The organism is uncultured Shewanella sp. (assembly GCF_947501225.1).
Classification (GTDB): Bacteria; Pseudomonadota; Gammaproteobacteria; order Enterobacterales; family Shewanellaceae; genus Shewanella.
The window spans coordinates 1-57,671 of record NZ_CANMUW010000015.1; the positions used below are offsets into that span (position 1 = coordinate 1).

50 protein-coding genes and 3 pseudogenes (1 of these 53 running past the window's edge) are annotated in these 57,671 nt (G+C 47.6%); 27 read left to right on the forward strand and 26 right to left on the reverse strand.

What is annotated here, in order from left to right:
• Positions 1-307: 307 nt before the first annotated feature.
• Complete coding sequence (locus tag Q1B47_RS17590; protein ID WP_299796532.1) at positions 308-865, forward strand: gamma carbonic anhydrase family protein; 558 nt, start codon at positions 308-310, stop codon at positions 863-865.
• An 11-nt stretch (positions 866-876) separates the two neighbouring features.
• Here Q1B47_RS17590 and Q1B47_RS17595 read toward each other — a convergent pair whose 3' ends face one another.
• Positions 877-1,155 (reverse strand): DUF1488 domain-containing protein, encoded by a 279-nt coding sequence (locus Q1B47_RS17595; RefSeq protein WP_299796535.1) that lies wholly within the window; start codon positions 1,153-1,155, stop codon positions 877-879.
• A 15-nt stretch (positions 1,156-1,170) separates the two neighbouring features.
• The gene (gene aroE, locus Q1B47_RS17600; RefSeq protein ID WP_299796538.1) at positions 1,171-1,986 is read right to left on the reverse strand and encodes a shikimate dehydrogenase; all 816 of its coding nucleotides are present in this window, start codon (positions 1,984-1,986) and stop codon (positions 1,171-1,173) included.
• Positions 1,987-2,137: 151 nt separating this feature from the next.
• Between aroE and Q1B47_RS17605 the strand changes: the two genes are divergently transcribed.
• Positions 2,138-2,587: a group II truncated hemoglobin gene (locus tag Q1B47_RS17605; protein WP_299796541.1), complete on the forward strand. Its 450-nt coding sequence runs from the start codon at positions 2,138-2,140 to the stop codon at positions 2,585-2,587.
• A gap of 548 nt (positions 2,588-3,135) precedes the next feature.
• On the opposite strand, the pseudogene Q1B47_RS17610 reads toward Q1B47_RS17605, so the two are convergent.
• From Q1B47_RS17610 to Q1B47_RS17630, 6 genes and pseudogenes are all read right to left on the reverse strand, one after another.
• Positions 3,136-3,292: pseudogene (locus tag Q1B47_RS17610) on the reverse strand (coproporphyrinogen III oxidase); the annotation flags it as partial.
• Positions 3,293-3,307: 15 nt separating this feature from the next.
• Positions 3,308-3,406, reverse strand: a pseudogene (locus Q1B47_RS17615) (coproporphyrinogen III oxidase); the annotation flags it as partial.
• Positions 3,407-3,481: 75 nt separating this feature from the next.
• Positions 3,482-3,568 (reverse strand): annotated as a pseudogene (locus tag Q1B47_RS22010) (coproporphyrinogen III oxidase); the annotation flags it as partial.
• 70 nt (positions 3,569-3,638) lie between these two features.
• Entirely contained in the window at positions 3,639-4,559 is a 921-nt protein-coding gene (hemF, locus tag Q1B47_RS17620; RefSeq protein ID WP_299796544.1) for an oxygen-dependent coproporphyrinogen oxidase, read from the reverse strand.
• A 33-nt stretch (positions 4,560-4,592) separates the two neighbouring features.
• Entirely contained in the window at positions 4,593-5,150 is a 558-nt protein-coding gene (locus Q1B47_RS17625) for an L-threonylcarbamoyladenylate synthase (protein WP_299796547.1), read from the reverse strand.
• Between the two features lie 88 nt (positions 5,151-5,238).
• Complete coding sequence (locus Q1B47_RS17630) at positions 5,239-5,802, reverse strand: topoisomerase DNA-binding C4 zinc finger domain-containing protein (protein ID WP_299796548.1); 564 nt, start codon at positions 5,800-5,802, stop codon at positions 5,239-5,241.
• Between the two features lie 136 nt (positions 5,803-5,938).
• Here Q1B47_RS17630 and Q1B47_RS17635 point away from each other — a divergent pair, with 136 nt between their 5' ends.
• Positions 5,939-7,711 carry a collagenase gene (locus Q1B47_RS17635; protein ID WP_299796551.1) on the forward strand — a complete coding sequence of 591 codons (1,773 nt, stop codon included), beginning with the start codon at positions 5,939-5,941 and terminating at the stop codon, positions 7,709-7,711.
• Between the two features lie 346 nt (positions 7,712-8,057).
• Here the strand turns inward: Q1B47_RS17635 and Q1B47_RS17640 are convergent, their stop codons facing one another.
• The 3 genes from Q1B47_RS17640 to Q1B47_RS17650 all read right to left on the reverse strand — a co-directional run bounded on the left by Q1B47_RS17640 (position 8,058) and on the right by Q1B47_RS17650 (position 10,767).
• Positions 8,058-8,531, reverse strand: a complete 474-nt coding sequence (locus Q1B47_RS17640) for a DUF494 family protein (RefSeq protein WP_299796554.1) — start codon at positions 8,529-8,531, stop codon at positions 8,058-8,060.
• Positions 8,532-8,533: 2 nt separating this feature from the next.
• A complete protein-coding gene (gene dprA / locus Q1B47_RS17645) occupies positions 8,534-9,553 on the reverse strand; it encodes a DNA-processing protein DprA (RefSeq protein WP_299796557.1) in 1,020 nt (339 codons plus the stop codon).
• 110 nt (positions 9,554-9,663) lie between these two features.
• Complete coding sequence (locus Q1B47_RS17650) at positions 9,664-10,767, reverse strand: LysM peptidoglycan-binding domain-containing protein (protein ID WP_299796560.1); 1,104 nt, start codon at positions 10,765-10,767, stop codon at positions 9,664-9,666.
• Between the two features lie 125 nt (positions 10,768-10,892).
• Between Q1B47_RS17650 and def the strand changes: the two genes are divergently transcribed.
• The 5 genes from def to Q1B47_RS17675 are packed head-to-tail and all read left to right on the forward strand — an operon-like array spanning position 10,893 to position 16,570.
• On the forward strand, positions 10,893-11,405 hold the full coding sequence (gene def / locus Q1B47_RS17655) for a peptide deformylase (protein ID WP_299796563.1): 513 nt from the start codon (positions 10,893-10,895) through the stop codon (positions 11,403-11,405).
• Positions 11,406-11,412: 7 nt separating this feature from the next.
• Positions 11,413-12,387, forward strand: coding sequence for a methionyl-tRNA formyltransferase (gene fmt, locus Q1B47_RS17660; RefSeq protein ID WP_299796566.1), 975 nt, complete (start codon positions 11,413-11,415; stop codon positions 12,385-12,387).
• A gap of 1 nt (position 12,388) precedes the next feature.
• The gene (gene rsmB, locus Q1B47_RS17665; RefSeq protein ID WP_299796569.1) at positions 12,389-13,666 is read left to right on the forward strand and encodes a 16S rRNA (cytosine(967)-C(5))-methyltransferase RsmB; all 1,278 of its coding nucleotides are present in this window, start codon (positions 12,389-12,391) and stop codon (positions 13,664-13,666) included.
• A 9-nt stretch (positions 13,667-13,675) separates the two neighbouring features.
• Complete coding sequence (gene trkA / locus Q1B47_RS17670; protein ID WP_299796572.1) at positions 13,676-15,085, forward strand: Trk system potassium transporter TrkA; 1,410 nt, start codon at positions 13,676-13,678, stop codon at positions 15,083-15,085.
• Between the two features lie 42 nt (positions 15,086-15,127).
• Complete coding sequence (locus Q1B47_RS17675; protein WP_299796575.1) at positions 15,128-16,570, forward strand: TrkH family potassium uptake protein; 1,443 nt, start codon at positions 15,128-15,130, stop codon at positions 16,568-16,570.
• Between the two features lie 418 nt (positions 16,571-16,988).
• Here the strand turns inward: Q1B47_RS17675 and Q1B47_RS17680 are convergent, their stop codons facing one another.
• Together Q1B47_RS17680 and hemG (Q1B47_RS17685) are read right to left on the reverse strand one after the other, a co-directional pair.
• The gene (locus Q1B47_RS17680; RefSeq protein WP_299796577.1) at positions 16,989-17,258 is read right to left on the reverse strand and encodes a hypothetical protein; all 270 of its coding nucleotides are present in this window, start codon (positions 17,256-17,258) and stop codon (positions 16,989-16,991) included.
• Positions 17,259-17,823: 565 nt separating this feature from the next.
• Positions 17,824-18,363: a menaquinone-dependent protoporphyrinogen IX dehydrogenase gene (gene hemG / locus Q1B47_RS17685; protein WP_299796580.1), complete on the reverse strand. Its 540-nt coding sequence runs from the start codon at positions 18,361-18,363 to the stop codon at positions 17,824-17,826.
• A gap of 201 nt (positions 18,364-18,564) precedes the next feature.
• On the opposite strand from hemG (Q1B47_RS17685), the gene Q1B47_RS17690 reads away from it, so the two are divergent.
• Complete coding sequence (locus Q1B47_RS17690) at positions 18,565-18,873, forward strand: metalloregulator ArsR/SmtB family transcription factor (protein WP_299796582.1); 309 nt, start codon at positions 18,565-18,567, stop codon at positions 18,871-18,873.
• A gap of 100 nt (positions 18,874-18,973) precedes the next feature.
• Here the strand turns inward: Q1B47_RS17690 and hemG (Q1B47_RS17695) are convergent, their stop codons facing one another.
• The 4 genes from hemG (Q1B47_RS17695) to pepQ all read right to left on the reverse strand — a co-directional run bounded on the left by hemG (Q1B47_RS17695) (position 18,974) and on the right by pepQ (position 23,165).
• Positions 18,974-19,501, reverse strand: a complete 528-nt coding sequence (gene hemG / locus Q1B47_RS17695; protein ID WP_299796585.1) for a menaquinone-dependent protoporphyrinogen IX dehydrogenase — start codon at positions 19,499-19,501, stop codon at positions 18,974-18,976.
• Positions 19,502-19,592: 91 nt separating this feature from the next.
• On the reverse strand, positions 19,593-21,050 hold the full coding sequence (locus tag Q1B47_RS17700) for a TrkH family potassium uptake protein (RefSeq protein WP_299796588.1): 1,458 nt from the start codon (positions 21,048-21,050) through the stop codon (positions 19,593-19,595).
• 128 nt (positions 21,051-21,178) lie between these two features.
• Positions 21,179-21,793 (reverse strand): YigZ family protein, encoded by a 615-nt coding sequence (locus Q1B47_RS17705; protein ID WP_299796590.1) that lies wholly within the window; start codon positions 21,791-21,793, stop codon positions 21,179-21,181.
• A gap of 52 nt (positions 21,794-21,845) precedes the next feature.
• Positions 21,846-23,165 (reverse strand): Xaa-Pro dipeptidase, encoded by a 1,320-nt coding sequence (pepQ, locus tag Q1B47_RS17710; protein WP_299796593.1) that lies wholly within the window; start codon positions 23,163-23,165, stop codon positions 21,846-21,848.
• Between the two features lie 378 nt (positions 23,166-23,543).
• Between pepQ and fadB the strand changes: the two genes are divergently transcribed.
• The 6 genes from fadB (at position 23,544) to Q1B47_RS17740 (ending at position 31,998) form a co-directional block, all read left to right on the forward strand.
• Positions 23,544-25,694 (forward strand): fatty acid oxidation complex subunit alpha FadB, encoded by a 2,151-nt coding sequence (gene fadB / locus Q1B47_RS17715; RefSeq protein WP_299796596.1) that lies wholly within the window; start codon positions 23,544-23,546, stop codon positions 25,692-25,694.
• Positions 25,695-25,715: 21 nt separating this feature from the next.
• The gene (gene fadA, locus Q1B47_RS17720; protein WP_299796599.1) at positions 25,716-26,879 is read left to right on the forward strand and encodes an acetyl-CoA C-acyltransferase FadA; all 1,164 of its coding nucleotides are present in this window, start codon (positions 25,716-25,718) and stop codon (positions 26,877-26,879) included.
• A 192-nt stretch (positions 26,880-27,071) separates the two neighbouring features.
• Complete coding sequence (ybaK, locus tag Q1B47_RS17725) at positions 27,072-27,539, forward strand: Cys-tRNA(Pro) deacylase (RefSeq protein ID WP_299796601.1); 468 nt, start codon at positions 27,072-27,074, stop codon at positions 27,537-27,539.
• Positions 27,540-27,693: 154 nt separating this feature from the next.
• A complete protein-coding gene (tusA, locus tag Q1B47_RS17730) occupies positions 27,694-27,939 on the forward strand; it encodes a sulfurtransferase TusA (RefSeq protein ID WP_299796603.1) in 246 nt (81 codons plus the stop codon).
• Positions 27,940-27,972: 33 nt separating this feature from the next.
• Positions 27,973-28,413, forward strand: coding sequence for an MOSC domain-containing protein (locus tag Q1B47_RS17735; protein WP_299796607.1), 441 nt, complete (start codon positions 27,973-27,975; stop codon positions 28,411-28,413).
• Positions 28,414-28,758: 345 nt separating this feature from the next.
• Positions 28,759-31,998 (forward strand): amidohydrolase family protein, encoded by a 3,240-nt coding sequence (locus tag Q1B47_RS17740; protein WP_299796610.1) that lies wholly within the window; start codon positions 28,759-28,761, stop codon positions 31,996-31,998.
• Positions 31,999-32,271: 273 nt separating this feature from the next.
• On the opposite strand, the gene Q1B47_RS17745 is transcribed toward Q1B47_RS17740, so the two are convergent.
• Positions 32,272-32,871, reverse strand: a complete 600-nt coding sequence (locus Q1B47_RS17745; RefSeq protein ID WP_299796613.1) for a DNA-3-methyladenine glycosylase I — start codon at positions 32,869-32,871, stop codon at positions 32,272-32,274.
• Positions 32,872-32,978: 107 nt separating this feature from the next.
• Between Q1B47_RS17745 and glyQ the strand changes: the two genes are divergently transcribed.
• Both glyQ and glyS read left to right on the forward strand, forming a co-directional pair.
• Positions 32,979-33,884 (forward strand): glycine--tRNA ligase subunit alpha, encoded by a 906-nt coding sequence (gene glyQ, locus Q1B47_RS17750; protein ID WP_299796616.1) that lies wholly within the window; start codon positions 32,979-32,981, stop codon positions 33,882-33,884.
• Between the two features lie 11 nt (positions 33,885-33,895).
• Complete coding sequence (gene glyS, locus Q1B47_RS17755) at positions 33,896-35,965, forward strand: glycine--tRNA ligase subunit beta (RefSeq protein ID WP_299796619.1); 2,070 nt, start codon at positions 33,896-33,898, stop codon at positions 35,963-35,965.
• Between the two features lie 68 nt (positions 35,966-36,033).
• On the opposite strand, the gene Q1B47_RS17760 is transcribed toward glyS, so the two are convergent.
• Positions 36,034-37,089, reverse strand: a complete 1,056-nt coding sequence (locus Q1B47_RS17760) for an HDOD domain-containing protein (protein WP_299796621.1) — start codon at positions 37,087-37,089, stop codon at positions 36,034-36,036.
• Positions 37,090-37,260: 171 nt separating this feature from the next.
• On the opposite strand from Q1B47_RS17760, the gene pxpB reads away from it, so the two are divergent.
• The 3 genes from pxpB to pxpA all read left to right on the forward strand — a co-directional run bounded on the left by pxpB (position 37,261) and on the right by pxpA (position 39,766).
• The gene (pxpB, locus tag Q1B47_RS17765; RefSeq protein ID WP_299796624.1) at positions 37,261-37,947 is read left to right on the forward strand and encodes a 5-oxoprolinase subunit PxpB; all 687 of its coding nucleotides are present in this window, start codon (positions 37,261-37,263) and stop codon (positions 37,945-37,947) included.
• Between the two features lie 31 nt (positions 37,948-37,978).
• On the forward strand, positions 37,979-38,929 hold the full coding sequence (locus tag Q1B47_RS17770) for a biotin-dependent carboxyltransferase family protein (protein ID WP_299796627.1): 951 nt from the start codon (positions 37,979-37,981) through the stop codon (positions 38,927-38,929).
• A 90-nt stretch (positions 38,930-39,019) separates the two neighbouring features.
• Positions 39,020-39,766 (forward strand): 5-oxoprolinase subunit PxpA, encoded by a 747-nt coding sequence (pxpA, locus tag Q1B47_RS17775; protein ID WP_299796629.1) that lies wholly within the window; start codon positions 39,020-39,022, stop codon positions 39,764-39,766.
• Between the two features lie 417 nt (positions 39,767-40,183).
• Here pxpA and gyrB read toward each other — a convergent pair whose 3' ends face one another.
• The 4 genes from gyrB to dnaA form a co-directional block, all read right to left on the reverse strand.
• Entirely contained in the window at positions 40,184-42,601 is a 2,418-nt protein-coding gene (gyrB, locus tag Q1B47_RS17780) for a DNA topoisomerase (ATP-hydrolyzing) subunit B (RefSeq protein WP_299796632.1), read from the reverse strand.
• A 16-nt stretch (positions 42,602-42,617) separates the two neighbouring features.
• Complete coding sequence (gene recF, locus Q1B47_RS17785; RefSeq protein ID WP_299796635.1) at positions 42,618-43,700, reverse strand: DNA replication/repair protein RecF; 1,083 nt, start codon at positions 43,698-43,700, stop codon at positions 42,618-42,620.
• Between the two features lie 301 nt (positions 43,701-44,001).
• The gene (gene dnaN, locus Q1B47_RS17790; protein WP_299796638.1) at positions 44,002-45,102 is read right to left on the reverse strand and encodes a DNA polymerase III subunit beta; all 1,101 of its coding nucleotides are present in this window, start codon (positions 45,100-45,102) and stop codon (positions 44,002-44,004) included.
• Positions 45,103-45,121: 19 nt separating this feature from the next.
• A complete protein-coding gene (gene dnaA, locus Q1B47_RS17795) occupies positions 45,122-46,510 on the reverse strand; it encodes a chromosomal replication initiator protein DnaA (RefSeq protein WP_299796641.1) in 1,389 nt (462 codons plus the stop codon).
• Between the two features lie 445 nt (positions 46,511-46,955).
• On the opposite strand from dnaA, the gene rpmH reads away from it, so the two are divergent.
• The 5 genes from rpmH (at position 46,956) to mnmE (ending at position 50,805) form a co-directional block, all read left to right on the forward strand.
• Positions 46,956-47,093: a 50S ribosomal protein L34 gene (gene rpmH, locus Q1B47_RS17800; RefSeq protein WP_299796644.1), complete on the forward strand. Its 138-nt coding sequence runs from the start codon at positions 46,956-46,958 to the stop codon at positions 47,091-47,093.
• Positions 47,094-47,111: 18 nt separating this feature from the next.
• Positions 47,112-47,468: a ribonuclease P protein component gene (gene rnpA, locus Q1B47_RS17805; RefSeq protein WP_299796647.1), complete on the forward strand. Its 357-nt coding sequence runs from the start codon at positions 47,112-47,114 to the stop codon at positions 47,466-47,468.
• The gene (yidD, locus tag Q1B47_RS17810) at positions 47,435-47,692 is read left to right on the forward strand and encodes a membrane protein insertion efficiency factor YidD (protein ID WP_299796650.1); all 258 of its coding nucleotides are present in this window, start codon (positions 47,435-47,437) and stop codon (positions 47,690-47,692) included. The genes rnpA and yidD overlap by 34 nt, the downstream gene beginning before the upstream one ends.
• A gap of 3 nt (positions 47,693-47,695) precedes the next feature.
• Entirely contained in the window at positions 47,696-49,330 is a 1,635-nt protein-coding gene (gene yidC / locus Q1B47_RS17815; RefSeq protein WP_299796653.1) for a membrane protein insertase YidC, read from the forward strand.
• 113 nt (positions 49,331-49,443) lie between these two features.
• A complete protein-coding gene (mnmE, locus tag Q1B47_RS17820) occupies positions 49,444-50,805 on the forward strand; it encodes a tRNA uridine-5-carboxymethylaminomethyl(34) synthesis GTPase MnmE (RefSeq protein ID WP_299796656.1) in 1,362 nt (453 codons plus the stop codon).
• Positions 50,806-51,882: 1,077 nt separating this feature from the next.
• On the opposite strand, the gene Q1B47_RS17825 is transcribed toward mnmE, so the two are convergent.
• From Q1B47_RS17825 to Q1B47_RS17835, 3 genes are all read right to left on the reverse strand, one after another.
• The gene (locus Q1B47_RS17825; protein WP_299796659.1) at positions 51,883-54,408 is read right to left on the reverse strand and encodes a helicase-related protein; all 2,526 of its coding nucleotides are present in this window, start codon (positions 54,406-54,408) and stop codon (positions 51,883-51,885) included.
• A 23-nt stretch (positions 54,409-54,431) separates the two neighbouring features.
• A complete protein-coding gene (locus Q1B47_RS17830; protein WP_299796662.1) occupies positions 54,432-55,184 on the reverse strand; it encodes a sulfotransferase family protein in 753 nt (250 codons plus the stop codon).
• Positions 55,185-55,248: 64 nt separating this feature from the next.
• Complete coding sequence (locus Q1B47_RS17835) at positions 55,249-55,683, reverse strand: hypothetical protein (protein WP_299796664.1); 435 nt, start codon at positions 55,681-55,683, stop codon at positions 55,249-55,251.
• 320 nt (positions 55,684-56,003) lie between these two features.
• Here Q1B47_RS17835 and Q1B47_RS17840 point away from each other — a divergent pair, with 320 nt between their 5' ends.
• Positions 56,004-56,231, forward strand: coding sequence for a helix-turn-helix transcriptional regulator (locus tag Q1B47_RS17840; RefSeq protein ID WP_299796667.1), 228 nt, complete (start codon positions 56,004-56,006; stop codon positions 56,229-56,231).
• Positions 56,228-57,671 carry the 5' portion of a DUF2075 domain-containing protein gene (locus tag Q1B47_RS17845; protein ID WP_299796670.1) on the forward strand. Its footprint extends 515 nt past the window's final position, so 1,444 of the gene's 1,959 nt are visible here — the first part of the coding sequence; the start codon lies at positions 56,228-56,230; its stop codon lies off the right edge, out of view. The genes Q1B47_RS17840 and Q1B47_RS17845 overlap by 4 nt, the downstream gene beginning before the upstream one ends.

Consider the following 57,671-nt stretch of genomic DNA (forward strand, 5'->3'; position numbering starts at 1 on the left):
GAGCGGGCTAGGGCTGCGTATTCTACGCTTTCCTTGGTTGGCGTCAAGTGCTTTTAAAAATTTAATTTGCTTTTGTTAAAAGCAAAGAAAATCAAGCTTACTTGTTGCCCTGACTGGGATGCAGCTTCGTTTAAGGAAGACTGGTTTGCCGTGTCAGTGGGTGCGCATTATAGGGAGATTCAGAAAGAGCGCAAGGGATTTTATTAATAAAAGTGTTGTTTTCTTGCCGTTTGTCGATAAAACACCCTGACTAGCCACTTTTTAGGCTTTATAATGCTATAAAACGCCATTTTGAGGACTGTTATTAGTGACTAGCTGGAAAAACTACGGAACATTACGCTCTTATAAAGGAATCGCTCCAGAGCTTAAAGCTAATGTATATATAGATGAGGCGTGCGTACTGGTAGGAGATATCAAACTTGATGATGATGCCAGTATCTGGCCTTTAGTCGCCGCTCGTGGTGATGTTAACCATATTTGTATAGGCAAACGTTCCAACGTTCAGGATGGCAGCGTATTACACGTTACCCGAAAGTCAGATACCAACCCGGATGGAAACCCTCTCCTGATTGGCGACGATGTCACTATCGGTCATAAAGCAATGCTACATGGCTGTACCTTAGGTGACCGTATACTGGTTGGCATGGGCGCCATCATTTTGGATGGTGCGATACTGGAAGATGATGTGATTCTAGGCGCCGGTTCCTTAGTACCTCCAGGGAAAGTGTTAAAGAGCGGCTACCTATATGTCGGAAGTCCTGCCAAACAGGTTCGAAAACTAACCGAAGCTGAACTCGCGTTTCTGCCTCAGTCTGCAGACAACTATGTAAATTTGAAGAACGAATACTTGCGAGAAGTCCAATAGCAAAGGACTAACTATATAAGTAACACTCTTCCCTGCTCATCGAATGCTTCCGATTCGATGAGCGCTTCGATCTCCTCCTCAATATCAAACCGAAACTCTTCAAATAGTGTTAATGCTTTCTCTTTAATATCACTATCACTAGTTTGTAACCGGGTTAACGCTATTTCAGACAGCTTGGTAATTCCGATACGACACTCAATATTTGTTCCCTGCACCTGCGCAGGAAAGACGACAGAGTTTGAGCTAGCATCCCAATCTTGAAGATCCGGAAACAACACACTTTGATTCATAATGCCTCCTTCATTCTACAGCTTAGATCTAAGCGCCTCTAATACCGGTTCTACGCTTGGCTTAACCTTACGCCAAATCGAAAAGCTTTCAGCCGCTTGACCAACCAACATCCCTAAACCATCCAAGGTCAGCTTTGCCCCCTGCTCTTTTGCCCATACATTAAATGGTGTGGGCTCTTTGCCATACATCATATCGTAGCAGACAGTGCCACCATGGATAACAGATCCGGATATATCCGGCAGCTCACCACTTAAACTGGATGAGGTCGAGTTAATCACTATGTCATAGCTTTTATCTGTATGCTCAATTGGCAAGGCACACACGTCACCATAGCCCTTAAAACACTCGGCAAGCCGCTCTGCTTTGCTCTGGGTTCTATTTACAATCGTCAACTTGCCGATGCCTGATTGCAGCAGAGGTAAAGCACTTCCTCTGGCAGCCCCACCAGCACCGATCAGCAAAACGGATAAACCTGACAGCTCTCCAATATGCCTTTTCAGATCTTTAACTAACCCTAGACCATCTGTGTTATCTCCGCGCAATGAGCCATCGGATAAAAGGGTTAAGGTGTTCACCGCACCAGCCAGACGCGCTTGCTCACTCAACTCATCACACAAGTCAAAAGCTTGTTCTTTGAAAGGCACCGTTATATTTGCCCCCTTACCGTTTGCTTTCCAGAACTGGTTCAAACTGGAAGCGAATTCATCAACCGGAGCAAGTATCGCGTCATACTCCATCGTCTGACTTGTCTCCCTTGCAAACAGACCATGGATCAAGGGGGACTTACTATGGGCAATCGGGTTGCCAAAAACGGCATATTTATCAATCATGGTTTATCTCAATTGTTAGCTCTTCACAAAAGTACTATCAGTCTACCCGGGCTACGCTGTTACGCAATTGATTACTCTTCATATCACAGGCGCATTTTGATTTATAAGATTGGTATAATCATGGTTAACATCATCAGCTCGAAATTTTACTATGAACTGGCTCAAAAAAGTTTTTCAGCGTAAACAGCACTCCCAAAAAAACATAAATAGTTCGAGGGACGACAGGCAATCCAACGCTTACGAACTGATCGGTGGCGAACCTGTGATACGCGCTCTGGCTCATCAATTTTACCTACAGATGCAAGAGCAGGGGCGAGCCAGTGAGCTACTCTCAATGCATCAGGCACCAATCGAAGAGTCCGAGCAGAAGTTATTTGAATTCTTAAGCGGTTGGCTGGGCGGCCCGGGGTTATTTGAACAGAAATATGGACATCCTGCGTTACGGGCACGTCATATGCCATTTAAGATAGACAAGGAGATGCGGGACCAATGGTTATTTTGCATGAAACAAGCCATTGAGATAGAGATTGAAGAGGTGGAGCATCAAAACGTTATATTTATGGCGATATCAAGATTAGCCGACAACATGCGTAATCAATAAACAGATATTGCTGATTATTGTTTACCTATACAGCACAAAGAGACGCAAAAATCTCTCGGTTTCAGGAAGTCAGAGTAGAGTGCCGCTTCCGCTGAACCCGCTTCGGGGGGATAGGCATACTGCCAACGGAACCGGTGTCGAAATAGAGCATAGAGATCAATATCGTTCTGGCAACGATTCTGATGCCCATGCATAGAGAGCTCTATTTATCTAAGCCTAACCAATCTCTCGGTTTCAGAAAATCGGTATAGAGTTTAGCTTCAGGTGAGCCCGCTTTAGAGGTATAGGCATACTGCCAACGGAACCGGTGTCGAAATAGAGCATAGAGATCAATATCGTTCTGGTACCGATTCTGATGCCCATGCATAGAGAGCTCTATTTATCTAATCCCAACCAATCTCTCGGTTTCAGAAAATCGGTATAGAGTTTAGCTTCAGGTGAGCCCGCTTCAGGGGTATAGGCGTACTGCCAACGGAACCGGTGTCGAAATAGAGCATAGGCATCAATATCGTTCTGGCAACGATTCTGATGCCCATGCATAGAGAGCTCTATTTATCTAAGCTTAACCAATCTCTCGGTTTCAGAAAGTCAGTATAGAGTTTAGCTTCAGGTGAGCCCCCTTCAGGGGTATAGGCGTACTGCCAACGGACCGGCTTCGAAATAGAGCATAGAGATCAATATCGTTCTGGTACCGATTCTGATGCCCATGCATAGAGAGCTCTATTTATCTAATCCCAACCAATCTCTCGGTTTCAGAAAATCGGTATAGAGTTTAGCTTCAGGTGAGCCCGCTTCAGGGGTATAGGCGTACTGCCAACGGAACCGGTGTCGAAATAGAGCATAGAGATCAATATCATTCTGGTGACGATCTGATATCTATGCCTATAGTGCGTTCTATTTATCTAATCCCAACCAATCTCTCGGTTTCAGAAAATCAGTACAGAGTTTAGCTTCAGGGGTATAGGCGTACTGCCAACGGACCGGCTTCGAAATAGAGCATAGACATCAATATCGTTCTGGCAACGATTCTGATGCCCATACATAGAGAGCTCTATTTATCTAAGCCTAACCAATCTCTCGGTTTCAGAAAATCGGTATAGAGTTTAGCCTCAGGTGAGCCCGCTTCAGGGGTATAGGCGTACTGCCAACGAACAAGCGGCGGCATAGACATCAATATCGATTCGGTTCGCCCACCAGTTTGTAAGCCAAACAGAGTACCTCTGTCATAGACCAGGTTAAACTCAACATAACGTCCACGACGATATAGCTGAAACTCCCGCTCTCTCTCTCCATATTCGGTAGCTTTACGGCGCTCCACAATAGGGGCATATGAAGTTAAGAACCCATTACCGACAGCTTGCATGAAATCGAAGCTTTTCTCGAAGCCACCTTGGTTAAGGTCATCAAAGAATAATCCACCTACACCTCGTGATTCGTTGCGGTGCGGTAAGAAGAAGTACTCATCACACCACTTCTTATATTTAGGGTAGACAGATTCACCAAATGGCAGGCATAGATCATAAGCTTTCTGGTGCCATTCGACCACATCCTCTTCAAACGGATAGTATGGGGTAAGATCGAAGCCTCCACCGAACCACCAAACAGGGTCTGCCCCCTCTTTTTGTGCGATAAAGAATCGAACGTTGGCATGAGTCGTTGGGATATATGGATTATTTGGGTGAATAACTAAAGAAACCCCCATAGCCTCGAAACTGCGACCAGCAAGCTCCGGCCGATGAGCCGTTGCTGATGCCGGCATTGCAGCACCGGTAACATGAGAAAAGTTTACGCCTGCCTGCTCGAATATCTTACCATTGGTCAATACCCGGCTCGTGCCGCCGCCTCCCTCTTCACGCTTCCAGGAGTCGGCTTCAAACATTCCCTCTCCATCTAACTGTTCCAAGCCTACACAGATCCGCTGCTGTAGATCGAGTAAAAAAGCCTTCACGGCACTGGTATCCGGCACAGACATAATAGTCCCTTTTATTATTTATATTTCTATTCTCTAACGTAACACTTTGCCGCTAATTGCATCGATTATTGTCGAGGGCTTACGCTCTTCCCCCAGGGAACCGGCTACCAGAGCATCGATCTCGCCAGCAAATGTAGCGCCAATCTCCGCTGCACTCAGCGCAGGTGGCTCACCGGCATGATTAGCGCTCGTCGAAACCAGTGGTTTCCCCGTTAGCTGACAAAGGGCTTGAATCGTTGGGTGGGAGGAAACCCTGACGGCAATAGAGTTAAAGCTGCCACAGAGCAAATTTGAGATCCCGGGTTTAATCGGCATGATAAAGGTAAAGGGGCCTGGCCACTTAGCAAAGACTCTATCTAACTGCTCATCGGTTAGCTTATCTTCATCAATATAGGGAAGTAGCTGCTTATACTCACTGGCAACCAAAATTAAGCCTTTTTGCCAGGGGCGCCTCTTTAATGCAAGTAATCTGGTTATCGCTTCATCATTATCTGGATCACAGCCTAGCCCATAGACGGCCTCTGTCGGATATGCGACGACGCCCCCCTGCTCAATAATCAGCTGTACCTCGTCCGGAGACTGTTGCAACATAAAAAACCTTAATTTTTCCTCAAGTGATGTAAACACCACCAAGCTCAATGAAGTGAAATTATACAGAACTTGCTAATACAAACACAGCCTAAAGGGCTCTCTTATATTTACACTGCTTTTTCGGACACTCCAGACGAGCACCGGCCGCCCCTTTGCGTTCTACCAGAATACCAAAACCACACTCAGGGCACGACTCATTAACGGGTGGGTAGTTAACCAGAAACTTACATTTAGGATAGCCACTGCAAGCATAAAAACTTTTGCCGAAACGACTAGTTCTGTGCTCAATATGGCCTTTATAACAGATTGGACAAGGGATCTCTTCTCCTGCCACCTCTTGATCCTGCTTTTCGATATGCTTGCACTGCGGATATTGAGTGCAGCCAATAAATATACCAAACCGACCGGATTTCACCGCTAATTCGTGCCCACATTCTGGGCATTCAGACCCCTCAATGACCTGGGTCTCTATCGACTCATGCTGCACAAGCGGTCGGGTATAGTCACAGGTGGGATAGTTGTTACACCCAATGAAACCACCATGTTTGCTGTTTTTTACCGACAGTTCACAGCCACACTTAGGACAAAGCTCAAACTCTTTTTCGAGTGCATGCTCATGGGAACTAAATAACTGTTGATCGATCTTGGACATGGTTATCTCACTTGCAGAAGGTGTTCATATTTTATCAAGCTATGGCAATGCAGGGAAATGGCAATTATATCTAATTAACTTTGGCAATCTGAGAATAAGGCAAGTATATTGTATGCAAAAAAAATAAGGAGTTCTCATGTTTCGCCGTTCTATTATTGCCATTGCCCTTTTCTCGCCCGCGCTCTTGGCGCTAAACGGCTGTAGCAGCCGCCCAGACTTAATAGTAGACCAAACACTTGTGACTCAGGTTGTTCAAACGACACAGGATTCACTTTTTGATGCCGCGAATCCACTGTTAAACAAAAACACCTTCGAGCAGATAAGTTTGGCTTTAGCGACAGTTAAGGAGGCACAACGAGCGGATCATCTTCTTTACTATCTGCGGGCTTTCAGTTATTTCGGCCCGGTTGATGAGCTCGACGAAACGAGTATCGCCTCCCTCACCTTTGGGCTTAACCAGCTAGCAAAGAGTGAACTCTTGCACAACTCATCACGATTGCAGGAGCAGTACGCTGTAACTCTATATCGTTACTACGCCGATAATGAACGCACCATGCAGCTTGCCACGCTCCTGCCCCAACTCGACGCCCAGCTATACTCACTGGGGCAGAGCGACTCAAATCAAGGGAGTGACTATGCTCTATGGGAAACCCTCAGAGCCTATGGTTTGTTGTTGAATAAAGCCAGAAAAGATGCTGATGGTGAACTCAATAAACTACTTGTTAAGCAAGACCTTGCCAGGCCGCTACTTGATTTTGCAGCCTCACCACAAAGCATCAGATCCGGGAGTGACTGGCCCAAAGCCAATGCTTATTGGGCATTAGGCCTCTATCGCTTAACACTGCCAGCCAGTGAGAGTGACGAGCCAACCCAAGCTGAGAGAAAGATAGATGATGCTGTAGCCAAAATAGCCAGGAAAGATATTAAGTTAAGAGGCGATATAGCCAAAGATACTTACACCTTAGGCTATCATGTGAATGCATTTGCGGGTAAAGAGGCGTGTCTGAACAACAGTGATATCTGCCGTATTCCTGAAATAGAGGATATTCTTCCTGTTAAACATTCCTGTTCTGACGGCCTATTTATTCTCGCGCAAGACTTGAATGAGCAGGAGTTGGTGAAAAGCTGCAGTAAACTTACCTCCCAGGAGAGCAACTTCCATCAGGTACTGGAAACCGGGTATCAGCCTACGGCCAATGACTTCAATGATGCACTGCGTGTTGTAGCATTTAAGAACTGGAGCCAATACAACGCATACGGACAGCTTCTCTTCGATATAGACACAGATAACGGTGGCATGTACATCGAAGGCACCCCATCCAAGCCGGGCAATCAGGCTACCTTCTTTGCCTACAGGCAGTTCTGGATCGAGCCCGAGTTCGCTATCTGGAACCTAAACCACGAATACGTACATTACCTCGACGGTCATTTCGTAAAATATGGTGGCTTTGGGCATTTTCCGGAGAAGATGGTCTGGTGGTCTGAAGGATTGGCCGAATATATCTCCAAGGGTAACGATAACCCAAATACTTTAAAGGTTATCAAGAGTGATATAGATAATGCGCCCAGCCTGGAAGAGATTTTCGCAACAGAATATAAAGATGGTCAGGACAGGACATATAAGTGGAGCTATATGGCGGTGCGATTTCTCGTAGAAAACCACCACACCGATTTCGTCCAACTGAGCCATTATTTAAAAACCGACTACTTCGAAGGCTACAATAAGTTGATGGCTGAACTCACCAGCTATCAGGCTGAATTTTCAGAGTGGCTAACAATCCAGGTGAAACAATTTGATGATAGCGAAGAGAGGGCTAAGCCGAGACTACATAAGCAAAACCGTTACGGCTACCGTGATTACCTACAACCAGGTCATTTGGTAAAAGATGATGCTCACAGACATTTTTAGTCTGATGTAGAGAACATCTGGCACCCTGCATTCGGGGATATCTTTATATAGACAAGAGGTCCGTGTACAAAGTCTATTTGTTTCCACCCATGGGCTTCTTATTTACAAAGAGTGACATAAGTGTTCTGACTGCCACGGATGGCGGGAATGCCAATTAATGTACGACTGAATGGACTCAAGAGGTAGAGTAACGCAGGACGCAGTTACCGAGGGAACATTAATGGCCAGACACAAAGTCTATTTGTATCCATCCATGGCAAATAGACATAAGTGTTCCAGACACAAAAAAGGAGGACTGGCCTCCTTTCTTTTATCATCTAAAGAGATACCTAGTATCGATATGAAGTTATGAGTGTAACCGTCCGTCGGGTTGCTCAAAGATCAGATCTTCCATCTGCTCATAAGCAGACTCATTTCCCGGCGCATTAAACAACACCATCAACACAACCCATTTCAGATCTTCCAGGATCAAGCTGGGTTCATCCAGCTCCATGACCCGATCGATCACCATTTCGCGGGTCTCAACACTAAGCACTTTAATCTGCTCCAGAAAAAGCAGAAAACCACGACATTCAACATCAAGCTTATCCATCTCATTCTGAGTATAAATTCGGAAAGAGTGTTGGGCATGATCACAAAGGTAGGGGGTATCTCCCTCCTGAAGCTCGGCTAAATTTTCCAGCCAAGACAATGCCTTAATAATTTCTGACTGATGAAAACCAGCACGGGTGAGCTCCTGTGTGAGCTCATCTTCATCCACTAAGAATTCTACTTCGCTATGAACATAGTTTTCAAATAGATACATGAGGATATCAAACATAACTAGCTCCTCCTTAGTCTTACATAACCACCGGGTACTACAGCGACCCAACCTTGCAGCTCAAGTTCAAGCAATTGCTCTAATACTAACTCTATGGTTTTTCCACTATGCTCAACCACAGCATCAATTGGTGTGGTCTCATAACCAACACTAGCTAACAGTGAGGTAAATGGCAAATCTGAAGCTTTCTCCCCCCCTATATGGTGACGACTTTTCAGTTCTTCAAGGTGGAAATCACATAAAGCTGACACTTCTTCTATTATATCGGCCGCACTCTCGACAAGTTTTGCTCCATCACGCAATAGATCATGACACCCCTGGCTCTGTCCTCCCAATATATTTCCCGGTACCGCAAACACCTCCCTTCCCTGTTCCAGCGCCAACCTGGCCGTAATTAACGAACCACTTTTTCGACAAGCCTCAACCACCAGGGTTCCTAATGTTAGACCGCTGATAATCCTGTTTCGTTTCGGAAAATTTCCTGCATAGGGCCTGACATGGGGCCAAAACTCACTAATTATGGCCCCATGTTCCTCAATTTTATGATAAAGACTCTTATGTCGACGCGGGTAAATAACATCAACACCTGTTCCCAATACTGCAAGGGTTTTCCCGCCACTATCGATACAGGCCTGATGCGCCGCCCCATCGATGCCCGCTGCTAGTCCACTGGACACACACAGGCCCAACTCACTAATCTCAGATGCCAACTGGTAAGCAGACTGCAAACCGCCACTCGTTGCCGCACGGCTTCCGACAACGGCAATACCAGGCAGCAGAAATGTAGCGGGGTCACCTTTTAAGAACAGTACGCCGGGGGGATCTGATATCTGTTTCAATAGACTCGGATAAACCGGATCGTCGAAAGTGACAATGTGGTTCTGTTCAGAGCTTTGCAACCAATCTAAAGCGGAATCCACAAGAGAGAAATCGGGGGCGAGCTGACGCCTGAGCAGACTCTCAGGTAGAGGAAGAGCCTCTTTCTCATGCTCTAACCTTTGCCTGAGCTCCTCTACATCCATGTAATTTAATAATTGTTGAATCCGGGCTGGTCCTAGCCCGGATACTGCACTAACAACCAGCCAATCGACCAGCTTTTCAGTAATTAATCACCTCTTAATCTATTTCCGTCCTACTCAGCACTCAGAAGCGAGGTGGGTTGAATAAGTTTATCGTCAACCCGAACAGGCTTTTCATTAACCATAATTAAGGCAAGGCTGGTTCTATCGAACACCTTAAACACCATCAGTTTACCTCGATAGATATCCGGCATTTTAACCGCGTTACCGGAAGATACACTGGTCAACACACTCTCATAAGTACTGCGATCCTGAGGAAGTACCGGCTGACCATCGCCATTGATGACGATATCGACGCCCTCTCTGAAGATAGAGAAAACATGTCCGGCTTCAACACCATCTTCGCTTCCTCTATCGATATAGACGACATCCAGCTTGCCCATCTCTTTGTTCTTGCTGTCTGAAGCGATGACCGACGCCGGAGTCTCCAGCTTAGCGGCTCTTGGCATAAAATAAGCGGAGAGCAGAGAGTCATCTTCAATCGGTAACACTCGATATCCCGCTTTAGTTTCCCTGAAATTACTCAGCAACCTGACTTTGGAGATCGGGCCTGACTCGACGACACGGCCCGTAGCAGTCAATACTACCTCCTGTCCCAGGGGCTCGCCCTCCTCCTTGCTGACAAACTCACGCCCCTGTGCATACACACCAAATTTATCACCTAAGATAAGCTCGGCTTGAACATAGATAATGTCATCAAGGATATGATATTTAGATTCGCTCTCCCCACCCATAACCATAGGCTGCTGCTCAAACCAATCACCATCGACAACCCTGTTCTGAACTAAAAAGGGGCGAATGAGTGATAGGTCGACCGCCGGAATAGCCCCGTTCTTGGGCATGATCCTTCCTTCAGGGCTTTTGCGTATATGAGGTTTAAGCACTAACCTTGGTTCACCATCGATAAAAACCAGAGTCAGCCTATCACCGGGATAGATAAGATGTGGGTTTGCGATTTGAGGGTTTGCGCCCCATAATTTTGGCCAACGCCAGGGATCATTTAAAAAGTGTTCTGAGATATCCCAAAGTGTGTCTCCCTTCTTTACAACATAAGAATCTGGGTGTCCGGGCTTGAGCGTCAGAGTATCTGCGAACACGAACGAGCAACTTATTATCATTAAACCGAGTAAAATTAGTCGTTTCATGGGGTTTTCCATGCTGTTTGCTCTTTTAATAGAGCTTTTGCTGTTATTGAATGCCGCTAAGGATTAAAATTGACCCATTAGCTAAAGTCAGTATAACCAACTGATAATGATTTGACAGACTTGTTAAGAGTTTATGTATGAGTTTATTAAAAGTTTTACGTTTTCCCGATGAGAGATTACGCACGATTGCGAAGCCTGTAACAGATTTTAACGCTGACCTTCAGGTTCAAATCGATAATATGTTCGAAACCATGTATGAAGAGAAGGGGATCGGACTGGCAGCAACGCAGGTCGATTTTCATCGACAACTGATAGTCATGGATCTACAAGATGAGGTAGAAAGGCCAAAAGTGTTCATCAACATGGAGATAACGGCCCGTGATGGCAGTTGCACCAATGAAGAGGGCTGCCTTTCTGTTCCCGGAATCTATGCCAATGTCGATCGTGCCGAGTCGGTAACGATTAAAGCTTTCGATCGTGATGGCGTCGAGTTCACCTTAGATGCAGATGGACTGTTTGCTATATGCCTGCAACACGAGTTAGATCATCTCAACGGTAAGTTATTTGTCGATTACCTGTCACCGTTGAAGCGACAGCGCATCAAGCAAAAACTGGAGAAAGCAGCCAGACTCGAAGCCAAACAAGGATAAGCCGCACTTGAAACCATTAAACATTATTTTTGCTGGTACTCCAGATTTTGCGGCTCGCCATCTGCAAGCATTGATCGATTCAGAGCACAATATTATCGGTGTCTATTCGCAACCTGACAGACCGGCTGGTCGAGGAAAGAAGTTGCAGGCCAGCCCGGTAAAAAATCTGGCCGTCGAGCATGATATTCCCGTCTTTCAACCTAAGTCTCTGCGTGATGAACAGGCCCAAGCCGAACTGGCCAGCCTGAATGCCGATATCATGGTTGTTGTCGCCTATGGGCTAATCTTGCCAAAAGTGGTGCTGGACACGCCTAAGCTGGGCTGTATCAATGTGCATGGTTCAATCCTGCCCCGCTGGCGTGGAGCGGCCCCGATTCAACGTGCCCTTTGGGCCGGTGACACGGAAACAGGCGTTACCATCATGCAGATGGATATCGGCCTGGATACCGGTGATATGTTATTGAAAACCAAGTTACCGATTGAGGACAGCGACACCTCGGCGAGTCTCTATGAAAAGCTGGCTCAGCAGGGGCCGGACGCCCTGGTTGAGGCGCTCAGCGGACTAGCCAAAGGCGAGTTAACCGCAGAAAAACAGGATGAGTCTCTGGCTAACTATGCAGAGAAGCTCAGCAAAGAGGAAGCCGAGCTTGACTGGAATAAGTCGGCAGTCGAACTTTGGCGGGAAATAAGAGCATTCAATCCCTGGCCTGTCAGCCACTTCTCTCATCAGGATGCCAGCATCAAGGTCAGAGAGTCAGAAGTCAGTAGCTCAAGCAGCAAAGCAGCACCGGGCACGATTATCTCTGCCGGTAAACAGGGTATAGAGATCGCAACAGGTGACGGTGTGCTAACCCTGCTTAACATGCAGCTGCCAGGTAAGAAGCCACTAAGTGTCGCCGATATTTTGAACTCCCGCGGGGAGTGGTTTACCCCGGGCACACTCTTGAATAGTAAAACGCTAACGGCAAAAGAGGCTGAGTAACATGAATTTGCGAGCATTAGCGGCCAAGGTCGTATTTCAGGTGTTGGAAAAAGGCGTCTCCCTGTCGGTTGCCTTGCCGGATCAGCAGAAACATCTCGAAAGCGGTAAAGATAAGGCACTGCTGGCAGAGCTCTGCTACGGTGTAATGCGTCAGCTACCACAGCTCGATAAGCTGGTCAGCGACTGTATGAGCAAGCCACTGAAAGGTAAGCAAAGGATCCTTCACCAGCTACTGCTCATCGGTTGCTATCAGCTCTATTTCACCCGCATTCCCAGCCATGCAGCGATCTCGGAAACAGCCGAAGCTTGCCGACAGCTAAAATTTGAAGGCTTGGTAAAAGTGGTCAATGGCGTGCTGCGCACGATTCAGCGTCAGGAGAAGCCACTGCCAACCGACAACGATACACTGGCCTTTAACACTCCAGCCTGGATAGTCAAACGACTCAAGGCGGCTTACCCTGAAAACTGGCGGGAGCTCATCGAACAGAGCCATCAACGACCACCTATGTGGCTTCGCAACAACAGGTTGTCTCAACCCCGTGAAGCGTACCTGGCCTCGCTTGCCGAAGTTGGAGTCGAAGCATCACCGGGGAAAAGCAGTGATGCTATCCTGCTCGAAAGCCCTAAAGATGTGATGCAACTTCCCGGGTTTGAACAGGGGGCAGCCTCGGTCCAGGATGGCGCAGCACAATGGGCTGCGAGCCTGCTCGCACCGGTAGACGGAGAGTTGGTGCTCGATGCTTGTGCGGCTCCCGGCGGTAAAACCTGCCACCTGTTAGAGCAGGCAAACATTGACTTAGTTGCCGTCGACTTTGACGCCAAACGTCTTGAGCGGGTCCAGCAAAACCTGGATCGTCTCTCCCTCAATGCAAAGTTGATCCACGGCGACGCCGCCGATATCGACTCCTGGTGGCAGGGTGACAAGTTTGATCGCATCCTACTCGATGCCCCGTGCTCGGCAACGGGGGTTATCCGTCGTCATCCGGATATCAAGTGGCTGAGAAAGCAGGCCGATATCGATGAACTGGCTTCGCTGCAGAGTAAAATATTGGATCACTGCTGGCAGTGGCTCAAACCCGGTGGCACACTGCTCTACGCAACCTGCTCTATTCTTCCGCAGGAAAACGCTCAGCAGATCCGTGCATTTTTAGATAGGGCCGATGACGCAACCCTGGTACCAATCGATCAACAGAACCATCCGGATGACATCGGATGGCAGATCACCCCCGGATTGGAAAACATGGACGGATTTTACTACGCACGCCTGGTAAAGGGATAAAGCAAAGCCATGAAGATTATCATTTTAGGTGCAGGTCAGGTTGGTGGTACGTTAGCCGAAAACTTAGTTGGTGAGAATAACGACATCACTATCGTCGATAACGACAGGAGTCGATTACGCTCACTGCAGGACAAGTATGACCTGCGCGTCGTGTTCGGTCATGGCGCTCATCCCAATGTGTTGAAAGAGGCCGGCGCCGAAGATGCCGATATGCTGATCGCCGTCACCAACAGTGATGAGTGCAACATGTCTGCCTGTCAGATGGCCTATTCGCTTTTCGGTACGCCAACCAAGATTGCCAGGATCCGCTCCGAGCAATACCTGGCCCTGAGGGATAAACTGTTTATCACCACCGAAACCAAGCAAAATGATAATAGTCCTCGTGGCGGCTTTATTATTGATGAGTTGATCGCACCGGAGCAGTTGGTTACAGCCTACATTCGCCGGCTGGTCGAATATCCCGGTGCACTTCAGGTGCTCGAGTTTGCCGAAGGACGATTAAGCCTGGTTGCCGTACGTGCCTACTATGGTGGCCCCCTGGTCGGCAATGCACTGGCCGCGCTTCGTGAGCATATGCCGAATATTGATACCCGGGTAGCCGCAATCTTCAGGCAGGGGCGCCCAATCATGCCCCGCGGAACCACAATTATTGAAGCAGATGATGAGGTCTTCTTCGTCGCCGACAGCCGCCACGTCAGAGCGGTCATGAGTGAGATGCAGAAGCTGGATAACTCATACCGAAACATCATGATAGCCGGCGGTGGTAACATTGGTTTCGGGCTGGCTCAACAGTTACAGCGTAACCACGCGGTAAAACTGGTTGAACATAGACAAGAGCGCGCCGAAGAGCTGTCAGAAAAACTGGAAAACACCACAGTATTTTGCGGAGACGCCTCGGATCAAGAGCTACTTATTGAAGAGCATATCGATCAAACCGACGTATTTATAGCGGTGACCAATGACGATGAAGCCAATATCATGGCCGCACTGCTTGCAAAGCGCATGGGTGCTAAGAAGGTGATGGTATTAATCCAGCGCGAAGCCTATGTAGATATCGTACAGGAGGCTAATATCGATATCGCCATATCTCCACAACAAGCCACTATCTCGGCACTGCTCACCCACATTCGTCAGGGTGATATCTGCAATGTTTACTCACTCAGGCGCGGCGCTGCCGAAGCCATCGAGGCGATTGCACATGGTGACTCTAAAACGTCTAAGGTGGTCGGTAAACAGATTGGCAATATCAAGTTACCCCCCGGAACTACCATTGGTGCAATCGTCCGTGACGAAGAGGTATTGATGGCCCATGACAAAACCGTCATAGAGCAAGGCGATCATGTCATTCTCTTCCTGGTAAACAAGAAGTTTATCGGAGAAGTCGAAAAGTTGTTCCAACCAAGTGCATTCTTCTTCTAGTACTTCATCGTCAATCGACATGTTTCAAAGGGTTGAGTCGTTATGCTGAATCTTCGACCTCTGCTGTTTATTCTGGGCATATTTCTGTCGACACTGACTGTATTTATGTTTATCCCCCTTTTCTTCGCCCTGTTTTATGGCGAAGAGACTGTGGGTGCCTTTATGATAGCTTCGCTGGTCACCGGAACATGCGCCAGTGCCTGCATGCACCAGGGACGAGGGTATCAACTCCATCTCAATATCCGTGATATGTTTCTGTTAACCAGCTTAACCTGGTTGATCGTGAGCTTCTTTGCCGCAATGCCTTTCACCCTCTATCACGGCATCAACTATACAGACGCATTTTTTGAAACCATGTCCGGCATAACGACCACTGGCTCGACCGTTTTGTCTGGCCTGGACAAGATGGATCACAGCATTTTGATATGGCGGTCTCTGCTTCAATGGATGGGCGGTATAGGCTTTATCGTGATGGCCGTTGCGGTTCTTCCCTTCCTTAACGTGGGTGGCATGAGGCTGTTCAGAACCGAATCATCGGATTGGAGCGATAAGGCCATCCCCCGCACACAGGATATGGCGAAACACCTCTTCTATATCTATATCTTGCTGACGGTCTGCTGTGGTCTCGCCTACCACTGGGCGGGGATGAACTGGTTTGAGGCTATCAATCACTCGATGACAACACTGTCGACCGGGGGCTACTCCACCTCTGACAGCTCTATGGCAGCCTTTTCCAATCAGGCACACTGGGTAGGCACCATCTTTATGGCCGCCGGTGGTTTACCGCTATTAATATTCGTCAACTGTATTCAACATAGATCCCTGTTGGTTTGGAACGACGCTCAGGTTAAAGGTTTTCTGTTATTTATATTGACCGTCTCTCTCTGCCTGGCCCTATGGCTATGGATGGGTCATGAGATGACGCCGATAGATGCACTTCGCCTGGCCAGCTTCAACGTAGTGTCTGTGGTGACCACCACAGGTTATGGGCTCACCGACTACACCGCCTGGGGGGCGCTTGCCAACGTCGCCTTCCTGTTTCTGATGTTTGCCGGCAGCTGCTCCGGCTCTACATCCGGCGGTATCAAAATTTTCCGTTTTCAGATAGCCATCGCAATTATGCGTGAACAACTCAAGCAGCAGTTTCACCCTAATGGCGTATTTAAAGAGCGCTACAACAACAGGGTGATAAGCGAAGATATTGTCCGCTCGCTGGTCACCTTCGTGCTGCTGTTTATGCTGGTTATCGTCGTGCTCTCGGTCATCCTGGTGATGACAGGCCTCGATCCCACCACCAGTTTTACCGGCGCCGTAACGGCAGTCACCAATGTCGGCCCCGGACTTGGTCACACTATCGGACCGGCGGGTAACTTCTCCACCCTGCCCGATGTTGCCAAATGGGCGCTGGCGATCGGCATGCTGTTAGGTCGATTGGAGATCCTGACGGTAGCTGTGCTGTTTCATCCTGGCTTTTGGAAATATTAGCTGGAAATATTAGCTGGAAATATTAGCGGAAATACTAGTTCGAAGTATTAATGTCGATTTTTACTTTGACTCATTTGGCTGATTTTGTATTTGGTCGTTTTATGGGACACCATAACCCCGATGTGATCTATAGCCTGCGGCCTGTGCCGTGCAGGGATGCACAAATGTCGTGGTGGCAGGATGCCAATAAACGACCTGAATGTGTAAACACTTCTGTGACACGCCGCGAGCACAATCCCTGTGGGCTCTACGACAGCATCCCTGCTGTCGAAAGTCACAGCCGCGTTCACACCTGGGTGTTTTCTCTCCGATGTAGATTCACTTTTTGAACACCGGCACACACTGTCAGCGTCCGTCCGTGTCACAAAAAATCACAAGTGCATGGTTTAACCCTATGTAACTATGAATTAAATTCCCTTTAGGTTTTACGATACTTTGAGAAAAACTGGTATAAGCCCCAATAAAAAATACTGTAGCTGATAACACCGACAAAACGCCCCATTGCCGATGGCAAACTCCCCCCAATATCTGAGGTATAAGTGAAGAACGGCTCACCAACCCAAGAGATTGGCAAGAAAAAAACAATTTCAACAGCTAGAGGAATTAATCCCCATTCAACATTATTTTCTAGCGCCCATAAAATATATGGAAAGCTTACTATTACTAACCAATATATAAATGCTCTCATGTTACCTCTCGAAGTTAACTACTAAGCTTTTATATTCATTACCCCATATATAGATAAAAGCTTAGTAGTTAATTCGGCCACTATATCGATAACAACAGGAAGCATGAAAGAACTATAAAAGTGTCCCTGCAAGTTAGACTTAACGTCAAGGTTTCCAGTGTCCTCAATAGGCCGTAAACAGCTCCTCCTCTGAGCCATGCTCTGGGAGAAAACTAGCCTCAGAAGTTTGCCGCACAACATGAAAAAATTAATAGCAAATCCGCTGGAGAGACATGCTTTTGAGAAATGAGTAAAAAACCTAGCAATAAAGCCTAATCGAAGAGATAAAATAACCCGGTGTAGATGCGGCTGCGGACGTTGATGGCATGGATGCCATCGTCGAGCCCACATGGAAGTGCTTGCGGCGTTTCGCAGAAGTATCTGCACATCCCCCGCTGGGAAGCGATAAACAAAAATGGAAGTGTGACTTTCAAACACAACTTCCAATACCAACTCAGCGAGAAGCTAAATCAGAAAATGCAATCAGCCTTCATTCGAAGGCTGACTATCAATACAAAGCTGAACCTTAGTCAGCCAGACTAACCAAGTGATCGGCGTAGACCTTAACATCATCCCAGTCGGTGTAATCGATGACGGTTTTTGGATCCGTCGGACCATCGGTCATCTTCATGATCAACTGAATCGCCAACCTGTCCCACCAGCGCCAGGATGGGTAATCGACCTTACCGGCAATCACTTTGACATCTTTGGGTTTCCAGGGAGATAGTTCGATAAACTTCTGCAGGTACTTATTGTTTTCAGGCACCCGCTTTTCAGGCTTACGCGCAACGACGTTAACGCTGTAAAAGCTGCTCGGCTTCTCGCTCAGTGCGGCTTGGTGTTTAGTGGTAAACTCGAAGACACTCTTGTCGTAAGTGCCGTACATAACACAGGCTCCCAGAGCGACACAGTCATAGCTGGACCAGTCCACGCCCTCTTTCACCGCCTCACTGATATGCATAACTGCACATTTATTGCCGCCACTCTCAATATGTTCAGCAATGGCTCGGCTGATCTTAGCGGTATGACCGCCTTTAGAGTAATAAAGTACTAGAACTGATTTCATCGATATACCCGGTTAATATTCTGATATCTACATCTATTGTTACAGTAAGTCCGTTAATAAACAGGATAATTGATCACAAATTAGCTCTACCTCATATAATTTAAAGTAAAAATTGAGATCCGTGCTATCGCTCAGTATTATTGTTTTTATGAACCAACTCAATTAGAATAAACTAATCAAAGGCAAGAAGTGAGTAACCGTATGCAAAAAGATATAGATGTAGATGCAATGGTAACCAATGCTGAGAGCGCAGCAAAATGGCTGAAGGCGATCGCCAATCCCTACCGCTTGATGATTTTGTGCTTATTACTCGACAATGAGTATAGTGTTACTGAGCTAAATGAAACGGTTCCTCTAAGCCAGTCTGCTCTTTCTCAGCATCTTGCCGTGCTCCGGGCCCAGGACCTGGTATCTACCAGAAAAAGCTCACAGGTTGTCTACTACAAGCTTAAGAATGAGCAGGTCACCAAGATCATCTCTATCTTACACAGCCAGTACTGCGCTAATTAATCTCTCGATGTAGGATGATTTAGTGTAAAAAAGCCTGCAAATGCAGGCATTTTCGGTGTTATGTCAGAGATAGGGGAACAGGGCCGATACTCCAGAGCGGCTACTGCTCACTGAAAGCCTTAGCAAACTCTTTCACCTGCTCCCAGTCTGTAAACTCATAGGTACCACTGGTATCAGTTGGTCCCTTTGTGATCCACATGATAAGACGAATCATAGTCTTGTCGAAGAAGCGATAGCTTGGATAATCGATCTTTCCGGCAAATACCGCTAACTGTTGCGGCTTCCAGAGTGATAGCTCCAGGAACTTCTTCATATAGGGGTTTGTTTCGGGCGTATTCTTCTCAGGCTTTCTTGCGACCACATTCACGGTGAAAAACGCATTCCGTTTAGCACTCAGCACGGCGTGATGGCGATTAATGTACTGATAAAGTTCCGGCCTGTGCTTGCCGTAACGAATACTGGCACCGATCAATATCTTATCGAAGTTGGCTAAATTCAGTAGCTTAGCCTCCTCCAGCGAAGCCAGAGTCACACTGTCACCCGCATCTTCACTGACCCCCTGAACAAGCTCGCAAATCGATTTCGTCTGACCATCTACAGTAGAGTAAATTATTAATGTATTGCTCATCAGGCTTCCAAAGTTAAGTTGGCATTGATTGTACAAGGGAAAGGCACTCGGCCCGCCCACCTTTGATAACACTTCACATCTGAGTGAAAGGTTAGGTTTTCCAGAATGTCGGTGTAAACAGAACCAGCAAGGTAAACACCTCGAGTCGACCAAACAGCATGGCAATCAGCAGTACCCATTTAGCCCCATCGCCTATGCTGGCATAGTTACTGGCAACCTCTCCAAGGCCGGGGCCTAAGTTGTTCAGGCAGGCAGCCGTGGCACTGAATGCCGTGATATTATCCATTCCCATCGCCATCAAAGCCAGCATACAGATAACGAAAACCAAGGCGTAAGCGGAGAAGAATCCCCATACCGCATCGATAACACGCTCCGGTAACGCCTTATTCCCTATGCGGATAGAGAACATGCCTCTTGGGTGTACCAGGCGCTTCAACTCACGGGAACCTTGCTTCAAGAGCAAGATCATTCGCATCACCTTGATACCGCCGGCGGTCGAGCCGCCACAGCCACCTATGAAGCTGGAGAAGATGAGTAACATAGGCAGGAAGAGCGGCCATACATGGAAGCTCTCGGTACCGAAGCCTGCGGTGGTGGATATTGAAACCGCCTGAAACAGAGCGAAGTCCAACGTCTCCTCCGGTGAGTCATAGATACCCGAGTGGTAGAGTGTCGCAAAGCAGATCCCCGTCAACACCAGCTGCACAAGGATTAAAGCCTTAAACTCGGCGTCCCTGAAGTAGACCCTGAGATTGATCCCACGGCGAGTGAAAGCGGTAAAATGGAGACTGAAGTTGAGTGCAGCAATAAGCAGGAACACCACACACACCATGTTAATAGCGGTACTATCGAAGTAGCCCATGCTGGCGTCGTGGGTAGAGAAGCCACCTATGGCTATGGTCGAGAATGAGTGACAGATAGCATCAAACATATCCATGCCGGCAACCCAGTAGGCAAACGCACAGGCTATGGTTAATGCAAAGTAGATATACCAAAGTGCCTTAGCCGTCTCAGCAATTCTCGGCGTCATCTTACTGTCTTTTACGGGGCCAGGCATTTCTGCGCGATAGAGCTGCATCCCCCCGATACCCAACACAGGTAATATGGCCACGGCCAATACAATGATTCCCATGCCGCCTAACCATTGCAGCAGATGACGATAAAACAAAATCGCTTTAGGAAGTGAATCGAGCCCAACAATCACTGTCGCACCTGTGGTTGTCAGCGCCGAAAATGACTCGAAGAAGCTATCGGTCATGCTCAGATCGGGTTGATCCGAAAAAATAAATGGCACGGCACCGATTGAACCCAACACCCCCCAGAAAAGCACGACGAGCAGGAAACCTTCACGGGTACGCAGATCTTTGTTGTGCTTCCTGTTTGGATACCAAAGAATAAATCCAAGGAAAAGGCTGAGTGTGAAGGCCTGAATAAATGCCGTTCCGCCACCATCTTTATAGATCACCGCCACCAGAGCCGGAGGAAGTAGTGACAGGGAGAACAACCCCATCAAGAGGCCTGTTATTCTTATTATTGTTCTATATTGCATTAAACTATTCTGTCTTCCCTAAGTTTGCACACCTTGTGCTTTACTATTTTCGCACAAATGGTTAACGCACAACAGCATTGACGTTCTATCGAACAAGATAGTCGCACCGGCTCTCATCTTATCCCCGATTAACTCTTAAACTTTGCCGACAATACTCCCTGACTCATGGTGGCTAAACCAAGGTTCAAGGCTTGCTGATGACGCCTGGGGATCTCAAACCTGAGTGTCACCTTTTCAGCAAAATCTCTGTCATCGACAATCGCATCATACTGGCTCAGCAGATACTCAACATCTTTTAACTGGCTATACTCACATACCAGTGAGCCCGGATACCTAATCAGTTTCAACTCGGTCTGCAGTTGAGCCAGCCCCTGTTTAATGCCCGAACTATAAGCCCTGACCAAGCCACCTACACCCAATTTAGTGCCGCCGAAATAGCGTACAACAATGGCACCTATCTCTCCGATATTGGCCCCCTGCAGCGTTGCCAACATGGGCCGACCTGCACTTCCGGCTGGCTCACCGTCATCACTGGAGCCAATAGCAATACTATTTTCCGGCTCAGCTGCGACATAGGCATAACAGTAATGGTTTGCTCCCGGGAACTCCCCCCTGACGTTAGTGAGTACACACTTCAACTCTTCATATGAGTGACAGTGGAACAACACAGTGATAAAGCGGCTATGCTTAATCTCCTCCTCAATCACCAGCTCAGCCGCTGGAACCTGATAGCTATCGGTCAACCTTTACCTCTTACCACAACAAACATGAGCCATGTACCAAACAGGGCTCAGACTAATCCAAACCCAAATCACGGGTCATATTCTCATTTCTGTCACTATGTACGATGACATTATCTTCGATGCGGATCCCGCCAAACGGACGCAATAGATCGACTTTATTCCAGTTCACCTGGTGTTGACGCTTATCCTGTTTCAGCTCCTGAAGCAGTGAGTCGATAATATACAGGCCCGGTTCGATAGTGAGCACCTGATTAGCTGCCAGTGTCCGAGTACAACGCAAAAATGGATGAGCATCGGGTGCTGCGATATGTGTCCCCCGCTCATCATGAAGGAAGCCTCCCATATCGTGGACCTGTAACCCTAGCATGTGTCCCAAACCGTGAGGAAAGAAAGCGCTGGTGATCCCCTGCTCTATCAGGCCTTCACTCTCTCCGGTCGCGATATCAAAATCGACAAGTATTTGAGCCAGCTTCTGATGCGTCGCAATATGAAGATCAACATACTTTACACCTGGGCGCATCATGTCGATGATCTCAAGTTGTGCCCGATCCATTGCCAGAATCAATTCTCCGAAGGTATTCTTCTCAAAAGCATAGGTTCTGGTGATATCAGAGGCGTAGCCGAAGAAGTTTGCACCTGCGTCTATAAGAAAAGAGCGACGCTGCCCGGGAGATTGATGCTCCAGCTTTGTGTAATGCAGTATCGATGCATTACGGTTCAGAGCGATAATGTTACTATATGGGACCTCATTCTCCCCCTGATTTGTTGCCATCAAGTACTGCTGCTGGATCTCAAACTCTGAGCCACCATTATAGAATGCATCTTTAGCCGCAATATGCCCCCTGACCGCAATCTCATTAGACTTGCGCATGCAGTCCAACTCATATTCAGTCTTAGTCGCACGGTGATAATGAAGGTAACTCATTACAGCGTCCGGATTTCGGGTTTTAAAACCAAGCACTTCGGCAACATCCAGGTGCTCACCAATATAGGCCCAATCCGCGATCTCTTTTGGCAGCAGGTCGGCAACCTTATCGGCTTTTGTCAGCAACTTTATATCGACATGGGTTGTCCAGAAATCATCGGGTAGCTCGGCAACCTTATGCCAGAAATCCACAGGACGGTAGAAGATAAGTTGGGGCTTGTCGTGCCCGTTAACCAGTAACCAACAGTGAGGGTTATCCAGGATCGGCAGCCAGGCTTTGAAGTGCGGATTAACCTTAAAGGGATAATCCATATCATCGAGAAATTGCCTGTGAGGTTGTCCCGAGTGAATTACCAGTCCCGATAAGTTTTCACGAGCCACAATCTCTGCAACTCTATGATTTAACTCTGCCACATGAGCATGAAAATGTTTAGCCAGCTGATCCATGAGCCATTCCCTGTAGATAGTTTTCTTATAGCTCAAATTGTTAAGTATATAGACGCACAGTTTCTACTCAGTCAACTAAGCTATTTAAAATCAATTTAGACACTTATCACAGTCTAACATAAAGGTAAAAAATCCCCCTAACCAGGAGGAAATCAAACAACCGTTTAAATTGGGTGTTGTAATTTACTCATTTTACAAGCACACTGAGTCTCTAGTGGTCAAATGATGGCCTGCTGTGAGATAGAACATTTACCTAATTACATATACCCGAGAGCGTTGAGATTGAAGATAAGCCATTAAGAGCAGGCAATAAAAACTCTGGTTTCGATAATAACGGGCATAAGACAAAGTCAGGTATCACGCAAAAGGAAGCAAGCAATGATCTACCAAAGTCCTACGATTCAGGTTGAGTTACTTGAAGATAATATTGCCCGGTTATGTTTTAACGCACCGGGCTCAGTCAATAAGCTGGACAGAGAGACTATAGGCTCTCTGGATGCTGCTTTAGACGCCATTCAACAAGACTCAAACATTCAAGCATTAGTACTGACATCTGCTAAGGGTGCTTTTATTGTCGGTGCCGATATTACTGAGTTCCTCGGCTTATTTGCTCAAGAGGAGAGTGTGCTTCTTCCATGGATTGCCGAAGCTAACGTGGTATTCAACAAGTTAGAAGATCTCCCCTTCCCAACAATTTCGGCCATCAATGGCTTCGCACTGGGTGGCGGGTTCGAAACAGTGCTGGCGACAGACTTCCGCATTGCCGATACCACAGCACGACTTGGATTACCTGAAACTAAACTGGGCCTGATACCAGGCTTCGGTGGTACCGTCCGCCTGCCTCGCCTTATCGGTACCGACAATGCGCTTGAGTGGATCACTTCGGGTAAAGAGCAGCGCCCGGAAGCGGCGCTAAAGGTTGGTGCTATCGATGCGGTCGTTGAGCCACAAAACCTGCAGGTCTCGGCCATTAAGATGCTTAAAGAAGCCCTGGCAGAAAAACTTGACTGGCAGTCCCGTCGCGCCCGTAAACAAGCGGCATTACCACTACCTAAATTAGAAGCCATGATGTCATTTGCTACCGCGAAAGGCATGGTATTCAAGATCGCCGGCAAACACTACCCGGCACCAATGGCTGCAATCGATGTGATAGAACAAGCCGCTAAATGCGCCCGTGCCGATGCACTGGTAGTTGAACATCAAGCCTTCATAAAACTGGCTAAGACCGATGTAGCAAAGTCTTTAATCGGCATATTCCTTAACGATCAACTCGTCAAAGGCAAGGCGAAGAAAGCCGGCAAGTTGGCCAAAGATGTAGAAACCGCCGCCGTACTGGGCGCCGGGATCATGGGTGGCGGTATCGCCTATCAGAGTGCCAGCAAAGGCACGCCGATTGTGATGAAGGATATCGCTCAACCGGCTCTCGATTTAGGCCTGGGCGAAGCGGCTAAGCTGTTGTCATCTCAGATCAAGCGTGGTCGCTCGACACCTGAAAAGATGGCCAAGGTCCTCAACAACATAACAGCGACACTGGACTACGCACCGGTTAAAGATGTCGATGTCGTCGTAGAAGCCGTGGTTGAGCATCCCAAAGTTAAATCTATGGTACTCGCTGAGGTTGAGCAAAATGTCGGTGATGATGCCATCATCACCTCTAACACCTCGACCATCTCAATTAACTTACTCGCTAAGAGCCTAAAGAAGCCGGAACGTTTCTGCGGTATGCACTTCTTCAATCCGGTACATAAGATGCCGCTGGTTGAGGTGATCCGTGGCGAAAACAGCTCCGAAGAGACGATTGCCTCCGTAGTTGCTTACGCCAGTAAGATGGGTAAAACACCTATCGTTGTTAATGACTGCCCGGGCTTCTTCGTCAACCGCGTACTCTTCCCTTACTTTGCCGGCTTCAGTGGGCTTCTCGCCGATGGCGCCGACTTTGCCGCCATCGATAAGGTGATGGAGAAGCAGTTTGGCTGGCCTATGGGTCCGGCATACCTGCTCGATGTTGTCGGTATCGACACGGGTCATCATGCACAAGCCGTGATGGCAGAGGGCTTCCCGGACCGCATGGGCAAACAGGGGAAAGATGCCATCGACATCATGTTTGACAGCGAGCGCTTCGGCCAGAAGAACAGCAGAGGTTTCTATGCCTATTCAGTCGACCGTCGGGGTAAGCCTAAGAAAGAGATCGATCCAAGTAGCTATGAGCTGCTGGGCGCAGAGTTTGGTGAGCTGAAGACCTTCGAGTCCGATGAGATCATCGCCCGCACCATGATCCCTATGATCATCGAAACGGTTCGCTGTCTCGAAGAAGGTATCATTGCCTCTCCGGCCGAAGCCGATATGGGGCTGGTATTTGGTCTTGGATTCCCGCCTTTCAGAGGGGGCGTGTTCCGCTATATCGATACCATGGGGGTCGCTAACATCGTTGCACTTGCCGATAAATATGCTCACTTAGGTGGTCTGTATCAAGTGACCGATGCCATGCGCGAACTCGCCGCGAATAACGGCAGCTACTACCAGTCTTAATCAATGGGAAGGAATAGAACAATGAAACAAGCAGTGATCGTAGATTGCATCCGTACTCCCATGGGCCGTTCGAAGGCTGGAGTATTTAGAAATGTACGTGCAGAGACACTCTCTGCCGAATTGATGAAAGCCCTGTTAGTGCGCAACCCTCAATTGGATCCAAACACAATTGAAGATGTGATCTGGGGTTGTGTACAACAGACTCTGGAACAGGGCTTCAATATTGCCCGTAACTCAGCCCTGCTTGCTGGTATTCCTAAGCAGGTCGGGGCGGTAACAGTCAACCGCCTGTGTGGTTCATCCATGGAAGCCATACACCAGGCTGCGCGAGCCATCATGACCGGACAAGGTGATACCTTCATCATAGGTGGTGTCGAGCATATGGGTCACGTCCCGATGAATCATGGTGTGGACTTCCACCCGGGTCTTGCCAACAACGTGGCAAAAGCCTCGGGCATGATGGGCCTTACCGCCGAGATGCTGGGTAAGATGCACGGCATTACCCGTAAGCAGCAAGATGAGTTTGCCGTTCGCTCTCATCAACGTGCTCATGCCGCGACAGTAGAGGGACGCTTCGCCAGCGAGATCCACCCAATCGAAGGTCATGATGCCGATGGCGCCATGATTAAGGTTTCTCACGATGAAGTGATCCGCCCGGAGACCTCGATGGATTCTCTCTCTGGTCTTCGACCGGCATTCGACCCCGCCAACGGTACGGTGACAGCCGGGACATCATCAGCTCTTTCCGATGGCGCTTCAGCCATGTTGGTCATGGAAGAGGAGAAAGCCAAGCAACTAGGCCTGCCGATACGCGCCCGAATTCGCTCTATGGCTGTTGCCGGTTGCGATGCCGCTATCATGGGTTATGGCCCTGTGCCTGCTACCAGGAAGGCGCTCGAACGTGCAAACCTGAGTATCGATGATCTCGATGTTATCGAGCTCAATGAGGCCTTTGCCGCTCAGTCACTTCCTTGCGTCAAAGACTTAGGCTTGATGGATGTCGTCGACGAAAAGGTTAACCTTAACGGTGGCGCAATTGCATTGGGTCACCCACTGGGTTGCTCCGGTGCCCGTATCTCCACCACTTTGATCAACCTGATGGAAGCTAAAGACGCGAAATATGGTCTGGCGACCATGTGTATCGGCCTTGGTCAGGGAATCGCGACCATATTCGAACGCCCATAAACAGTTCAATAACCCGAATATAAAGGCCGGCACATGCTGGCCTTTTTTTGTCCAGACAAACAGAGAAACTTAAGCTAAGTCCCTGTACTCTCTCGCCAGCCACTGTAACAAGTGACCTATCACGGTATTAAGATGACGGTTATGGAAAAATGACCATAATTTCAAATAGCGTTACCACTGCTCAGGTATAAGATGACTCCCGCAATCGACCTACTCGTTAAACATAAAATTTCACACCAGATCCATGAATATAAGCATGATCCATCCTGTCAGGCATACGGTCTTGAAGCCGCCGAAAAGATAGGGGTAGCTGCAGAGCTGGTATTTAAAACCTTAGTGGTGAAACTTGATGGAAAACAGCTGGCGGTCGCGATAATCCCCGTGGACGAAAAGCTCAGCATGAAGGCTATCGCCAAATCAACAAAAGCAAAGAAAGCAGTCATGGCAGAAGCCTCAGAGGTGCAGCGCAGCTCGGGATATGTTCTCGGTGGTGTCAGCCCCCTGGGACAGAAGAGGCTGCTCACAACCGTGATCCATGATTCGGCAGTCCAACTAGATAAAATGTATATCAGTGGCGGCCGTCGAGGCTTGGATATCGAATTGGCACCTGACGATCTGAAACGACTCCTCAAGGCACAGTTTGCAACCATAACCGCCTAAAACGGATGCACACCTTGAGAGCTTTAATGTTCCACGTGGAACATTAAAGCAATACTCAACGCTCTAAGCTCACAAATTAGGGCGACACACTTGGATAAAGCAAGCCGCTGGAGTAATATTAGCCACTTCTGTTTAATCGTTCAGCTGAGGTAATATGAGCGACCAATTTAGTACTGCACAACACCAACTCGATGCTCTCGGACTCAGGTGCCCGGAACCTGTCATGATGGTTCGTAAATCAGTACGCAAAATGGCACAGGGTGAAACCCTATTGATCATCGCCGATGATCCAGCCACGACTCGTGATATCCCAAGCTTCTGTGAGTTTATGGATCATAAACTACTGGCCAGCCAAACAGATTCGATGCCATATCAATACCTGATTCAAAAGGGCCTGTAAGCAAACTAAGTAATAGTCAGCATGGATTGCACAATGAAGAGACTTGTCGCTATCGGTTTTAAGCCTGTGAAACAGGGTCCCATGACGCTGGTTGAATCGGCTGACGTCACCCTTGCCCATGGTGTAGAGCAGGATATCTTCGGGCGTCCTGGAAAACGTCAGGTCACTGTGCTCTCCCGCGAGCAGTGGCACCTTGTTTGTACTGAGCTGGGAGCATCGCTTCCCTGGACTACCCGACGCGCAAATCTGTTGATCGAAGGACACAGCTTCAGTGCTGCAGATCTTGGTAAGCTGTTACATATTGGCAAGCTGACACTACAGATAACCGGTGAGACCGATCCCTGTAAGAAGATGCAGATAGCCTGCCCTGGACTCGAAGCGGCACTAACACCAGATTGGCGTGGTGGTGTCACCTGCCGCGTATTAAACGATGCTAAAATCTATGAAGGCGATGCAGTGAGCCTTGAGAGTTAACTCAGACACAACTTGCCAGACACTCCTTTCATTCCCCCGTTTAAAGCATGCCCTCCTGTTCGGTAACGCCTCCCGTTATTATCACAACCTTTTGTATATCGTGAGATAAGCAAACAGATTAATCGTTACAAAATTGCTATATATTATTTGTTTTACTGATCACTTAAATATGCGATAAATAACTCCCGGTAGATCTGTATATAGCATGCAATATCTAATACCTATCCAGATGTGATCCCTTCGAGTCGATCACTTTCTTAGATCTATTGAGATAACTAAAACTAAAACGAAATAGCGCCAACGGAGCCGCTTTCATTATATCAACGATATGAAACAGGGATTCAAATGTTAAAACATAAGCTAACCCCACTGTGTGCAGCGATAGCACTCAGCTTCAGCCCCCCCATTTTTGCAGACGAGCTAAAATCCGACAAAGAGCCAGCCTGGCAGGTAAACGCTCCCGCTAATGCACCTTTAGAGCAGGTAGATATTGAAGTTTCCGAAGGTACCTGGATGAACATCAGTGTCAGTCCGGACGGAAAGTATATCGTGTTTGATATGTTAGGCGATATCTATCGGATCCCCATGAAAGGCGGTGAAGCCGAGGTCCTTGCAAAAGGCATCGCCTGGCAGATGCAACCTGTCTACAGCCCGGATGGTAAACATATCGCTTTTACCTCTGATGAAAATGGTGGCGACAACATCTGGATAATGGAAGCCGATGGCAGCAACCCAAGGCCAGTCACGGAAGAGACCTTCAGGCTACTGAACAGTCCAGCCTGGAGTCCTGACTCTCAATATCTTGTTGCCCGCAAACACTTCACCGGCTCACGCAGCTTAGGTGCCGGCGAAGTCTGGATGTACCATGTCGCAGGTGGTGAAGGAGTAAAGCTGACTGAGCGTCCAAACGAGCAGAAAGATCTCGGCGAACCCGCATACTCACCAGATGGCCGTTATATCTACTTTAGCCAGGATGCGACACCGGGGAAAACCTTTCACTACTCGAAAGACTCGGTGAAAGGTATCTATAAGATTAAGCGATATGATACCCAAACAGGTGACATTGAGGTATTAATCCAGGGAACCGGCGGTGCGATACGACCAACCCCAAGCCCTGACGGTAAGAAGCTGGCTTATATAAAGCGAGATGGCTTTCAGTCATCCCTATACTTGCTGGATCTGCACTCAGGCGAAACCGAGAAACTCTACGGCAAGCTAGACAGAGACATGCAGGAGACCTGGGCTATCCATGGTGTCTACCCGACCATGAGCTGGACCGGTGACAATGAAACGATCCTCTTCTGGGCCGGTGGTAAGATCAATAAGCTCGATGTGGAGTCAAAGTCTGTCGAGCAGATCCCCTTCTCCATTAAGACCCGGCTCGATGTTCAACCTGCGGTGCGCTTTACCCAAGATCTGGATAAAGACACGTTCGACGTGAAGATGCTGCGCATGGCTCAGGTTTCGCCAGATGGCAAACGGGTCGTCTACGAGGCACTCGGTAAGTTATGGTTAAAGTCACTGCCGGATGGCAAGCGCACCCGCTTGACTAAGTTAGACTCTGAGCTCAGAGAACTCTTCCCTCAGTGGTCCCGTGATGGCAAAAATATTGTCTTCACTACCTGGGACGATCAGGAGCAAGGCAGCGTTCGCATGGTCAATCTGAGAAGTAAGCGGGTTAAAACCTTGACCAGAGAGCCCGGAAAGTATGTAGAGCCTACCTTCTCTCCCGATGGCTCATTCGTGGTCTACCGTAAAGCCAAGGGCGGATATATCACGCCGAAGACCTGGTCTCAGGAAACGGGTTTATATAGGGTCGATATCAAGGGAAAGAAAGCAGTAAAGATAACGCCTGACGGATACCAACCGCAATTTGGTGCCGATTCTGACCGCGTCTACTTTATGGCTCACGGAGAGACTCCCGAGTTAGCTTCGATAAACTTAGATGGTTTTCAGAAGCGCGTGCACTACACCAGTAAGCATGCAACTGAGTTCCGTATATCCCCCGATGGCAAACAACTCGCTTTTGCCGAACGCTTCAAGGTATGGGTAACACCATTCGCTAAACATGGCGAAACCATAGATATAGGCCCTAAGGCGAACAATCTGCCGGTCACTCAACTTAGCCTCAGAGCCGGTGAAAGTATCAGTTGGAACAATAACAGTGACCAGCTGTACTGGACATTAGGCCCTGAACTGTATCAGGTGGCCGTCGACACGAGTTATGCGGTAACAGAAAAAAAGAGTGATAAAGAGAGTAAGAAATCTGCTCCAAGCAAGCCACAGATCACCGACCTTGGCTTTACCCAGGAAGCGGATGTTCCACGTGGAACAATCGCATTTGTCGGCGGTAAAGTAATCACCATGGAAGATGACAAGGTTATCGACAATGGCATAGTGATAGTTAAAGATAACCATATTGTGGGGGTTGGCGGAGCCGACACTCAGATACCCAATGATGCAAAGGTGATCGATATCGAAGGCAAGACAATAATGCCCGGCCTGTTCGATGCGCACGCCCACGGCTCACAGGGTGAAGATGAGATCATCCCGCAACAAAACTGGGAACTCTACTCTAACCTATCCTTAGGTGTCACATCGATTCACGACCCATCCAATGATACCACTGAGATATTTGCCGCATCGGAGCAACAGAAAGCAGGTAATATAGCCGGCCCCCGCATCTTCTCTACGGGTACTATCCTGTATGGTGCCAATGCCCCGGGCTACACCTCTCATATCGACTCGCTGGACGATGCAAAGTTTCACCTGGAACGACTGAAGAAGGTCGGTGCTTTCAGTGTCAAAAGTTATAACCAGCCCCGCCGAAATCAGCGACAGCAGGTGATAGCTGCCGCACGTGAACTCGAGATGATGGTGGTCCCGGAAGGCGGAAGTCTACTGCAACACAACCTGACTATGATCGCCGACGGGCATACCGGCATCGAACATTCTCTACCCGCAGCATCTATCTATAATGATGTAAAACAGTTCTGGAGCCAGACCCAGGTTGGTTACACCCCAACCTTAGTCGTCGCCTATGGGGGAATTTCCGGTGAGAACTACTGGTACGATAAGACCGATGTCTGGGCTCACCCGAGACTCTCTATGTACGTACCGAGCGATCTGCTGAATGCACGCTCTATGAGACGCCCAACAGCACCGGATGAACACTACAACCACTTCAATGTTGCACGCGTGGCAAATGAGATGAACGACCTGGGTGTGAAACCAAATATCGGCGCTCATGGACAGCGTGAAGGTTTAGCTGCTCACTGGGAGATGTGGATGTTTGCCCAAGGTGGAATGAGTAACCTGGAAGTATTGAAAACGGCAACCATCAATCCGGCCAGGCACTTTGCCATGGATCACCAAATAGGTTCAATTAAGAGTGGTAAGCTTGCCGATCTGATAGTGATAGACGGAGACCCTCTTGAGGATATTCGTGTAACCGATCGGGTCACCTACACTATGGTGAACGGCAAGCTCTTCAATGCCGAGACCATGGACCAACTTAACGGTGGTGCAAAAAACAGGGGCAAGGAGAGAAAAACTTTCTTTTTTGAAAATCGCGCCAATGACTAAGTAGCCCCTAAAAAAAGAGTTTCAGAAAAATTTTAAAATGAATCGAGAATTCATGAATAACCTGAAACTGATTTTAAAGCTTGGCTCAAAGAGTAGAAACAGAAAGAGTGTTCCACGTGGAACACTCTTTTTAATAACTAGGGTCAGAGTCCAGACTCTTAACTTGAAGAGCTTACTTTTACCAATAGGTTCAACGAACATCGAACAATCGCTGCTGTAGTCTTGGATTTACTCCCGGGTTTACGCTCCACTCTTCCTCCAATAATCCAGCCCTTAGAATTCAGTTCCTTCATCATTACACTTTTCATAACAAAAACAATCTGTTGTATGATCGTTCACCATACCAACCGCCTGCATGAACGCATAACAGATCGTAGGGCCGACAAAGTTAAAACCTAGTTTTTTCAGAGCCTTAGACATTGCTTCCGACTCAGGTGTCTGAGCCGGCACCTCGTCCATTGTCTTAAATCGATTGACGATAGGCTTTCCACCGACAAAACTCCACAGGAACTCTGAAAAATCATCGCCCTGCTCCCCCTCGATGTCAGAGAAGTGGGTCATATAGCTCCGGGCATTTTTTATGATCGAATTGACCTTCAACCTGTTACGTACAATCCCCTTATTCTGCAGTAGCACTTCGACTTTCTCATCATCAAACTGAGCGATAATTTTCGGATCAAAATTGGCGAATGCGGCTTCATAGTTCTCCTGCTTCTTGAGAATAGTAAGCCAGGAGAGACCTGCCTGCTGACCGTCGAGACAGAGCTTGGCAAACAACTCCTGACTGTCATAAACCGGTCGCCCCCAAACCTCATCATGATACTGCTGATAGAGGTCATCGGCCCCAACCCAACTACAACGCTGCTTTTCCATGGTTATTTTTCCAAATTTGTCCTGTGACATAAAAAATAACCTACATAAGACTACATCTACAAGGTATAATCGAAACCATTTTCTATGACGGCCTGATATTAGTAGACATGACGACGAAACATGATGTAAAGACATTCCAGGGTTTCATTATGACCCTGCAAGAGTACTGGGCGCAGCAAGGTTGCGCTATCGTTCAACCACTCGATATGGAAGTTGGTGCGGGCACATTCCACCCACAAACTTTCCTGCGTTCTTTAGGCCCGGAGCCGATGAGCAGTGCCTATGTGCAACCTTGTCGTCGCCCAACCGATGGCCGTTATGGTGAGAACCCAAACCGTCTTCAGCACTACTATCAATTCCAGGTTGTGTTAAAACCTTCTCCTGACAACATTCAAGAGCTATATCTCGGCTCGCTCGAGGCTCTGGGTGTTGATATGGGCGTCCACGATGTTCGCTTCGTTGAGGACAACTGGGAATCGCCGACACTGGGTGCATGGGGTCTGGGCTGGGAAGTTTGGCTGAATGGCATGGAAGTGTCGCAGTTTACCTATTTCCAACAGGTTGGCGGACTTGAGTGTAGCCCGGTTACCGGCGAGATCACATACGGTCTTGAGCGTCTGGCTATGTATATCCAGGAAGTTGACAGTGTCTATGATCTGGTCTGGACCGATGGCCCCATGGGCAAAATCATGTATCGTGATATCTTCCATCAGAACGAGGTAGAGCAATCGACCTATAACTTTGAACACGCCGATGTCGATGTGCTGTTTAAAATGTTCGATGACTGTGAAATCGCCTGTCAACGCCTTCTGACTCTGGAGAAACCACTTCCACTGCCTGCCTATGAGCAGGTAATGAAAGCCTCTCATGCATTTAACCTGCTTGATGCTCGCCACGCTATCTCGGTGACCGAACGCCAGCGTTATATCTTACGCGTCCGTACAATGGCTAAGGGTGTAGCAGAATCTTATTATCAAGCCCGTGAAGCCCTAGGCTTCCCTATGTGTAAGTAGAGGTATTACAGATGAATTTTGAAAACTTACTCATTGAAGTAGGCACAGAAGAGCTGCCACCAAAAGTACTTCGTAAACTGGCAGAGTCTTTTCTAACTAACTTTACCGATGAACTGAAAAAAGCCGAACTGAATTTCGAATCGGCTACCTGGTATGCCGCGCCCCGCCGTTTGGCTATCAACGTGCAGCAACTGGTATTGGCACAAGCCGATAAGGTTGTCGAGAAACGTGGCCCGGCTATCGCTCAGGCTTTCGATGCAGATGGAAACCCGACCAAAGCCGCTATGGGCTGGGCTCGCGGTAACGGTATCACGGTCGATCAGGCTCAGCGCCTGAAGACAGATAAGGGTGAGTGGTTGCTACACCAGGCCAAAGTGGTAGGTGTAGAAACTAAAAGCCTTATCCCGGATATGGCTCAGCGCGCCCTGGATAAGTTACCTATCCCTAAGCCTATGCGCTGGGGCGACAACAAGACTCAATTTATCCGTCCGGTTCATACGGTCACTATGCTACTGGGTAGTGAAGTGGTTGAGGGTGAGCTGTTAGGCGTAAAATCTGCTCGTGTTATCCGTGGTCATCGATTCATGGGACAGGCAAGCTTTGAGCTGGATCATGCCGATAACTACCTCTCTTCACTGAAAGAGCAAGGCAAGGTATTAGCGGATTATGAAGCACGTAAAGCGATCATAAAGGCCGACGCCGAAGCCGCAGCCGCTAAAATTGGCGGTGTTGCCGAACTTGAAGATGAACTGTTGGAAGAGGTTACCTCTCTGGTCGAATGGCCTGTCGTGTTGACGGCTAACTTTGAAGAGAAATTCCTTGATGTACCTGCCGAAGCTCTGGTTTACACCATGAAAGGCGATCAGAAATACTTCCCTGTCTTCGATAAGGCTGGACAGCTTCTGCCTAACTTCATCTTCGTTACAAACATAGAATCAAAAGATCCACAGGTCATTATTTCCGGTAATGAAAAAGTGGTTCGCCCTCGCCTGGCCGATGCAGAGTTCTTCTTCGAGACAGATAAGAAAGAATCTTTGGAATCTCGCTTAGCCAGTCTGGAAACCGTCGTGTTCCAGAAACAACTCGGTACCATTAAAGATCGTGTCGAACGTATCTCAGCCATGGCCGGTTTTATTGCGAACAGCATAGACGTAAACTCTGAAGAGGCCGCTCGCGCAGGCCTGCTGTCAAAGTCAGATCTTATGACGAACATGGTAATGGAGTTTACCGATCTTCAGGGCACCATGGGGATGCATTACGCTCGCTTGAATGGTGAAACGGAAGCGGTCGCCATGGCGTTGCAGGAGCAATACAAGCCAAAGTTCTCAGGTGATACCGTACCGACGGCCCCCGTCTCTATCTGTGTAGCACTGGCAGAGAAGCTAGATACTTTAGTAGGTATTTTCGGTATAGGACAAGCGCCTAAAGGTGCCGCTGACCCATTTGCACTTCGTCGTGCCGCTATCGGTATCCTGCGGATCTGTGTTGAGAACAACTTACCGTTGAACCTGGTAGACCTGATAGCTAAAGCACAGGAGTTACACGGTGATAACCTTACCAATGAAACCACGGCCGAGCAGGTACTGGAGTTCTTCATGGGTAGATTCCGCGCCTGGTACCAAGATCAAGGTGTCAGCGTAGATGTGATCCTGGCGGTATTGGCACGTCGTCCTACAGCTCCTGCCGACTTCGACAGCCGCATCAAGGCCGTTTCTCACTTCCGCAGCCTTGAGCAAGCATCGGCACTCGCTGCAGCAAATAAGCGTGTATCTAACATTCTTGCTAAGGTTGAAAGCGAAATTCCGGCAACCATCGATACCGGCTTACTGGTTGAAAATGCAGAGAAGGCACTTTCAGAGAAGCTGAATGAACTTCAGCCACAACTGGCACCACTATTTGCCGCTGCTAACTATCAGGAAGCACTGGCGTTGCTTGCGGGTCTGCGTGAAAGCGTCGATACCTTCTTCGAAGATGTAATGGTTATGGCCGACGATGAAGCACTGAAGAACAACCGTTTAGCTCTGTTATCCAGCCTACGCGACCAATTCCTTCACGCAGCCGATATCTCACTGCTACAGTAAGCAATAAGCTTCGAGCTTCTAGCTTCGAGTAAAATGAAAAAAGCCTCAGATCTCTCTGAGGCTTTTTTTTAAAACTCTTTCAGCTTTTCATGAAGCCGGTCAAACACATCCCGGGCAAGATCGGCATCGATGAGTAAGCGGTTTAAACAGGCTTCATCCAGCTTTCCGGCTTGATGTAGCATAGAGCACTCGCTGATCAAATTTGCCCGCCAGACTACCGCTGCAAGCTTCTCGGTTGGCTTAGTTCCGGTATTGGCCAGCGCACTTAACGCCTTCTCAAAGCTTGGCGGAAGTTGCCAACACCTGACCAGAAGCGCACTTAAACTCAACGACTTGCTGGTCATCACCTGCCTGAAAAGAGAGGAGCTGGGTTGCTCGCCGGGCTCGGCCAGATTAAACCCATCTAACAACATCTTGAAGATGGCAATCTTACCCACATCATGAAGCAGGCCTAACATAAAGGCGGTATCGGGATCTTCACCGGGCAGTTCCGCAGCTAACTCAGAAGAGAGGTACGCCACCTGCATAGAGTGACGCCACACCTGCAAACCAAAACGACGAAAATAGATAGGCTTTATCTCTATCATCTCCCTTATCAGGCAGGTGGTAACGTAACGGCGTAATTGATCTCGCCCTAGCTGTACAAAGGCAAGTTGAAGACTCGTCACCTCTCTGTCAGAACGCCTGAAAGCGGGAGAGTTACATAACTTAAGTACCTCAACACTCAATACAGGATCTTGCTGGATCAGCTCCAGCAGCACCTTGATATCGACATCCTCGTCTCCAAGCTTCTTGTCCAACTCAGCCATACGGCTGGGCAGCTTAAGTACATTCTCAGCAATAGTCATAGGTGAAGAGAGCGCACGCTCAACATCACCGATGACATTTTTTTCCAGATTATTAGCCACTCCCCCCTGATCCCCCTTCCTCGCGGGAAAAAGCAGGCTATAGAAGAGTGTCGACACATCCACCGTTTCAGTCTCAAGCTCCGTTAATTCCGGACTTGTAGCCTGTTTTTGAATGGGGGCCTGTTTGAATTCAGGGTTCTGACTAAAGCTTTTTGGCTTAGCTACGGTAGTGTTATCTCTGATATTAAAGAGCTTATTAAATAGTTTTTTGACCAATTTTTATGACCGGGTATAAATGAAATACTGGAGATATACAGAAAGATTATAGGACAATATCCTATAACTTAAGTTACAAAAACATAATCATGCCCATATTTATACTTACCGCTTGTTTTTGCGGCAATGAATGCCGAAACTAGCTTAAACACCCGGATTAAGAAGCCAGAAATGACAACAGAACAGGCCCCGAACGTATTCAGATTGGGAGAGAGAGCAGTGGTTATAGACTGTACAGGGTCATACCCCCAAAGCTCTCAACTCGAGATCCAAAGTAAAATCTGGTGGTTGGCCGATAAGTGCCGTCAAACACAGGAATTTGCCGATATCGTGCCGGGAATGAACAACCTCACCCTCTTTTTAAAGAGCACGAGCCATATAGGCCATTGGTTGTCTCAGTTAGGTACACTTTGGCAACAGGCTGAAGAGATAAGCATCAGGGGTAAAAACATACGGCTTCCGGTTGTCTACGGCGGAGATTACGGACCTGATCTGGAACAGTTAGCCGGGTATCACCAACTCAGTTGTGAGGAGGTGATACGGCGGCACTCCGACAGGAGGTATACGGTTATGTTTCTGGGCTTTCAGCCCGGTTTTCCCTATCTGGACGGGCTTGACTCATCTCTGTACACACCCAGACTGGCAACACCCAGGCTATCCATTCCTGCGGGCTCAATAGGAATAGGTGGAGAGCAAACCGGAATCTACCCGGCTTCTGCCCCCGGAGGCTGGCGACTCATAGGTCGAACAAACCAAAGGCTATTTACCCCGGAGTCCTCCGACTCACCCACCCTGGTCCAGCCCGGTGATACGATTCAATTCATGCCGGTGGACAGTTTAATATTCGATGCAGAATAATGAAGCCGAGTGAAGGATGGAAATAATTGCAATGACTGAAATGAGTAGTGTGCAGATCCTCAAGGCTGGTATCCACTCATCGGTGCAAGACCTGGGTTGCACCGGTTACCGACATCTGGGCATCTCCGGCGGAGGAGCACTCGACAGACATGCCCTGATACTGGCTAACCGACTGCTCGGAAACCCTGATACTTCGGCAGCGATAGAGCTGACCTCCGGCACGGTAGAGCTTATGTTTAACCGGGACACCTGGTTTGTGGTAACGGGGGCGAGCTACCAGATATCGATCGGTCAGCGTAATATCTGGTGTAACTGGAGAAATAAGATAAAAGCCGGCGAAACCCTCAGCCTGAAGGGACCAAAATCCGGTATGCATGCCTACCTCGCATTCGAGGGAGGAATTACGCATGTTAACGATAGCACTCACAACACTCCAGATGTCCCTCTGGCCTCCAGGTTTACCGGTAATCCGGGCCGGGTATTACAGGATGGAGACAGGTTGGCTTTAGGTCAGGCGGGAACCATATCTAAACCTATAGGCGCGGTGCAGCGTGGATATTCGAATGAGATCCGTGCCCTTCCCGGCCCGGAGATGGCGCTGTTTTCGCCCGAATCAAGAAAAGCCTTCTGGAACACCTCATGGGAACTGACTAACGAAAGCAACAGGATGGGAGCCAGATTGTTCGGCACGACACTGTCTCTTACCCAGCAGCAGGAGTTACAATCTCATGCCGTAATGCCGGGAACAGTCCAGGTCCCGCCTTCAGGGCAGCCCATAGTCTTACTCGCCGACGCACAAACCACAGGCGGCTATCCGAAAATTGCCACTGTTATCGAAGCCGATCTCTGGAAATTGGCCCAAACCAGACCCGGTGAAGATATTAAGTTTGTTCACGTGAGTCCCAATCAGGCAGACGATGCAAATTATGAATGGGAGCAATATTTTTATCGTTTACAGAGAGCAATTGAAGCTAACAGCTAAGATTAAGAAGGTCTCGATCGTAGCTCGTAGCTCGTAGCTCGTAGCTCGTAGCTCGTAGCTCGTAGCTCAATAATATCACTGAGGTCCATCATGTTATCAAATTCGAAAGGTTACCCTATCGATCTAAATGCAGATATTGGTGAAGGTTGTGAGTTTGACTCTCAGTTGCTGGAGCTCATCACCTCGGCAAATATCGCCTGTGGCGGACATGCGGGTGATGACTCCAGCATGATAAAAACGGTTGCGGCAGCCATGAAGCACAAGGTTAATATTGGTGCTCACCCCAGCTTTCCCGACAGGCAAAACTTTGGCCGTACCCGTTTAGATATCTCGGATGAAAGGCTAACAGACTCATTACACAGACAAATATCGGCTTTAAAAGCTGTGTGCGATAATCTGGGGGCAAAACTGTTTCACGTGAAACCTCACGGGGCACTTTATAACGAAGCGGCCAGGAGTGAGGTTTTAGGGCTGATATTGATAGATACGATTAAACGGATAGATCCAAATCTTAAGTTGATGACCTTAGCCGGGAGTCCCTTGGTAAAACAGGCCAGGTTACATGGGTTAACCGTCATCGAAGAGGCCTTTGCCGACAGAGCCTACCTCAATGACGGTTCACTGGCTCCCCGCAACCTGGATGGCGCCGTGATCCACGACAGTCATCAGGCACTGCGGCAGGTACAGCAAATTATCGAAAATAAACCTCTGACAAGCCTGGATGGTGCGCCGGTCATCATAAATGCCACCAGCATCTGCCTCCATGGCGATAACGAACAGGCCCTGGAGTTTGCAAAACTGATAAGTGCAAAGCTAACCGAGGCAAACAAGTCATAGCTCCCGATTTAAAGCACGTCGGAATGACCGGGAGTACAATCTGTCATCCTGAACCATGCACAACGTCTATTTATATACGTCCCAACCCTTCTTGCCGGTAAAGAGTGACACAAATCCATTCTAACAGCGTCTGACCTCCAAGGAGGGAATGCCAATAAATGAAGGGAACATTTATGGCCCTGGCGTTCAGGGATAACTTTCACTGACAAGAGGTCCATGTACAAGGTAAATTTCTGTCCATCCATGGGCTTCTTATTTTCCAAGAGTGGCATAAATGCTCTGACTGCCATGGATGGCGGAAATGCCAATAAATGAAGGGAACATTAATGGCCAGACATAAAAAAGCCCCGGGACAATCCGGGGCTTCTGTTTTTTTGCTCTAACCTCGCAACTCGAAGCTAGAAACTCGTAACTTGCTTAAACATCCAGGTTAGCAACGTTCAATGCGTTCGATTCAATAAAGTCACGACGCGGCTCAACCTGATCCCCCATCAAGGTGGTGAACAGCTGATCGGCAGCAATCGCATCTTCAATCGTAACCACCAGCATGCGGCGAGACTCTGGATCCATGGTTGTTTCCCACAGTTGCTCAGGGTTCATCTCACCCAGTCCCTTATATCGCTGAATATAGAGACCACGCTTAGAGTCATTCATCAACCAATCTAACGCCTCTACGAAGCTGGAAACATCCTTCATACGCTCGCCACGTTTAACATAGCCCCCCTCTTCAATTAAGCCATCTAGCGCGGCGGCAAGTTTTGCCATACGCTCATAATCGCTCGACTGGAGGAAGTCATATGAGAACAGGTAGTGAGTATCGATACCGTGCTTACGGATAGTGATCTTAGGTAGATACACTTGACGCTCAGGATCCAGGAAGGCTTCTCCACTGAAAATAAATCCGCTGGACTCCTTCTCAGACAGATCGGCAACATACGCATCACACCACTGCTGAACCTTAGCCTCATCGGCTAAAACATCGCTGCTCAACGCCGGATGATAAAGCATACGCTCGGTCAGCATCAGCGGGTAACGTTGATCCAAACGCTCGAAGATAGCTTCGACTTCACGATACTGGTATACCAACTGCTCCAACGGTGCCCCCGACATCGCCGGCGCATCGGCAGAAGCATGGATCTCACCGCCATCTAACGCCAAGTTGGTCAGGAATTCGGTTAATGCAGGGTCATCTTTAAGATACTGCTCCTGCTTACCCTTCTTAACCTTATAAAGTGGCGGCTGAGCGATATAAACAAAGCCACGCTCGATAAGCTCAGGCATTTGACGGAAGAAGAAGGTCAACAGCAGGGTACGGATGTGCGAGCCATCGACGTCGGCATCGGTCATGATGACGATGTTATGGTAACGGGTCTTATCCGGATCGTATTCATCACGGCCAATACCACAACCCAGTGCGGTAATTAGCGTCGCGACCTCCTGTGACGATAACATCTTATCGAAACGGGCCTTCTCAACGTTCAGAATCTTACCTTTAAGCGGAAGAATAGCCTGGTTCTTACGGTTACGACCCTGCTTGGCACTACCACCCGCAGAGTCACCCTCCACTATGTATATTTCAGAAAGCGCCGGGTCTTTCTCCTGACAATCGGCCAGTTTACCCGGCAGACCGCCTAAATCTAACGCACCTTTACGACGCGTCATCTCACGCGCTTTTCGCGCCGCTTCACGAGCTCGTGCCGCATCGATAATCTTACCGACAATCAATTTAGCTTCATTTGGATGTTCCATCAGGTAATCACCCAACTTCTCACCCATGGTCTGCTCAACCGCTGACTTAACCTCACTCGAAACTAACTTGTCTTTAGTCTGCGAGCTGAATTTAGGATCCGGAACCTTAACAGAGATAACGGCGGTAAGACCTTCACGGGCATCATCACCCGTTGCACTGGTTTTACCTTTCTTATTAAAGCCTTCGCGATCCATATAAGCATTCAGGTTACGCGTTAATGCACTACGGAAGCCTGCAAGGTGAGTACCACCATCACGCTGTGGAATGTTATTGGTGAAACAGAAGATGCTTTCCTGGAAGCCATCGTTCCACTGCATAGCCACTTCAACGGTAATACCATCTTCGCGTTCCTGGTTAAAGTGGAACACCTCTTTGTTTACCGCAGTCTTGTTTACATTCAGAAAATCAACGAATGCACTGATACCGCCATCATATTTGAAAAACTCATCCTTATTATCTCGCTCATCGACCAGACGGATGCCTACCCCAGAGTTTAGGAATGAGAGCTCACGGACACGTTTAGCAAGAATATCGAAGTGGAACTGAGTGTCAGAGAATGTATCAGGGCTTGGCCAGAAACGTATCTCAGTACCTGTATTGGTCGCTTCACCGATAGCCTTGATCGGCTCATTCGGCTCACCCATGGTATAGAACTGCTCATAAAGCTTACCGTCACGACGAATCGTCAACTGAAGCTTCTCAGATAGCGCGTTTACAACCGAAACACCTACCCCGTGAAGACCACCGGAAACTTTATAAGAGTTATCATCAAACTTACCACCCGCATGCAGTACCGTCATAATAACTTCGGCAGCAGATACTCCCTCTTCAGGGTGAATGGCAACCGGGATACCACGGCCATCATCTTTTACCGAAACAGAGCCGTCGGCATGGATAGTGATGATAACGTCGTTACAATGACCTGCTAAAGCTTCATCGATAGAGTTATCGACAACTTCGAATACCATGTGATGTAGACCGGTACCGTCGTCGGTATCACCGATATACATCCCTGGTCTCTTCCGTACTGCATCAAGGCCTTTAAGTACCTTAATACTCGAAGAATCGTAACTATTCTCTGACATATTATTCTCTCGTCGGTTATTCAATTACCGTTACACGCCCTTGTTCCACATGGAACGTCCTGTTAGGTGGCATGTTTAACGAATCTAGTATCGCAGCAGGATCGATGGCGGTTACAAATACTTGCGCACCTGTGTCGATCAACTGCTGCAGCAACAACTGTCTGTGCTTTGCATCCAACTCTGCTGGAAGATCATCCACCAGATAAATACTATTTTTATCTATTTGTTGTTTTAGCAACTTGCCCTGTGCAATACGCAGTGCACAGACTAACAATTTCAATTGGCCCCTGGATAATGCGTCCTGTACCGGTAAGGTTCCGACACGTAATCTCAGATCGGCTTTATGGGGTCCGCTACCGGTATTTCCGCTAGCAAGATCTCTGGGATATTGCGCCTCAAGCAACTGCGCATAATCTGTTTTACTATCCCAACCTCGGGTAAAGGAAACTTTAACATCGACCTGAGGTAAAAACTCCCCAATTATACCCTTAAGTTGCTCATTTAACGAGTTTACATATCGAGTTCTGATATCGGTAACGACTTCAGAATATCGAACCAGCTCTTTATCCCAAAACTGAATTTGAGAATAACTCGTTTCATTTTTAAGTAGCTGATTTCGCTGCTTTAAAATTCTTTTAACATTAACCCAGGCAGAGTGAAAACTTTTATCGCAGTGAAACGCCCCCCAATCGATAAATTGGCGTCTCGATTTTGGCCCTTCAAATAACAGTGCAAAACTCTCTGGAGTGATCACCTGAATGGGCAGTGACTCGGCCAGGGTAGATAACCGTTTGACTCTGTCACCATCTATCTTGACCTCTGTTTCACCACTGCGAAATCGCCTCAATCCGATTTTGCTCTCTTTATCGAGCACATTTAAATTGGCAAACAGCGTCAACTTATCATCTGAGTGCCGAATCACCCGCTGAGAAAGATGACTGCGAAATGAGCGACCCATACCAAGAAAATAGATCGCCTCTAAGATACTGGTCTTGCCGCTGCCATTATGGCCATAAATCAGATTGATTCCCTCACCAGGAAGCAGTTGAGCAGAAGTGATATTCCGAAATGTTTCAATATGAAGACGCGTCAGACTCATTAATCGCTCGGTAATCGCTTATCTGGCAAGCCGGCAATCGAGTATCCGCCCCACGGTTGAGAGACAGCAGCAAAATTACCATGCAGAAAAATTCAAATAGCCAAGAAGATTAGCATATCCACAGGCCACATCAAAGCGTCGATTGCTCCCGAGTTGAGTCAGAAAATGCTCTACAAACCACAACCGAAAAACAAACGCTATCCGTTGACTCTACAACCGAAAAGAAACAGGAGTTATAGATACAAAAAAGGCTGTATAAACAGCCTTTAATGAAAAAATAGTTATAACATCGAGATAAGAACTAGAGTCTCATAGGCATAACCACATACATAGAATCTTCTTCTATATGATTCTCTATCAGGGCACTGGAGTTGCCGTCGATCAATGTGATACGAACATCGTCTGACGGCAGGTTGTTGAGGACATCAAGCAGATAGCTGACGTTAAATCCAATCTCCAGTGGACTGCTCTCATATTCTACATCTAAGATCTCTTCCGCCTCCTCCTGTTCAGGGTTATTGGCGGTGATCTTTATCAGGTTATTTTCAAGCTGAACCCGCACACCACGGAACTTTTCATTCGAAAGAATAGAGGCACGTAACAGAGCTTGTTTCAGATGGTTACGGCTCGCAATCACGATTTTATCGCCGCCTTTGGGCAAGACCCGGCGGTAATCGGGGAAGCGACCATCGACCAGCTTACTGGTAAATACTGCACTGCCGGTAGTGGCACGAATCGCGTTATCACCGATAGAAATGGTGATATCTAAATCTTCACCTTCGAACAGGCGCTGCAGCTCGACAACCCCTTTACGTGGCACAATCACCTGCTTCTCCGGCAGAGAATCCTCCACCATGCGATGACTCAGGGCTAACCTGTGACCATCGGTTGCGATTGCACGCAGTACATTGCCTTCGGTCTCTAATAACAGGCCGTTGAGGTAGTAACGTACATCCTGGTTCGCCATCGAGAATTGAGTCGCATCGATAAGAGACTTGAGTGTCCCCTGCTTGATAGTAAACTCGATATCGGCCTGGAAAGCCTCAACATTCGGATACTCTTCGGCTGGCAGAGTTGCCAGAGTAAATCGACTTCGGCCCGAACGGAGTATCAGGCGGTTTTCCTGCTGCTCGAGTTTAAGTTCGACCTGATCGGGTAATGATTTAACAATATCGAGAAACTTCTTTGCCGGAATCGTGGTGCGCCCTTCCTGAACGTCACCCTCTAACTGTACCTGACCGACTAACTCGACCTCTAAATCGGTACCGGTCATCTTAAGTGAGTGACCACTCACTTCAACTAAAAGGTTTGCCAGAATAGGTAAGTTATGTCGTCTCTCCACCGCTCCAGTCACAAGCTGTAACGGCTTTAATAGGGCATCCCTATCAATTGAAAATTTCATCAGTTTCAATTTCCCAGATTTATGAAGATAACGTACGGATTAAGTTAGCATAATCTTCTTTCGTGTCATGACTTTCTTCTCTCAACTGCGCAATTTTGCGACAAGCATGCAAAACAGTTGTATGGTCTCGTCCACCGAAGGCATCCCCAATCTCGGGTAAGCTATGGTTAGTTAACTCTTTAGAGAGTGCCATTGCCACCTGGCGCGGTCTGGCAACACTACGGGAACGACGCTTAGAAAGCATGTCTGCCATCTTGATCTTGTAATATTCAGCGACCGTTTTCTGAATGTTATCTATAGTGACCAATTTTTCCTGTAGTGCCAAGAGATCTCTTAAGGCTTCGCGCACAAAGTCGATAGTGATCGGACGTCCGGTAAAGTTGGCATTGGCAATGACACGATTCAACGCCCCCTCAAGCTCACGTACGTTAGATCGTAAACGCTTAGCAATAAAGAAGGCCACCTCATCGGGCAGGTTGATACCACTCTCTTGTGCCTTACGCATCAAGATCGCCACTCGGGTCTCTAGCTCAGGAGGCTCGATGGCAACGGTTAATCCCCAGCCAAAACGGGACTTTAGACGATCTTCAACGCCATCGATCTCTTTCGGATAACGATCTGAAGTAAGAATGATCTGATGATTACCCTCTAATAGTGCATTAAAGGTATGGAAAAACTCTTCCTGAGATCTGTCTTTGTTAGCGAAGAACTGAATATCATCGATAAATAGCGCATCGACACTACGGTAATAGCGCTTGAACTCTTCGATGGCATTGTTCTGCAGCGCCTTAACCATGTCCTGCACAAAACGCTCTGAGTGCATGTACACGACTTTGGCATTCGGATTGTTCTTGATGATCCCATTACCAACAGCATGCAGCAGGTGGGTCTTACCCAGACCGGTACCACCATATAAAAATAGTGGATTATAGGCACCACCCGGGTTTTCAGAGACCTGCATCGCTGCAGCCTTACCCAACTGGTTAGACTTACCCTCTACGAAATTATCAAACTGATAGGTCAGGTTGATATTGCTTCTGTGGTTAGCAGCAACCGCCGGCTCTGGAGAGTTGACATTGAAAGCTGTCTTGGCCGGTTTAGTGTCTCGCTCCTGCTTTGGCTTTTCTACCGCTGCGGCAGCCTGCATTGGCGGAGGCGATGAAGGGCGACTACCGATATCGAAACGTAATTTAGGTGCATCACTGCCCATCTGTTCAGTAAAAAACTGATTGATGATGTTGATGTACTTATCTCTGACCCAATCGAGAACGAAACGGTTCGGAGCGTAAAGAACTAATGTATCTCCATCCATTTCAGCTTGTAACGGTCTAATCCACATACTGAATTGCTGAGCAGAGAGCTCATCTTGTAGTCGTCCGATACATTGCTGCCAAAGTGAAACCGCCACGTACTTATCCCCAAAAGATCACACAAAGAGTGGTATTCTATAGTGAGATCACGATGATCGCTATCCTTATAATATATTTATCCCCAGTTAGATCATCTTTATTTGCATATATCGATCAAAAAAGATCGTCTGCGATCCTCTAATTTTCAAAAAGCGGCAAATCCAGCTTTATAAAGCGATCCGGATCGATCTATAATTACGCGGTTCAGATCAGGTTTAAGATCACTGGATCCACAAGATGTAGTGTCCATTCACAGAGTTATCCACATATTATGGTGCCTCTGGATAACCTGAGACAGAATTAATTGGCCAGAATTTTATCACTTGACGTTTTTGCTTGTTGACGGGCATAGCTAAAGTGATTACAATTCGGCCTCTTTTTTGCCCTTGCCTCAATTTTATTGTTGGTAAGGTTTGTTAACTAACACAAAGACGGATTGCCCCAATGAGTAAACGTACTTTTCAACCAAGCACCCTAAAGCGCAAGCGTTCTCACGGCTTCCGCGCTCGTATGGCTACAGTAAACGGCCGTAAGGTATTGGCTCGTCGCCGTGCCAAGGGTCGTGCTCGCCTTTCTGCTTAATCTTTAAGTAGATATCAGGTGACTAGCTACACCTTTACGCGGGAGTTACGTTTGTTAACTCCCGCGCAATTCAAATCTGTATTAACAAAACCCATCAAAGCTTCTTCGGCTGAAATAACCTTACTTGCAATTCCTAACTCTGAACAACATCCTCGTCTGGGATTAACTGTTGCTAAGCGTTTTGTAAAGAAAGCCCATCAGCGAAACAGAATTAAGCGTATCATCAGAGATAACTTTCGTCTGCATCAGCACGAACTACCTCCAATCGATATAGTCGTACTCGTCAGAAATGGCGTGGTAGAGATGGAAAATACAGATCTCCATAAATTGGTAGAAAAGCTATGGCGAAAACTCAATCGCCGTTACAATGGCTAGCAACCACGTTAATTCGTGGCTACCAAGTCTTCATAAGTCCCTTTTTAGGGGCTAATAAGTGCCGCTTTCATCCAACTTGTTCAACATACGCAATTGAAGCAATTCGTTTGCACGGATTTGTAAAAGGCAGTTGGCTTGCAGCAAGACGCATATTAAAATGTCACCCTTTACATCCGGGCGGAATCGATCCCGTCCCCCAAAAAAAACACAGGTGTAATAAATAGGCTATGGAATCTCAACGCAATATATTGCTTATCGGTCTGCTATTTGTCAGCTTTTTGCTATGGCAACAGTGGCAGGTTGATCAAGCCCCACAACCGGTAGCGACTGAATCTTCAGCAGTTATTCCGTCTTCGTCTACTTCAGATTCTCACAGCTCTGATGTTCCGGATGCCGACTCAGCTCTTCCTGCTGCCGTCGTTGCCTCTAAGGAACTCATCACAGTGAATACCGACCAGTTAATCATTAAGATTAACCCAGTCGGTGGTGATATCGTTTATTCGGCACTGGTTGAACACAAACTTGAACAGGACAGTGATGAGCCTTTTGTTCTGCTTGAGCAGACGCAAGATATAAACTACATAGCTCAAAGTGGTCTTATCGGTCGTAACGGTATCGACAGCAGCTCAAAGGGCCGTGCACACTTCGACAGTGCTTCACGTGAATACACCTTAGCCTCAGGTCAGGATACTCTGGAAGTGCCGCTGACTTTCGTTGCCGATAATGGTGTGACTTACACTAAGATGTTTGTCTTCCATCGTGGTCAATTTAAGGTGGATGTCGACTATGTAATCGACAACACCACAGACCAGCAGCTGCAAGTTCAGATGTACGGTCAGATTAAGCACAGCATCAAGCAGAGCGAAAGCAGCATGATGATGCCTACATACCGTGGTGCGGCTTACTCAACCCAGGACACTCGCTACGAGAAGTACAGCTTCGAAGATATGGCCGATAAAAACCTGGATAAGAAGACATTAGGTGGTTGGGCAGCGATGCTACAACACTACTTTGTGTCTGCCTGGGTACCACCAGCCAACGATCAAAACATCATCTTCTCAAGCATCAGTGCCGGCGGACAAGCCAATATAGGTTTCCGTGGTGCTATCTATGATGTAGCACCGGGTGCAAGCCGTACAATCAACGCCGAGTTCTATGTTGGTCCTAAGAATCAAGAAGCCCTGTCTAACATCTCAGACTCTCTGAACTTAGTGGTCGATTACGGATTCCTTTGGTGGTTAGCCGTACCTATCTACAAGTTACTGATGTTCTTCCAGTCGTTAGTGACTAACTGGGGTATCGCAATTATCCTTATCACGCTAACGGTACGTGGCTTGCTATATCCGCTAACGAAGGCACAGTACACCTCTATGGCTAAGATGCGTAATCTACAGCCTAAGCTTGCCGAAATGAAAGAGCGTTTCGGTGATGACCGTCAGAAGATGGGTCAGGCAATGATGGAGCTGTACAAGAAAGAGAAAGTTAACCCTATGGGTGGCTGCCTTCCTATCTTGCTACAGATGCCAATCTTCATCGCCCTATACTGGGTACTGCTGGAGAGCGTTGAGCTTCGTCACGCACCATTCATGCTATGGATCACCGACCTTTCGGTACAGGACCCATACTATGTAATGCCAATCCTGATGGGCATATCTATGTTCGTTATGCAGAAGATGCAGCCAATGGCACCGACTATGGATCCAATGCAGCAGAAGATGATGCAGTGGATGCCGGTAGTATTTACCGTGTTCTTCCTATGGTTCCCTGCCGGTCTGGTACTTTACTGGTTAGTGGGTAACTTAGTTGCTATCACGCAGCAGAAGATCATCTATGCCGGTCTGGAGAAAAAAGGGTTAAAATAATCCTTAGTATCCAATAAACGAAAGCGGTTGATACTCAGTATTAACCGCTTTTTGCTTTATATGAGAGACCGTACCAATTTTTAATTTCCATATCTGAATCAGGAAACACAGTAATGACAACAGATACTATCGTGGCACAAGCAACCGCCCCCGGGCGTGGTGGTGTAGGTATCATTCGTATCTCAGGCGATCAGGCCAGCGAAGTGGCTATGGCAGTCCTTGGACATATCCCAAAGACCCGCTACGCCGATTACTGTGACTTTAAGGATGGTGAAGGTGAAGTGATCGATCAGGGGATAGCCCTCTACTTCAAGGGACCCAACTCCTTTACCGGTGAAGATGTCCTCGAACTTCAGGGCCATGGCGGCCAGATAGTCCTCGACATGTTGATTAAACGCGTGATGGAAGTTGAGGGACTTCGTATCGCCAAACCCGGCGAGTTCAGTGAGCAGGCGTTCATGAACGACAAGCTTGATCTTGCTCAGGCCGAAGCGATTGCCGACCTTATCGATGCCACCAGTGAACAAGCCGCCAAGAGCGCTCTGAACTCACTGCAGGGTGAATTCTCTACTCAGGTACATGAACTGGTCGATCAGGTCACTAACCTGCGTCTATACGTCGAGGCAGCCATCGATTTCCCCGACGAAGAGGTCGACTTCCTCTCCGACGGCAAGATAGCGGCCTCTCTATACCGTATCATCACTAAACTGGACTCGGTACAGGCCAGCGCCAAGCAAGGTGCCATAATCCGGGAAGGGATGAAGGTGGTAATTGCCGGACGCCCCAATGCCGGAAAATCCAGCCTGCTCAACGCTCTGGCAGGTAAAGAATCGGCAATTGTTACCGAAATAGCCGGAACTACCCGTGATGTACTGCGTGAACACATCCACCTCGATGGCATGCCACTGCACATCATAGACACCGCAGGCCTGCGCGACACGGCCGATACCGTAGAGCAGATAGGTATCGAACGCGCCTGGGCAGAGATAGAGACCGCCGACCAGGTACTGTTTATGGTCGATGGCACCACCACAGATGCCGTAGACCCCCATGAGATCTGGCCTGACTTTATCGACCGTCTGCCAAAGAACTTAGGTGTCACCGTTATCCGAAATAAAGCCGATATCACAGGTGAAGCACTTGAGGTTACCGAGGAGCAGGGCCACAGCGTATTCAGAATATCGGCTAAAACCGGTTTAGGCGTCGAGGAGCTACAGCAGCACCTGAAATCTCTTATGGGCTACCAAAGTAATCTTGAAGGTGGTTTTATCGCACGACGTCGCCATCTGGAGGCTTTAGAGCTGGCCACCAGCCACGTGATGATAGGAAAAGAGCAGTTAGAGGTATACCAGGCAGGTGAACTGCTGGCCGAGGAGCTGCGTATGGCACAGATGGCGCTCTCTGAGATAACCGGTAAATTCACCTCTGACGATCTACTCGGAAAGATCTTCAGCTCATTCTGTATAGGTAAGTAAACAGGAGTCGCCATCTAAGAATCAGATGGCCTCATACAACTCCCAACGAGATCACGGGTAAATTCACCTCTGATGATCTACTCGGAAAGATCTTCAGTAGTTTTTGTATCGGTAAGTAGTTTTAGAAGAACCTAAGGCGACGCTGCGCTAATTAAAGATCCTGATAGCTGGGATCTTTAATCCTCTCCTGTCATTCCTTCTAACACCTCAGAAATACCGGTCACCCCTCTGTCATTCCGGCATGCTTTTGGCCGGAACCCACTGTTTTAAATTTCTCAATAGCAAAAACAGCACTGGCTCTTGAAACAAGTTCAGGATGACAATACTCAACTCTCTGAGTGCGACTAAGCGATCTGATAATATTCAGATCCCACTCCCTTGATTGACAACTTAGCGGCACCAGATCTGCAAAATTGAGCTAAATAAACGGCATTACAGGCTTATGAAGCAGAGCGTTCATCGCGGGCCCAAATGCTGCACATATCGATCGATTTTTTGAGATCTGAAGACGATCCCAGTGGTGGCGCTAAAGCAGAAAATACAATGATCCGGATCAAGATAATCAACAGAGATATCAACAAGCAAAGTAAAGTCGACTAAAGATCGAAACCACTGTTTAGATCTTTCCGTATCTGATTGTTTTAAAAGAATTTATATTCAGATCTTTTTTTGAAAAAATAAATATAAAAATAATTAAATTTTGAGCCTGTAGATAAGTTATACGCATATGAAAGCAGAATAATAGTTATCCATACTGTAAAGGATCCCGCGCCCCTGAACCGGCAATTTCAAGAGGTTCATAAAACGCCTGTTTTTATGCTGAATAACCTCATAAAACCAGTACAAAAACTAACCGGCACAGCTTTTGGCAAAATAAACGTCCGAGCCATTTTTTTAACGGAATCGGCCTCAAACCCTTGAGGAATTTTTTGTAGCAATAATCCGACAGAGTTCGCTCCGGTTTCGCTCGCTGACCACTCATTCGTCGTCTATTTCAGATCTCATACTCTGCCGGTCTTTATTCTTATATATAGAGAGGTATCTTCCGCCCTACCCGGCTAGGTAACTCCTAATTATCTATTTCACATCTACAACCCGGCTCGCTTTACGATACTGTATCTTCCACCCTGTCCAGCGAGGTAGCTCCCACCTTTTCGGTCCCGTTTTCCGCAGGCCGCTGGCATATACCAGAGTGACCAACTTTCGCTTTGGCTGATACTCTACCGTCAGTTTCAACTCAGCCAGAGATAGCTGAGTTGGATACATGGCATCGAAAGCTTCACGTTCCCACTCAGGGATCCCCTCGAACAGTAGATCTTCCGCTTCGATTAACTCAAGATCATCAAAGCTCTCAACTCCCAGCTCACACAACTTATCCATGAGATAAGCCTCGAGTACCAAAGGCTTATCACCCAGGGACTTCAACTCCTCCGTTTGCTCCTGCTCTCTGTGTTTCCCTAAGGCGAGCCAGATATTCCAGGCACTGATATCGCTATTGAGTCTGTTTGCTAACCCCTTAAACTGGCGCCCCAGAGCTATGCTGCGAACTATCGCCTCTATGGCCTGCTCTCCCTCGACTGCCTTCAAGCGGGAGGCTATCACCCGGCCGGCATAAACCGTTTCGACCACGACCTTATGAGAGGCCCCCTGCTCTCGGTTATCAGCTAAGCGCTCTTCACCTAATCCGGCTTCGAGTAACAGCTTTAATGGAACAGGAGCCATACAACTGGCCAGATTTAATGTCTGCTTACTGCCTTTGCCGGCAATAGAGTGTTGATCGAAAACCACGGCCGCCAGAGCACTCTCTTTACCATTGAGATCTTTCAGCTCACTGCAGAAGCGACTGTCACGACCTATCTGCACTTCGCTGTAGCCATTACCTAAGGCATTTACCCTTTTCTCACGGCGCACAAACACTAACTCAGGCAACGCCTTTATCACGGCAGACAACCAACGCAGCCTTAGCCCGGAATCTTTGACTCCCAAAGCTTCAGCTCCCTTCAGCCCCTCCAGTTGCAGTGCAGAGCGGATTTGATTCGAGAGAAACCTCGCCTCCTTACGGGCAGCGGGCTCAACGAGTGCGTTATCGGTCATGAATTCGGCGAGAGGTTCACGAACCAGCCTGATCAGGGTAAACGCATCACAACCCAGCCCCTCCCACTCGCTAAGATCTCTTAATAACAACTCTGATGTGGGTAACTTAAACAGACGCTGTGGCACACTCAATGCAGCAGCCAGATCGATCATCAAGCCCCGACACTCATCGTCGGGCATGGCACTGATTAAATGTGCAAATTGAGTATCGATAGGCAAAGGAGATAAATTTTTGCCATGGAGGGTGATCTTCCCATCTGAATCGATAGCTCCCATAGATAACAGCTTCTGTTCGGCAATGGCTAACGCCTTATCCGGAATATTATCGACGAACTTAAGCCCGGACAGCCGATAACCACAACCGGCGGCCGCCAACATGGGCTCTACCAACTCCTCCCTTTGCAGTTCCGGCGGCGTCATCGCCTCTAAAGGTGCGCCCTTGCCCCAAAGACGAATACAGATCCCATCCTGGGTACGCCCCGCACGCCCTTTTCTCTGTTCACTGCTTGCTGCAGATATTCGAACCAGAGATAAAACCGTGCGTCCATTACGCTGATGTGTTCTACGCTCGAGTCCGGAGTCGACAACGGCGGTGACACCGGGAACGGTAAGAGAGGTTTCGGCGACATTGGTAGAGAAGATCACTCGTTGACCAGATGACTCACTCAATATCTTCTTCTGTTCCACAGGGTTAATGCCACCATGGAGTGATAATAGCTCCACCTCACTCCCCGCCAATCCTGCATGGCATGCCTGCAGGCAGCTCTGTATCTCTCGTTTTCCCGGCAGGAATACCAGGATGTCACCACCGGTCTCAGATAACAGCTGAGTCACCGCAGTTTTAACCGCCTGCTCTACGCCACGAACATCCGGCAGATGGTGACTCTCCTTAGCCTGATACCTGAGTTCCACGTGGAACCTTCGACCCTGCGCATATAAACGTTTAGCGCCTACATCATCAGCTGTATCGGTAGCAAGATAGGAGGTTAGCCGTTCTCCATCTATGGTAGCCGAGGTCAATATCAGCCTTAAAGCTGAACAATCCGACACCTTTCGCTTCAACATGGCCAGCAACAGGTCGGTATCCCAGCGGCGTTCGTGAAACTCATCGATAATCACAGTATCGAAATTTGCCAGTCCATCTTCCTGTAACCAACGCAGCGCTATACCCGGTGTGACGAAGGCTATCTGAGTATTCTCTGTCACCGTCGAGTCGAAACGTATGGCATACCCCACCGCTAAATTCGTTTGCGAACCAACATAAGAGGCAAGCGCTAAACAGGCGACCCTACGAGGCTCAACCACCAATACCCGTTTAGCGCTTCCGTTATCGGGCTCCATCTCTGCACACCAAAGCGGTAAGCGGGTAGACTTACCCGATCCCGTGTCTGACTCGACCACCAGATGGTTATCTTTAATCGCCGTCTTGAACTCATCAAAGAGCTTATCTATGGGTAAGGAGCCAGCTGGTAATGAGTTAGTGGATATAGAGTCGATAGGCTGTGTCATCTGTTTTGCCGTCACTTATGTGATTAGGAGTTAGGTAATTTATAACTGAAGTATTTGCGGTTCTCGGAGCCCGCAGCATTAGCGCTGATCTTATTGGGATGTTTATATTCATCCCAACTGGCCACATTTCTGCCCCTGTTCAGATGCGGAAAGCTCAGATGTGGAAAGTTCAGGTGCGAAATATCCGAGTCACAGGTGTCTGGGTCGCACTCTAAGAAGTTAAGCAACTCAGCTAAGCTTCCCGGTTCACTGATATCGATACTCAAAAGATCGTCTCGGTCTCTGAAGTAATCTAAAACCTGTTCTTTATGAGCAAGATAACACTTAATAAGATGCTCACTATCCATGACATCATCCACCCTGTTGACCCCAAAGCTGCAATTAAAACTACGCTTCATAATCGCGTTAAACCGCCCGGTCTTATCATCGAGATGCACCAACATGCGACTCAATAACATCTGCATCGATGGCACCCAGGTGTCGAGTGCACGATCCAGATAGACAAACTTAGCGCCGGGAAACAGCTTATCCAGCTGCCTGTAATCGCTGAAACAGGGGGCATCGGATATTACATCCGCCAACTCGAATGAATGCTTGGTAAAGGCTTGATGCGCCACCCTGTATCCCTGTTCAAGCAGGGCCACACTCACACTGGTCGTCCCGGTACGAGGCAGGCCTATGATGAAGATCTTGGTCGCTCCACCTTCTTCAGGTAAAAGTCTGTTTTTGGCGTTAATTTTAGTTGACGAGTTTGATGCCACCGGGATTGATGTCATAGGAAAAATATTCAGGAGTCAATATGGCCGCAGTATAAGCCAATAGCGGGTGCAGGTTAACAAATTACCGTGGATAGAAAGGTGCAATGTGTAAACCCGTCAGGTATTGAGTCAGGGCAGCAGGCTCTTCGGTCTCGAACAGGGTGAAGCTATGCTCATCATGGTAAATTTCGGGTTCATAGGGTGATCCCAGATTAGTCGCGGTCACGATAGAGTAGCGACTCGCCCTGCTATTCTCCCGCTCTTCACTGTTTGGGTAATCGACCCAGAGCACCAGGTATTCCTCAAAGCTATTATGCTCAGGCTCCACATCCTCAGCATCACCACCTAAACCAGAGCTTGGTAAACCAGAGCTAGCATGCCCCAAACCAGAGTTAAGCTTGAACATAAAGCTCGGGCAGGCCTCATCCTTCCAGCTCTTATCCTCCAGGTATGGAAAATCACTAAGCTGAAAACCCAGCTCAAAACCTTCACCAAACTCCTGTTTATATTGAAGCATAGAGAAATACCCAAGCACTTTTCGATACTTAATTATAGTTTAAGAAGCAATGATATCGTACTCCAGAAAGAGGCGCTAAACGTACAGGGGGCATGCTCAAAACTTCAGATAAATATCTGTTTGCATAAAAACCTTCAATAGTTCAATAACCACATGAATAGTAATAAAGATTTTTAATATCCCTCCACTACAGCAACTATGAGTAAAACCTAGAGATTTAAGTCGTAATCACCTTAATATGGCAACGTATGTGACTCATAGTCCGTAGACTCATAATCAACATACAAAGATGATCTTGAAAAACATTCAAAGGATTCTTCATGGATGATCAATTGCTGGCAGCATTCGGTGCTCATATAAAAAAGTTACGTTTATCTAACTCTCTATCTCAAGAGCAGCTTGCTCTAAGAGCTGATATAGATAGAACTTATATCAGTGGAATTGAACGAGGAAAGAGAAACGTTAGTGTCATCAATTTATTCAAAATTGCGGATGCATTGAATATTCCAGCATCAACACTTTTAGATTTTAAAGCTGATAATAAATGATGACTCAACAAGCCTTTTATTCAGCCACTTTTAAAGAGTTCTTAACTGAAGATTCATCTGCAATTTTTGGCAAAATTTCAAAACGCCATACTCAGCAATTACAGTATTTACAAACAAAAGCATGGCTATCAGAAATAGAGTTGCTTAAAGACTTATTGTACGAGCATAACATTCTTCAAGGACACATATTTTTCGAATTTATGATCCCAAGAATGGGGCGTAGAGCTGATGCAGTTATAATCCTAAAAGGGCTCATCTTCGTTATTGAATTTAAGATCGGCAAAGCGGATATAAATCATTGCGATATGAGACAAGCACACGGATATGCTTTGGATTTGAAGAATTTTCACAGCGCTAGTCATAATAAGTTAATTGTTCCAATACTCGTTGCAACCAAATCTAGAAGCCACTTTTCCTCAGTAAATTTTTCAGATGATGGCGTTGCTGAAACTGTATGTATAAATGAACAAGATCTGATTAAAAGAATTTATCAGATCGCAACAAAATATAATCAATCAAACTTTAATGCCCAGCATTGGGCTGAATCTGGCTATCTACCAACACCAACAATTATTGAGGCGGCTCAAGCCCTCTATGCACACCATAAAGTCACAGATATTGCGCGTAGTGAAGCTGACTCACAGAATCTTGGACAAACAAGCCATCAATTACTGCAACTCATTCATAAAGCACGCTCAGAAAAAAGAAAGGTAATTTGTTTTGTTACTGGTGTACCTGGTGCAGGAAAAACATTGGTAGGTTTGAATATTGCCAGCTCTCACTCGAGTCCAAAAGAAGAGGAGTATTCGGTTTTCTTAAGTGGTAATGGCCCTTTAGTTTCTGTATTGCAAGAAGCATTAGCAAAAGATAGAAATATTCGTACCAATGAAGGCTTAGGAAAGTGTAGGAGACACACAGAACAATTCATTCAAAATGTTCATAAATTTAGAGATGATTCACTTAAAGGTAATAAACCACCTGAGCAGGTGGCAATTTTTGACGAAGCACAACGAGCCTGGAATGCTGAACAAACAAGTAAATTCATGCAAACCAAGCGCAATCAAGTTGGGTTTAATAAGTCAGAGCCTGAATACCTTATTGAAGTAATGGATCGTCACGAAGACTGGGCGGTTATTGTGGCTCTTATAGGTGGAGGGCAAGAAATTAACACTGGGGAAATAGGCTTATCTGGTTGGCTAAAAGCTTTAGAAAGTAAGTTCTCTCACTGGGATACGTATTACTCAACAGATTTACTAAACGGGGAATACGTTTCTTCCGGATTAGACTCTAAAAAATTATCCAATGCTAACCTCATGCCTTGTCTTCATCTAGCAACATCCATGCGTTCATTCAGAGCAGAAAAGCTATCTAGCTACATCCATCATCTAATAGAAGGGAACAGTGAGTTAGCGAAGCGATTGTATGAAACCTTTAAACACC

What these genes read in the sequence shown, in the direction of transcription:
- Q1B47_RS17595 (WP_299796535.1), bottom strand. Translation starts at nt 1,155, where the DNA reads ATGAATCAAAGTGTGTTGTTTCCGGATCTTCAAGATTGGGATGCTAGC.
- aroE (WP_299796538.1), bottom strand. Translation starts at nt 1,986, where the DNA reads ATGATTGATAAATATGCCGTTTTTGGCAACCCGATTGCCCATAGTAAG.
- Q1B47_RS17605 (WP_299796541.1), top strand. Translation starts at nt 2,138, where the DNA reads ATGAACTGGCTCAAAAAAGTTTTTCAGCGTAAACAGCACTCCCAAAAA.
- hemF (WP_299796544.1), bottom strand. Translation starts at nt 4,559, where the DNA reads ATGTCTGTGCCGGATACCAGTGCCGTGAAGGCTTTTTTACTCGATCTA.
- Q1B47_RS17625 (WP_299796547.1), bottom strand. Translation starts at nt 5,150, where the DNA reads ATGTTGCAACAGTCTCCGGACGAGGTACAGCTGATTATTGAGCAGGGG.
- Q1B47_RS17630 (WP_299796548.1), bottom strand. Translation starts at nt 5,802, where the DNA reads ATGTCCAAGATCGATCAACAGTTATTTAGTTCCCATGAGCATGCACTC.
- Q1B47_RS17635 (WP_299796551.1), top strand. Translation starts at nt 5,939, where the DNA reads ATGTTTCGCCGTTCTATTATTGCCATTGCCCTTTTCTCGCCCGCGCTC.
- Q1B47_RS17640 (WP_299796554.1), bottom strand. Translation starts at nt 8,531, where the DNA reads ATGTTTGATATCCTCATGTATCTATTTGAAAACTATGTTCATAGCGAA.
- dprA (WP_299796557.1), bottom strand. Translation starts at nt 9,553, where the DNA reads ATGGATGTAGAGGAGCTCAGGCAAAGGTTAGAGCATGAGAAAGAGGCT.
- Q1B47_RS17650 (WP_299796560.1), bottom strand. Translation starts at nt 10,767, where the DNA reads ATGGAAAACCCCATGAAACGACTAATTTTACTCGGTTTAATGATAATA.
- def (WP_299796563.1), top strand. Translation starts at nt 10,893, where the DNA reads ATGAGTTTATTAAAAGTTTTACGTTTTCCCGATGAGAGATTACGCACG.
- rsmB (WP_299796569.1), top strand. Translation starts at nt 12,389, where the DNA reads ATGAATTTGCGAGCATTAGCGGCCAAGGTCGTATTTCAGGTGTTGGAA.
- trkA (WP_299796572.1), top strand. Translation starts at nt 13,676, where the DNA reads ATGAAGATTATCATTTTAGGTGCAGGTCAGGTTGGTGGTACGTTAGCC.
- Q1B47_RS17675 (WP_299796575.1), top strand. Translation starts at nt 15,128, where the DNA reads ATGCTGAATCTTCGACCTCTGCTGTTTATTCTGGGCATATTTCTGTCG.
- Q1B47_RS17680 (WP_299796577.1), bottom strand. Translation starts at nt 17,258, where the DNA reads ATGAGAGCATTTATATATTGGTTAGTAATAGTAAGCTTTCCATATATT.
- hemG (WP_299796580.1), bottom strand. Translation starts at nt 18,363, where the DNA reads ATGAAATCAGTTCTAGTACTTTATTACTCTAAAGGCGGTCATACCGCT.
- Q1B47_RS17690 (WP_299796582.1), top strand. Translation starts at nt 18,565, where the DNA reads ATGCAAAAAGATATAGATGTAGATGCAATGGTAACCAATGCTGAGAGC.
- hemG (WP_299796585.1), bottom strand. Translation starts at nt 19,501, where the DNA reads ATGAGCAATACATTAATAATTTACTCTACTGTAGATGGTCAGACGAAA.
- Q1B47_RS17700 (WP_299796588.1), bottom strand. Translation starts at nt 21,050, where the DNA reads ATGCAATATAGAACAATAATAAGAATAACAGGCCTCTTGATGGGGTTG.
- pepQ (WP_299796593.1), bottom strand. Translation starts at nt 23,165, where the DNA reads ATGGATCAGCTGGCTAAACATTTTCATGCTCATGTGGCAGAGTTAAAT.
- fadB (WP_299796596.1), top strand. Translation starts at nt 23,544, where the DNA reads ATGATCTACCAAAGTCCTACGATTCAGGTTGAGTTACTTGAAGATAAT.
- fadA (WP_299796599.1), top strand. Translation starts at nt 25,716, where the DNA reads ATGAAACAAGCAGTGATCGTAGATTGCATCCGTACTCCCATGGGCCGT.
- ybaK (WP_299796601.1), top strand. Translation starts at nt 27,072, where the DNA reads ATGACTCCCGCAATCGACCTACTCGTTAAACATAAAATTTCACACCAG.
- tusA (WP_299796603.1), top strand. Translation starts at nt 27,694, where the DNA reads ATGAGCGACCAATTTAGTACTGCACAACACCAACTCGATGCTCTCGGA.
- Q1B47_RS17735 (WP_299796607.1), top strand. Translation starts at nt 27,973, where the DNA reads ATGAAGAGACTTGTCGCTATCGGTTTTAAGCCTGTGAAACAGGGTCCC.
- Q1B47_RS17740 (WP_299796610.1), top strand. Translation starts at nt 28,759, where the DNA reads ATGTTAAAACATAAGCTAACCCCACTGTGTGCAGCGATAGCACTCAGC.
- Q1B47_RS17745 (WP_299796613.1), bottom strand. Translation starts at nt 32,871, where the DNA reads ATGGAAAAGCAGCGTTGTAGTTGGGTTGGGGCCGATGACCTCTATCAG.
- glyQ (WP_299796616.1), top strand. Translation starts at nt 32,979, where the DNA reads ATGACGACGAAACATGATGTAAAGACATTCCAGGGTTTCATTATGACC.
- glyS (WP_299796619.1), top strand. Translation starts at nt 33,896, where the DNA reads ATGAATTTTGAAAACTTACTCATTGAAGTAGGCACAGAAGAGCTGCCA.
- pxpB (WP_299796624.1), top strand. Translation starts at nt 37,261, where the DNA reads ATGACAACAGAACAGGCCCCGAACGTATTCAGATTGGGAGAGAGAGCA.
- Q1B47_RS17770 (WP_299796627.1), top strand. Translation starts at nt 37,979, where the DNA reads ATGACTGAAATGAGTAGTGTGCAGATCCTCAAGGCTGGTATCCACTCA.
- pxpA (WP_299796629.1), top strand. Translation starts at nt 39,020, where the DNA reads ATGTTATCAAATTCGAAAGGTTACCCTATCGATCTAAATGCAGATATT.
- gyrB (WP_299796632.1), bottom strand. Translation starts at nt 42,601, where the DNA reads ATGTCAGAGAATAGTTACGATTCTTCGAGTATTAAGGTACTTAAAGGC.
- recF (WP_299796635.1), bottom strand. Translation starts at nt 43,700, where the DNA reads ATGAGTCTGACGCGTCTTCATATTGAAACATTTCGGAATATCACTTCT.
- dnaN (WP_299796638.1), bottom strand. Translation starts at nt 45,102, where the DNA reads ATGAAATTTTCAATTGATAGGGATGCCCTATTAAAGCCGTTACAGCTT.
- rpmH (WP_299796644.1), top strand. Translation starts at nt 46,956, where the DNA reads ATGAGTAAACGTACTTTTCAACCAAGCACCCTAAAGCGCAAGCGTTCT.
- yidD (WP_299796650.1), top strand. Translation starts at nt 47,435, where the DNA reads ATGGCGAAAACTCAATCGCCGTTACAATGGCTAGCAACCACGTTAATT.
- yidC (WP_299796653.1), top strand. Translation starts at nt 47,696, where the DNA reads ATGGAATCTCAACGCAATATATTGCTTATCGGTCTGCTATTTGTCAGC.
- mnmE (WP_299796656.1), top strand. Translation starts at nt 49,444, where the DNA reads ATGACAACAGATACTATCGTGGCACAAGCAACCGCCCCCGGGCGTGGT.
- Q1B47_RS17825 (WP_299796659.1), bottom strand. Translation starts at nt 54,408, where the DNA reads ATGACACAGCCTATCGACTCTATATCCACTAACTCATTACCAGCTGGC.
- Q1B47_RS17830 (WP_299796662.1), bottom strand. Translation starts at nt 55,184, where the DNA reads ATGACATCAATCCCGGTGGCATCAAACTCGTCAACTAAAATTAACGCC.
- Q1B47_RS17835 (WP_299796664.1), bottom strand. Translation starts at nt 55,683, where the DNA reads ATGCTTCAATATAAACAGGAGTTTGGTGAAGGTTTTGAGCTGGGTTTT.
- Q1B47_RS17840 (WP_299796667.1), top strand. Translation starts at nt 56,004, where the DNA reads ATGGATGATCAATTGCTGGCAGCATTCGGTGCTCATATAAAAAAGTTA.